This is a genomic window from Mycobacterium bohemicum DSM 44277 (assembly GCF_001053185.1).
In the GTDB taxonomy this organism is placed as follows: Bacteria; Actinomycetota; Actinomycetes; order Mycobacteriales; family Mycobacteriaceae; genus Mycobacterium; species Mycobacterium bohemicum.
Genome location: NZ_CSTD01000004.1, coordinates 68,741 through 126,411 on the forward strand (window position 1 = coordinate 68,741; position 57,671 = coordinate 126,411).

General features: G+C 70.1%; 51 protein-coding genes and 1 pseudogene (1 of these 52 cut by a window edge). 14 read left to right on the forward strand and 38 right to left on the reverse strand.

The genetic code is table 11. From position 1 onward, the window contains the following. From BN971_RS17530 to BN971_RS17545, 4 genes are all read left to right on the forward strand, one after another. Positions 1-442: alpha/beta hydrolase fold domain-containing protein (locus BN971_RS17530; RefSeq protein WP_139027149.1), on the forward strand; the 442-nt coding region annotated here is incomplete at its 5' end. Positions 443-465: 23 nt separating this feature from the next. Next, positions 466-1,437, forward strand: a complete 972-nt coding sequence (locus tag BN971_RS17535; protein ID WP_085179924.1) for an alpha/beta hydrolase — start codon at positions 466-468, stop codon at positions 1,435-1,437. A gap of 6 nt (positions 1,438-1,443) precedes the next feature. Further along, the gene (locus BN971_RS17540; RefSeq protein ID WP_085179923.1) at positions 1,444-2,940 is read left to right on the forward strand and encodes a flavin-containing monooxygenase; all 1,497 of its coding nucleotides are present in this window, start codon (positions 1,444-1,446) and stop codon (positions 2,938-2,940) included. Between the two features lie 3 nt (positions 2,941-2,943). Next, positions 2,944-3,504: a pyridoxamine 5'-phosphate oxidase family protein gene (locus BN971_RS17545; protein ID WP_085179922.1), complete on the forward strand. Its 561-nt coding sequence runs from the start codon at positions 2,944-2,946 to the stop codon at positions 3,502-3,504. Here BN971_RS17545 and metK read toward each other — a convergent pair. From metK to pyrR, 12 genes are all read right to left on the reverse strand, one after another. Next, complete coding sequence (metK, locus tag BN971_RS17550; RefSeq protein WP_085179921.1) at positions 3,501-4,712, reverse strand: methionine adenosyltransferase; 1,212 nt, start codon at positions 4,710-4,712, stop codon at positions 3,501-3,503. The two genes, BN971_RS17545 and metK, sit on opposite strands and share 4 nt — an antisense overlap. Positions 4,713-4,809: 97 nt before the next feature. After that, positions 4,810-6,069 (reverse strand): bifunctional phosphopantothenoylcysteine decarboxylase/phosphopantothenate--cysteine ligase CoaBC, encoded by a 1,260-nt coding sequence (coaBC, locus tag BN971_RS17555; protein ID WP_085179920.1) that lies wholly within the window; start codon positions 6,067-6,069, stop codon positions 4,810-4,812. Positions 6,070-6,088: 19 nt separating this feature from the next. Beyond that, positions 6,089-6,415, reverse strand: coding sequence for a DNA-directed RNA polymerase subunit omega (rpoZ, locus tag BN971_RS17560; RefSeq protein ID WP_085179919.1), 327 nt, complete (start codon positions 6,413-6,415; stop codon positions 6,089-6,091). A gap of 109 nt (positions 6,416-6,524) precedes the next feature. Next, positions 6,525-7,148, reverse strand: coding sequence for a guanylate kinase (gene gmk, locus BN971_RS17565; RefSeq protein ID WP_085179918.1), 624 nt, complete (start codon positions 7,146-7,148; stop codon positions 6,525-6,527). A 164-nt stretch (positions 7,149-7,312) separates the two neighbouring features. Then, positions 7,313-7,627, reverse strand: coding sequence for an integration host factor, actinobacterial type (gene mihF / locus BN971_RS17570; RefSeq protein ID WP_007171927.1), 315 nt, complete (start codon positions 7,625-7,627; stop codon positions 7,313-7,315). Between the two features lie 143 nt (positions 7,628-7,770). After that, positions 7,771-8,565 (reverse strand): orotidine-5'-phosphate decarboxylase, encoded by a 795-nt coding sequence (pyrF, locus tag BN971_RS17575; protein WP_090350398.1) that lies wholly within the window; start codon positions 8,563-8,565, stop codon positions 7,771-7,773. Next, positions 8,562-11,915, reverse strand: a complete 3,354-nt coding sequence (gene carB / locus BN971_RS17580; RefSeq protein ID WP_085179916.1) for a carbamoyl-phosphate synthase large subunit — start codon at positions 11,913-11,915, stop codon at positions 8,562-8,564. The genes pyrF and carB overlap by 4 nt, the downstream gene beginning before the upstream one ends. Then, the gene (gene carA, locus BN971_RS17585; protein ID WP_085179915.1) at positions 11,915-13,048 is read right to left on the reverse strand and encodes a glutamine-hydrolyzing carbamoyl-phosphate synthase small subunit; all 1,134 of its coding nucleotides are present in this window, start codon (positions 13,046-13,048) and stop codon (positions 11,915-11,917) included. The genes carB and carA overlap by 1 nt, the downstream gene beginning before the upstream one ends. A gap of 49 nt (positions 13,049-13,097) precedes the next feature. After that, positions 13,098-13,619 carry a PH-like domain-containing protein gene (locus BN971_RS17590; RefSeq protein ID WP_085179914.1) on the reverse strand — a complete coding sequence of 174 codons (522 nt, stop codon included), beginning with the start codon at positions 13,617-13,619 and terminating at the stop codon, positions 13,098-13,100. Between the two features lie 61 nt (positions 13,620-13,680). Then, complete coding sequence (locus BN971_RS17595; RefSeq protein ID WP_085179913.1) at positions 13,681-14,985, reverse strand: dihydroorotase; 1,305 nt, start codon at positions 14,983-14,985, stop codon at positions 13,681-13,683. After that, positions 14,982-15,926 (reverse strand): aspartate carbamoyltransferase catalytic subunit, encoded by a 945-nt coding sequence (locus BN971_RS17600; protein ID WP_085179912.1) that lies wholly within the window; start codon positions 15,924-15,926, stop codon positions 14,982-14,984. Before BN971_RS17600 ends, BN971_RS17595 begins: the two co-directional genes overlap by 4 nt. Further along, positions 15,923-16,477 carry a bifunctional pyr operon transcriptional regulator/uracil phosphoribosyltransferase PyrR gene (pyrR, locus tag BN971_RS17605; protein WP_085179911.1) on the reverse strand — a complete coding sequence of 185 codons (555 nt, stop codon included), beginning with the start codon at positions 16,475-16,477 and terminating at the stop codon, positions 15,923-15,925. The genes BN971_RS17600 and pyrR overlap by 4 nt, the downstream gene beginning before the upstream one ends. A gap of 307 nt (positions 16,478-16,784) precedes the next feature. Between pyrR and BN971_RS17610 the strand changes: the two genes are divergently transcribed. Continuing rightward, positions 16,785-18,206 carry a PE family protein gene (locus tag BN971_RS17610; RefSeq protein ID WP_169718565.1) on the forward strand — a complete coding sequence of 474 codons (1,422 nt, stop codon included), beginning with the start codon at positions 16,785-16,787 and terminating at the stop codon, positions 18,204-18,206. On the opposite strand, the gene BN971_RS17615 is transcribed toward BN971_RS17610, so the two are convergent. Then, entirely contained in the window at positions 18,164-18,964 is an 801-nt protein-coding gene (locus BN971_RS17615; protein WP_085179909.1) for a hypothetical protein, read from the reverse strand. The two genes, BN971_RS17610 and BN971_RS17615, sit on opposite strands and share 43 nt — an antisense overlap. Positions 18,965-19,212: 248 nt before the next feature. After that, positions 19,213-20,700, reverse strand: coding sequence for a flavin-containing monooxygenase (locus BN971_RS17620; RefSeq protein WP_085179908.1), 1,488 nt, complete (start codon positions 20,698-20,700; stop codon positions 19,213-19,215). 313 nt (positions 20,701-21,013) lie between these two features. On the opposite strand from BN971_RS17620, the gene BN971_RS17625 reads away from it, so the two are divergent. Continuing rightward, positions 21,014-22,219 carry a serine hydrolase domain-containing protein gene (locus BN971_RS17625; RefSeq protein ID WP_169718564.1) on the forward strand — a complete coding sequence of 402 codons (1,206 nt, stop codon included), beginning with the start codon at positions 21,014-21,016 and terminating at the stop codon, positions 22,217-22,219. Between the two features lie 4 nt (positions 22,220-22,223). Further along, positions 22,224-22,766 (forward strand): GNAT family N-acetyltransferase, encoded by a 543-nt coding sequence (locus tag BN971_RS17630; protein WP_085179906.1) that lies wholly within the window; start codon positions 22,224-22,226, stop codon positions 22,764-22,766. On the opposite strand, the gene BN971_RS17635 is transcribed toward BN971_RS17630, so the two are convergent. The 16 genes from BN971_RS17635 to BN971_RS17710 form a co-directional block, all read right to left on the reverse strand. Continuing rightward, positions 22,742-25,414 (reverse strand): fumarate reductase/succinate dehydrogenase flavoprotein subunit, encoded by a 2,673-nt coding sequence (locus BN971_RS17635; RefSeq protein WP_085179905.1) that lies wholly within the window; start codon positions 25,412-25,414, stop codon positions 22,742-22,744. The two genes, BN971_RS17630 and BN971_RS17635, sit on opposite strands and share 25 nt — an antisense overlap. After that, positions 25,414-26,154 carry an ABC transporter ATP-binding protein gene (locus BN971_RS17640; protein ID WP_085179904.1) on the reverse strand — a complete coding sequence of 247 codons (741 nt, stop codon included), beginning with the start codon at positions 26,152-26,154 and terminating at the stop codon, positions 25,414-25,416. Before BN971_RS17640 ends, BN971_RS17635 begins: the two co-directional genes overlap by 1 nt. Beyond that, positions 26,151-26,909 carry an ABC transporter permease gene (locus tag BN971_RS17645; RefSeq protein ID WP_249262752.1) on the reverse strand — a complete coding sequence of 253 codons (759 nt, stop codon included), beginning with the start codon at positions 26,907-26,909 and terminating at the stop codon, positions 26,151-26,153. The genes BN971_RS17640 and BN971_RS17645 overlap by 4 nt, the downstream gene beginning before the upstream one ends. A 46-nt stretch (positions 26,910-26,955) precedes the next feature. After that, the gene (locus tag BN971_RS17650; RefSeq protein ID WP_085179902.1) at positions 26,956-28,353 is read right to left on the reverse strand and encodes an ABC transporter substrate-binding protein; all 1,398 of its coding nucleotides are present in this window, start codon (positions 28,351-28,353) and stop codon (positions 26,956-26,958) included. 10 nt (positions 28,354-28,363) lie between these two features. Beyond that, a complete protein-coding gene (locus BN971_RS17655; protein ID WP_085179901.1) occupies positions 28,364-28,591 on the reverse strand; it encodes a 4Fe-4S dicluster domain-containing protein in 228 nt (75 codons plus the stop codon). Then, the gene (locus BN971_RS17660) at positions 28,588-29,313 is read right to left on the reverse strand and encodes a GntR family transcriptional regulator (RefSeq protein ID WP_085179900.1); all 726 of its coding nucleotides are present in this window, start codon (positions 29,311-29,313) and stop codon (positions 28,588-28,590) included. Before BN971_RS17660 ends, BN971_RS17655 begins: the two co-directional genes overlap by 4 nt. 207 nt (positions 29,314-29,520) lie before the next feature. Then, entirely contained in the window at positions 29,521-29,739 is a 219-nt protein-coding gene (locus BN971_RS17665; protein WP_085179899.1) for a hypothetical protein, read from the reverse strand. Between the two features lie 91 nt (positions 29,740-29,830). Next, positions 29,831-32,683 (reverse strand): aminotransferase class I/II-fold pyridoxal phosphate-dependent enzyme, encoded by a 2,853-nt coding sequence (locus tag BN971_RS17670; protein ID WP_085180007.1) that lies wholly within the window; start codon positions 32,681-32,683, stop codon positions 29,831-29,833. A gap of 92 nt (positions 32,684-32,775) precedes the next feature. After that, positions 32,776-33,165 (reverse strand): antitermination protein NusB, encoded by a 390-nt coding sequence (locus tag BN971_RS17675; RefSeq protein WP_085179898.1) that lies wholly within the window; start codon positions 33,163-33,165, stop codon positions 32,776-32,778. Beyond that, positions 33,162-33,644 (reverse strand): transcription antitermination factor NusB, encoded by a 483-nt coding sequence (nusB, locus tag BN971_RS17680; protein ID WP_085179897.1) that lies wholly within the window; start codon positions 33,642-33,644, stop codon positions 33,162-33,164. Before nusB ends, BN971_RS17675 begins: the two co-directional genes overlap by 4 nt. Before the next feature lie 2 nt (positions 33,645-33,646). Continuing rightward, entirely contained in the window at positions 33,647-34,210 is a 564-nt protein-coding gene (gene efp / locus BN971_RS17685; RefSeq protein WP_085179896.1) for an elongation factor P, read from the reverse strand. Positions 34,211-34,224: 14 nt separating this feature from the next. Beyond that, on the reverse strand, positions 34,225-34,884 hold the full coding sequence (locus tag BN971_RS25930; RefSeq protein WP_090350400.1) for a M24 family metallopeptidase: 660 nt from the start codon (positions 34,882-34,884) through the stop codon (positions 34,225-34,227). Next, positions 34,862-36,106: an endolytic transglycosylase MltG gene (locus tag BN971_RS17695; RefSeq protein ID WP_085179888.1), complete on the reverse strand. Its 1,245-nt coding sequence runs from the start codon at positions 36,104-36,106 to the stop codon at positions 34,862-34,864. The genes BN971_RS25930 and BN971_RS17695 overlap by 23 nt, the downstream gene beginning before the upstream one ends. After that, on the reverse strand, positions 36,099-36,620 hold the full coding sequence (ruvX, locus tag BN971_RS17700) for a Holliday junction resolvase RuvX (protein ID WP_085179887.1): 522 nt from the start codon (positions 36,618-36,620) through the stop codon (positions 36,099-36,101). The genes BN971_RS17695 and ruvX overlap by 8 nt, the downstream gene beginning before the upstream one ends. Next, positions 36,621-39,344 (reverse strand): alanine--tRNA ligase, encoded by a 2,724-nt coding sequence (gene alaS / locus BN971_RS17705; RefSeq protein ID WP_085179886.1) that lies wholly within the window; start codon positions 39,342-39,344, stop codon positions 36,621-36,623. Between the two features lie 77 nt (positions 39,345-39,421). Then, positions 39,422-39,811 (reverse strand): secondary thiamine-phosphate synthase enzyme YjbQ, encoded by a 390-nt coding sequence (locus tag BN971_RS17710; RefSeq protein ID WP_170322202.1) that lies wholly within the window; start codon positions 39,809-39,811, stop codon positions 39,422-39,424. Positions 39,812-39,977: 166 nt separating this feature from the next. Between BN971_RS17710 and BN971_RS17715 the strand changes: the two genes are divergently transcribed. Continuing rightward, complete coding sequence (locus BN971_RS17715; RefSeq protein WP_085179884.1) at positions 39,978-40,601, forward strand: hypothetical protein; 624 nt, start codon at positions 39,978-39,980, stop codon at positions 40,599-40,601. Here BN971_RS17715 and BN971_RS17720 read toward each other — a convergent pair. Next, positions 40,598-41,935: a replication-associated recombination protein A gene (locus tag BN971_RS17720; protein ID WP_085179883.1), complete on the reverse strand. Its 1,338-nt coding sequence runs from the start codon at positions 41,933-41,935 to the stop codon at positions 40,598-40,600. The genes BN971_RS17715 and BN971_RS17720 overlap by 4 nt on opposite strands. Positions 41,936-42,294: 359 nt before the next feature. On the opposite strand from BN971_RS17720, the pseudogene BN971_RS25940 reads away from it, so the two are divergent. Next, positions 42,295-43,814 (forward strand): annotated as a pseudogene (locus BN971_RS25940) (transglutaminase family protein); the annotation flags it as partial. 102 nt (positions 43,815-43,916) lie between these two features. Continuing rightward, positions 43,917-47,372, forward strand: coding sequence for a transglutaminase family protein (locus BN971_RS25370; protein ID WP_249262753.1), 3,456 nt, complete (start codon positions 43,917-43,919; stop codon positions 47,370-47,372). Between the two features lie 187 nt (positions 47,373-47,559). Here the strand turns inward: BN971_RS25370 and BN971_RS17740 are convergent, their stop codons facing one another. Both BN971_RS17740 and BN971_RS17745 read right to left on the reverse strand, forming a co-directional pair. Then, positions 47,560-48,615 (reverse strand): zinc-binding metallopeptidase family protein, encoded by a 1,056-nt coding sequence (locus BN971_RS17740; protein ID WP_085180005.1) that lies wholly within the window; start codon positions 48,613-48,615, stop codon positions 47,560-47,562. Continuing rightward, on the reverse strand, positions 48,608-49,561 hold the full coding sequence (locus tag BN971_RS17745; RefSeq protein WP_085179879.1) for a transglutaminase family protein: 954 nt from the start codon (positions 49,559-49,561) through the stop codon (positions 48,608-48,610). Before BN971_RS17745 ends, BN971_RS17740 begins: the two co-directional genes overlap by 8 nt. A gap of 30 nt (positions 49,562-49,591) precedes the next feature. Here BN971_RS17745 and BN971_RS17750 point away from each other — a divergent pair, with 30 nt between their 5' ends. After that, positions 49,592-49,981 carry an MmcQ/YjbR family DNA-binding protein gene (locus BN971_RS17750; protein ID WP_085179878.1) on the forward strand — a complete coding sequence of 130 codons (390 nt, stop codon included), beginning with the start codon at positions 49,592-49,594 and terminating at the stop codon, positions 49,979-49,981. 4 nt (positions 49,982-49,985) lie between these two features. Here the strand turns inward: BN971_RS17750 and BN971_RS17755 are convergent, their stop codons facing one another. The 3 genes from BN971_RS17755 to aspS are packed head-to-tail and all read right to left on the reverse strand — an operon-like array spanning position 49,986 to position 53,257. Beyond that, complete coding sequence (locus tag BN971_RS17755) at positions 49,986-51,032, reverse strand: FUSC family protein (RefSeq protein ID WP_085179877.1); 1,047 nt, start codon at positions 51,030-51,032, stop codon at positions 49,986-49,988. 3 nt (positions 51,033-51,035) lie between these two features. Further along, positions 51,036-51,479 (reverse strand): nitroreductase family deazaflavin-dependent oxidoreductase, encoded by a 444-nt coding sequence (locus BN971_RS17760; protein ID WP_085179876.1) that lies wholly within the window; start codon positions 51,477-51,479, stop codon positions 51,036-51,038. Then, on the reverse strand, positions 51,476-53,257 hold the full coding sequence (aspS, locus tag BN971_RS17765) for an aspartate--tRNA ligase (RefSeq protein ID WP_090350405.1): 1,782 nt from the start codon (positions 53,255-53,257) through the stop codon (positions 51,476-51,478). Before aspS ends, BN971_RS17760 begins: the two co-directional genes overlap by 4 nt. Before the next feature lie 57 nt (positions 53,258-53,314). Between aspS and BN971_RS17770 the strand changes: the two genes are divergently transcribed. Together BN971_RS17770 and ypfJ are read left to right on the forward strand one after the other, a co-directional pair. After that, positions 53,315-54,214 carry an oxidoreductase gene (locus BN971_RS17770; protein ID WP_085180004.1) on the forward strand — a complete coding sequence of 300 codons (900 nt, stop codon included), beginning with the start codon at positions 53,315-53,317 and terminating at the stop codon, positions 54,212-54,214. Between the two features lie 9 nt (positions 54,215-54,223). Further along, positions 54,224-55,102, forward strand: coding sequence for a KPN_02809 family neutral zinc metallopeptidase (gene ypfJ, locus BN971_RS17775; RefSeq protein WP_085179874.1), 879 nt, complete (start codon positions 54,224-54,226; stop codon positions 55,100-55,102). A 3-nt stretch (positions 55,103-55,105) separates the two neighbouring features. On the opposite strand, the gene BN971_RS17780 is transcribed toward ypfJ, so the two are convergent. Then, positions 55,106-55,549, reverse strand: coding sequence for a hypothetical protein (locus BN971_RS17780; protein WP_085179873.1), 444 nt, complete (start codon positions 55,547-55,549; stop codon positions 55,106-55,108). A gap of 77 nt (positions 55,550-55,626) precedes the next feature. Between BN971_RS17780 and BN971_RS17785 the strand changes: the two genes are divergently transcribed. Continuing rightward, a complete protein-coding gene (locus tag BN971_RS17785; RefSeq protein ID WP_090350407.1) occupies positions 55,627-56,964 on the forward strand; it encodes a metallophosphoesterase in 1,338 nt (445 codons plus the stop codon). A 1-nt stretch (position 56,965) separates the two neighbouring features. Here the strand turns inward: BN971_RS17785 and BN971_RS17790 are convergent, their stop codons facing one another. After that, a protein-coding gene (locus BN971_RS17790; protein WP_085179871.1) for an Rv2578c family radical SAM protein crosses the window boundary here: on the reverse strand, positions 56,966-57,671 show its 3' portion. 326 nt of this gene lie beyond the right edge of the window; only the last 706 of its 1,032 coding nucleotides appear in the window; its start codon lies off the right edge, out of view; it ends in the stop codon at positions 56,966-56,968.

The window sequence follows — 57,671 nt, forward strand, 5'->3', positions numbered from 1 at the left end:
GGCCCAGCGGGCCCGCGACCACGCCGGCCCGCCCGTCGCGTTCCAGCTGTTGTGGTATCCCTCCACGCAGTGGGACCCGACGCTGCCTTCGTTCACCGAGAACGCCACCGCGCCGATCCTGGATGCCAGGGCCGTCGCCGCGTTCTCCCGTTGGTACGCAGGCGAAGTCGACATGTCCAACCCGCCGCCCGGGATGGCGCCCGGCCGGGCGCCGAACCTGGGCGGCCTGCCCCCCGCCTACATCGCCGTCGCCGGCCACGATCCCCTGCGCGACGACGGCATCCGCTATGGCGAACTGCTTGCCGCGGCCGGGGTTCCGGTCGAGGTGCACAATGCCGAGGCGCTGGTCCACGGCTACCTCGGGTACGCCGGCGTGGTGCCCGCGGCCACCGCCGCGGCCGAGCGCGGGCTGGCCGCCCTGCGGGCCGCGCTGCACGGCTGACGCCGGCGCGTACGGTGAGTCCCATGACGGAGCAGTCCCCGCAGACCCCAGCCGGGCCGGGCATCGACCCGGTATTCAAATCGCTCCTCGACGCCTTCCCGATGACCTTCACCGCCGCCGACGGCGTCGAGGTCGCCCGCACGAGGCTGAAACTGCTCAAGGCGCCCGAGGAGATGCTTCCCCCGCTGCGGATCGAGAACCGCACGATCAGCCACGGCGAGCTCACCGACATCCCGGTGCGCATCTACTGGCCACCCGCCGCCGACGAGCCCAGGCCGGTGGTGGTCTTCTACCACGGCGGCGGGTTCGCGCTGGGCGACCTGGATACCCACGACCCCGTCGCCCGCTCGCACGCCGTCGGCGCCGACGCCATCGTGGTGTCCGTCGACTACCGGCTGGCCCCCGAGCACCCGTTCCCGGCCGCGGTCCACGACTGCTGGGCCGCGCTGCAGTGGGTGGCCGCCAACGCTGCCGAACTCGGCGGCGACCCGGCCCGCATCGCCGTCGCGGGCGACTCCGCCGGCGGCAACCTGGCCGCGGTGATGGCGCACCTGGCCCGGGATAACGCCGGACCGGACCTGAGCTTCCAGCTGCTGTGGTACCCGGTCGTCACCGCCGACCTGTCGCTGCCGTCCTTCATCGAGAATGCCAACGCGCCGATCCTGGACCGCGACGTCATCGACGCGTTCCTGGCCTGGTACCTGCCCGACGTCGACATCACCGACCCCGCGGCGTTGCCCGCCACCCTCGCGCCGGCCAATGCCGCCGACCATTCGAACCTGCCGCCGGCCTTCATCGGCACCGCCCAGCACGATCCGCTGCGCGACGACGGGGCCCGCTACGCCGAGTTGCTCGACGCCGCGGGGGTGCCGGTCGAGCTCTGCAACGAGCCCGCGCTGGTGCACGGCTACGTCAGCTTCGCGCTGGTGATCCCCGCCGCCGCCGAGGCCACCGACCGCGGGCTGGCGGCGCTGCGCAAGGCTCTGCACGGGTAGGCCGCCATGAGCACCGCCCCCGACTACCACACGCTGATCGTCGGTGCCGGATTCTCCGGCATCGGGGCCGCGATCAGGCTCGACCGGGCGGGGCTGCCGGACTACCTGGTGGTCGAGGCCGGCGACGGGGTCGGCGGGACGTGGCACTGGAACACCTATCCCGGTATCGCCGTGGACATCCCGTCGTTCTCCTACCAGTTCTCCTTCGAGCAGAGCCCCAACTGGTCGCGGACCTACGCGCCGGGCCGCGAACTGAAGGCCTACGCCGAGCATTGCGTCGACAAGTACGGCCTGCGGTCACGAATCCGGTTCAACACCAAGGTGATCACCGCCGAATTCGACGACGAGCACGCCGTGTGGCGGGTGCGAACCGACCCCGGCGGCGAGGTGACCGCCCGGTTCCTGATCAGCGCGAGCGGTGTGCTCACCGTGCCCAAGCTGCCCGACATCGACGGCGTGGATTCCTTCGCCGGTGTCACCATGCACACCGCGCGGTGGGACCACACCCGGGACCTGACCGGCAAACGCGTCGCCGTCATCGGCACCGGCGCCTCGGCCGTTCAGGTCATCCCCGAGATCGCCCCGATTGTCGAGCGGCTCACCGTCTTTCAGCGCACCCCGATCTGGTGTTTCCCGAAGTTCGACCTCCCCCTGCCGGCGCCGGCGCGCTGGGCGATGCGCATTCCCGGCGGCAAGGCCGTACAGCGGGCGCTCAGCCAGGCGTTCGTCGAGCTGACGTTCCCCATCTCGGCGCACTACTTCACGGTCTTCCCGCTCGCCCGCAGGATGGAGTCGGCCGGCCTGGCGTATCTGCGCAAGCAGGTCCACGACCCGGCGGTGCGCGAAAAGCTCACCCCGCGATACGCCGTCGGGTGCAAGCGGCCCGGCTTCCACAACGACTACCTGGCCACCTTCAACCGCGACAACGTGGCGCTGGTCACCGAGCCGATCGACAAGATCACGCCGGGCGCGGTGGCCACCACCGACGGCGAGACGTACGACGTCGACGTGCTGATCCTGGCGACCGGCTTCAAGGTGATGGACACCGACAACGTGCCCACCTTCGCGGTGACCGGAAGCGGAGGAGTGTCGCTGAGCCGGTTCTGGGACGAGCACCGGCTGCAGGCCTATGAGGGCGTGTCGGTTCCGGGTTTCCCCAATTTCTTCACGGTGTTCGGGCCGTACGGCTACGTCGGCTCGTCGTACTTCGCGCTCATCGAAACCCAGACCCGACACATCGTGCGGTGCCTCGAGCGGGCCCGGCACCGGGGCGCGAGCCGCATCGAGGTGACCCGGGAGGCCAACGACCGCTACTTCGCCGAGATGATGCGCAAGCGGCACCGGCAGATCTTCTGGCAGGACAGCTGCCGGCTGGCCAACAGCTACTACTTCGACAAGAACGGCGACGTGCCGCTGCGGCCCGCGACCACCGTCCAGGCGTACTGGCGCAGTAGGCGATTCGATCTCGACGACTACCGGTTCACCGCGCAGCGCTACGCTTGACGCGTGGCCAAGGTCTTTCCCCGCATCGATGAGACGCTACGCGCCTTCATCGGCGAGCAGGCGGTCTACTTCGTTGCCACCGCCCCGTCGCAGGGAGGCCGAATCAACCTCTCCCCCAAGGGCTATCGCGACACGTTCGCGGTGCTCGACGATCACACCGTGGCCTACCTCGACCTGTTCGGCAGCGGCGTGGAAACCATCGCGCACCTGCGCGACAACGGCCGCATCACCGTCATGTTCTGCTCGTTCACCCGCAACTCGCGGATCCTGCGGCTGTTCGGCACCGGGCGGGTCGTCCGTCCCGACGACGCCGAATTCCGGGAATTGCTAGCGCATTTCGAGGACAAGCACGCCGGGGCCCGCGCCGTCATCGTCATCGACGTCGAACGCATCGCGGACGCCTGCGGGTTCGCGGTTCCCTACTACGAGCTCGTCGACGAACGCCCCGTGCTCGACGCACACCACGCGCAGGCGTCCGACGAGAAGTTCGCCGGCCTCATCGGACGCAACCTTCGCAGCATCGACGGGCTGCCCGGCCTGGAGGCCGATCACCCGCTCCCCTAGACGGCGCGCCTGAGCTCGTCGACCTTGTCGAGGCGCTCCCACGGCAGGTCGACGTCGGTGCGCCCGAAGTGCCCGTAGGCGGCGGTCTGCGCGTAGATCGGGCGCAGCAGGTCCAGGTCCCGGATGATGGCGCCCGGCCGCAGGTCGAACACCTCGGGAACGATCTTCTCGATCTTGACCGGGTCGACGGTCGCGGTGCCGAAGGTCTCCACGAACAGGCCGACGGGCGCGGCCTTGCCGATCGCGTACGCCACCTGGACCTCCACGCGCTCCGCGAGGCCCGCGGCGACGATGTTCTTGGCCACCCAGCGCATCGCGTAGGCCGCCGAACGGTCCACCTTGGACGGGTCCTTTCCGGAGAAGGCGCCGCCGCCGTGGCGGGCCCAGCCGCCGTAGGTGTCGACGATGATCTTGCGGCCGGTCAGGCCCGCGTCGCCCATGGGGCCGCCGAGCACGAACTTGCCGGTCGGGTTGATCAGCAACCGCGTCGACGACGTGTCCAGCGTGTCGTGCGCCAGGTCGTCGAGGACGGTGTTGAGGACCTTCTCCCGCAGGTCGGGGGTCAGGGTGTTCGCCAGGTCGACGTCGGCGGCGTGCTGGGTGGAGATGACCACGGTGTCCAGCGCGACGGGGACGTTGTCCTCGTAGGCGATGGTGACCTGGGTCTTGCCGTCGGGGCGCAGGTAGGGCAGCACGCCGTTCTTGCGGACCTCGGTCAGCCGCCGCGACAGTCGGTGGGCCAGCGCGATGGGCAGGGGCATCAGTTCGGGGGTGTCGTTGATCGCGTAGCCGAACATCAGGCCCTGGTCCCCGGCGCCCTGGGCGTCCAGGGGGTCGCCGGTGCCCTCCACGCGGGCCTCGAAGGCCGTGTCGACGCCCTGGGCGATGTCGGGCGACTGGGCGCCGATGCCGATGTTCACCCCGCACGACGCGCCGTCGAAACCCTTCTCCGAGGAGTCGTAGCCGATGTCGAGGATCCGCGCGCGCACGGTGTTGGTGATGTCGGCGAACGCCGCCTTCGCCGTGGTGGTGACCTCGCCGACGACGTGCACCTGGCCGGTGGTCACCAGCGTCTCGACCGCGACGCGCGAGCGCGGGTCTTCCGCCAGCAGCGAGTCGAGCACCGAGTCGCTGATCGCGTCACAGATCTTGTCGGGATGCCCCTCGGTCACCGACTCACTGGTAAACAGCCGACCGTTTTCGCTCACTGTTTTGATCCTTCCGAATAGTTAGGTAGCCGAATTATATCGGTTGGCGGCAGGCCCATCAGCGCCTGACCGGTCACCACAGGAAAACCGAACCTTCTTAGCCGTCGCCGTGCAGGAACGCGACGATCGCATCAACGATACGACTGGCCATCAGCGTCTTGGAGCCGTGCTGCAGGGCCGACTCCGTGCCGTCGGAGGCCAGCAGCCAGCCGTCGTTGTTGTCCACCTCGAACGCCCGGCCGTCGCCGACCGCGTTGACGACCAGCAGATCGCAGCCCTTTCGCCGCAGCTTCGCGCGGGCGTGAAACAGCACGTCGCCGCTGGCGTCGCCGGTCTCGGCGGCGAAACCCACGATGGCCCGCATGTTCGGGAGTTCGCCGTGGCTGCGCGCCCGCACCACGCCGGCCAGCACGTCGTCGTTGCGCACCAGGTCGATCGACGGCGCCGCGGCCGCGTCGTCGGCGCCCTTTTTGATCTTGGCCGCCGAAACCTGGGCGGGGCGGAAGTCGGCGACCGCGGCCGCCATCACCAGCACGTCGGCCGCGGGAGCGTGCTTGGACACCGCGTCGCCGAGTTGCTCGGCCGAGCTGACCTGAATCACCTCGACGCCGGCGGGGTCGATCAGCCCGGCGGTGTGCCCGGCGATCAGCGTGACCTCGGCGCCGCGCTGGGCGGCGACCCGGGCCACGGCATAGCCCTGCTTGCCCGAGCTGCGGTTGCCGATGAACCGCACCGGGTCGATCGGTTCGCGGGTGCCGCCGGCGGTCACCAGCACCTTGCAGCCGGCCAGGTCGTAGGGCAGCGCGTCGTGCCGCTCCAGCAGCAGGTGGGCCAGCGTGGTGATCTCCTCGGCCTCCGGCAGCCGGCCCGCCCCGCTGTCGGCGCCGGTGAGCCGCCCGGACGCGGGTTCGAGCACCACCGCTCCGCGGCGGCGCAGGGTGGCGACGTTGTCGACCGTGGCCGGATGCAGCCACATCTCGGTGTGCATCGCCGGCGCGAACAGCACCGGGCAGCGGGCCGTGAGCAACGTGGCGGTCAGCAGGTCGTCGGCCCGGCCGGCGACGGCGCGGGCCAGCAAGTCCGCGGTGGCCGGCGCCACCACGACCAGATCGGCCTGCTGGCCGAGCCGGACGTGCGGCACCTCGGGGACGTCGGAGAAGACGCCGGTGTGCACCGGCTGGCCGGAGAGCGCCTCGAAGGTGGCGGCGCCGACGAAGCGCAGCGCGGAGTCGGTGGGGATGACGCGGACCTGGTGGCCGGCCTCGGCGAGCTGACGGACGACGGTGCACGCCTTGTAGGCGGCGATGCCCCCGGAAACGCCGACGATGACCTGTTTGGCGATCGGCTTACGGTCCACAGCGCCCGGCCCTGGCCTGTTACTCGCCCTCGGTGTGCTCGAGCAGGTCGGCGTGGATCTCGCGCAGCGCGATCGACAGCGGCTTCTCCTGCAGCCCGGGCTCGACCAGCGGGCCGACGTACTCGAGGATGCCCTCGCCGAGCTGGTTGTAGTAGTCGTTGATCTGGCGGGCCCGCTTGGCCGCGTAGATCACCAGCGCGTACTTGCTCGAAACGCGGTCCAGCAACTCGTCGATTGGGGGGTTGGTGATGCCCAGCGGGGTGTCGTAGGCGCCCAATCCACCCGCCGCCGGGTCGAATTGGTCGGAAACGGCGGCCAGCGGCGCGTCGGACGGCGAAGTAGTCACGTAGGTCAATCTCCTCAGCGGTGAGAGGCGGTTAGAAGCCCTGAAACGGCCAGGAACCGCTAGACACTCGATGCTCGATGTGATTTTGGCTCCTGGTCTGGCCAGACGGTCATGCCGGGCCCGGCGCAGTTACCAGCAAGGATACCAATTCGGCACACGCAGACTCCAATCGACTGTTGACCACCACCTCGTCGAAGTCGCCCTGGGCCGCCATTTCCACGCGCGCGGTGTCCAGGCGGCGCCGGATCACCTCGGGTGTCTCGGTGCCCCGGCCGACGAGCCTGGCCTCGAGGTCCTCCCAGCTGGGCGGCGCCAGGAACACGGTGATCGCCTCGGGCATCGCCTTCTTGACGGCCCTGGCCCCGGCGAGGTCGACCTCGATGAGCACCGGACGTCCGGCGGCGGTGGCGGCCCGCACCGGCTCGGCCAGGGTCCCCGATCGGTGCAGCCCGCCGTGGATATCGGCCCACTCCAGCAGGGCGCCCTGGTCGATCAGCTCCTGGAAGCGGGCCGGGGTGACGAAGTGGTAGTCGACGCCGTCGACCTCGCCCGGGCGCGGCGCCCGTGTGGTGGCCGAGACGCTGAAGTGCAGGTCGGGGATCCGCTCGCGCAGGCACCGGACCACGGTGGACTTGCCGACGGCCGAGGGACCGGACAGCACGACGACGCGCCCCTTGCCGGTTGGCTCGTGCCGTGTCGCATGCCCGAGGTCCGGTCCCCCGCCGGCGGTCACCGGCGCTCCCTGGTCGGCGCCCCCACAGGCCTTCCGGCCTGCATCGTCGTCGGCGGGTGCCGATTGCCCGACTCCTCCTCAGGCCTGACGGCCTGCATCGTCGTCGGCGAGTGCCGATTGCCCGACTCCTCCTCAGGCCTGACGGCCTGCATCGTCGTCGGGCGTTAGGAGCCGAACTTTTCCAGCAGGGCCTTGCGCTGCCGGTCGCCGAGGCCGCGCAGGCGGCGGGTCGGCGCGATTTCCAGCTCGGTCATGATTTCCTGCGCCTTGACCTTGCCCACCTTGGGCAGGGCCTCCAGCAGGGCAGACACCTTCATCTTGCCCAGGACTTCGTCCGTCTCGGCGTCCTTGAGCACCTGCGTGAGGTTGGTGCCGCCACGCTTCAGCCGGTCCTTGAGCTCTGCTCGTGCACGACGTGCGGCTGCCGCCTTCTCCAAGGCGGCCGCGCGCTGCTCGTCGGTCAACTGGGGAAGGGCCACTATTCCTCCGTCTCTGATCAAACCGAATCGATCGCTGTTGTCTCTGCCTGGTACTTCTGCCAGCGCAGACGACCGTACCCACGCTTCGGAACGAAATCTAACCCGCCCCCCTGGTAAAGGCGAACAAATGCCCAGCGTGGGCCTCACCCGGCGCCCGCGACGGCGGTCACAGCGGGGGTGCACCGGCCCCGTCGTCTCGCCCGAGCCGGGATGCTCACCCGAACGCCGATCTCAGCTCTGACCAGCGCTTTTGCCACCGCGGCCGCACGCACGGCGCCCGGGGCCCGGTCGACAAGGACCGGCCCGCCCAGCGCGCTGACGTCCGGCGGCTCGAAGACCGTCGCCCCGACCACCACACCGACGTAGCCGGCCCCGGCGGGGGTGGCCGACCGGTTCAGCTGGGCCGCCTGGTCGACGACCATCTGGGCCACCGTGCGCCCGTCGAACGCGGCCCGCTGCACGGTCGCGCCCTCGGGGTTGGAGGTGGCCGCCAGGACGAACACCCCGGTGTTGTGCGCCGCCGCGGCCTCGAGCAGCGGCCGCAGCGCGCCGAAGCCCAGGTACGGCGAGGCGGTCACCGCATCGGCGGCCAGGGGCGAGTCGCCGGCCCAGGCCGCGGCGTAGGCGGCCATCGTGGTTCCGATGTCACCGCGCTTGGCGTCGGCCAGCACCAACACCCCCGCGGCGCGCAGCGCGGCGATGGTGCGCTCCAGCACCGCGAACCCGGCGGCGCCGTAGGCCTCGAAGAAGGCCACCTGCGGTTTGACGACCGCGAAGCCCGCGAACGCCTCCACGCAGATGTCACAGAAGGCGGCCAGGCCGTCGGCGGTGGTGGGCAGGCCCCAGGCCTGCAACAGCTGCGGATGCGGGTCGATACCCAGGCACAGCGGCCCGCGGCTGCGCTTGGCGGCGGTCAGCCGGTCGCCGAACCCGGTCACCGGCCCTTGCCATGCTGGCCGATCAGGCTGTGCAGCTCCTGCAGGCTGCGCACCCCGATGTCGCCGCGGATCGCCGCCTCGATGCCCTGAATGGCGGCCGAGGCGCCCTGCACGGTCGTCACGCAGGGGATGTTCGCCGAGACCGCGACCGACCGGATCTCGTAGCCGTCGATGCGCGGCCCGGAGTTGCCGTAGGGCGTGTTGATCACCATGTCCACGTCGCCCGCCCTGATCGCGTCGACGGCGGACACCGCGGGCCGGCCCTGCTGCGGCGGCTCGAAGTGCTTGCGCACCTCGTCACACGGAATCCCGTTGCGCCGCAACATCTCCGCGGTGCCCTCGGTGGCCAGCACCCGGAATCCCAGGTCCGCCAGGCGCTTGACCGGGAACACCAGGGACCGCTTGTCCCGGTTGGCGACCGACACGAAGATGGTGCCCTGCACCGGCAGCGACCCGTAGGCGGCGGTCTGGCTCTTGGCGAACGCGCTGCCGAAGTCGCGGTCGATGCCCATCACCTCGCCGGTGGACTTCATCTCCGGCCCCAGCAGCGAATCGATGGCATCCCCGTCGGCGCCGCGGAAGCGGTGGAAGGGCAACACCGCCTCCTTGACGGCGATCGGGGCCTGCGGCGGCGCGTGCGCGCCGTCGCCGGACGCCGCCAGCATGCCCTCCTCGCGGAGCTGGGCGATGCTGGCGCCCAACATGATTCGGGCGCACGCCTTGGCGAGCGGGACGGCGGTGGCCTTGGATACGAAAGGAACGGTACGGCTCGCTCTCGGGTTCGCCTCCAGGACGTAGAGCACGTCGTCCTTCAGCGCGTACTGCACGTTGAGCAGTCCGACGACGCCGATACCCCGCGCGATGGCCTCCGTGGCGCGGCGCACCTTCTCGATGTCGCTGCGGCCCAGCGTCACCGGCGGCAGCGCGCAGGCCGAGTCGCCGGAGTGGATGCCGGCCTCCTCGATGTGCTCCATCACGCCGCCGATGTAGACCTCCGAGCCGTCGCACAGGGCGTCGACGTCGATCTCCACCGCGTCCTCCAGGAAGCGGTCGACGAGCACCGGGTGCTCCGGGGACAGCTCGGTGGCGCGGGTGATGTAGCCGCGCAGCGTCTCCTCGTCGTAGACGATCTCCATGCCGCGCCCGCCCAGCACGTACGACGGGCGCACCAGCACCGGGTAGCCGATCTCCTCGGCGATCTTTCTGGCCTGGGCGAAGGTGGTTGCCGTGCCGTACTTCGGCGCGGGCAGACCCGCCGCGCCGAGCACGTCGCCGAAGGCGCCGCGGTCCTCGGCCAGGTCGATCGCCTCCGGCGGGGTGCCCACGATCGGGACACCCGCGTCGGCGAGCCGCTGCGCCAGGCCGAGCGGGGTCTGCCCGCCGAGCTGCACGATGACGCCCACCACCCCCGGACCGCCCGCGCCCGACTGCGTCTCGGCGCGGAACACCTCGAGGACATCCTCGAACGTCAGCGGCTCGAAGTACAGCCGGTCGGCGGTGTCGTAGTCGGTGGACACCGTCTCGGGGTTGCAGTTGACCATCACGGTCTCGAAACCCGCCTGGGACAACGTGGTTGCCGCGTGCACGCAGCTGTAGTCGAATTCGATGCCCTGCCCGATCCGGTTGGGTCCGGACCCGAGGATCAGCACCTTGGGCCGCTCGGCCTGCGGGGCGACCTCGGTCTCGGCGGCGGGGTCGAGCTCGTAGCTGCTGTAGTGATACGGCGTCTTGGCCTCGAACTCCGCCGCGCAGGTGTCCACCGTCTTGTACACCGGGTGGATGCCCAGGCGCTCGCGCAGCGAGCGCACGCCGTCCTCGCCGGCCAGTTCCGGCCGCAGCGCGGCGATCTGGCGATCCGACAGCCCGCTGTGCTTGCCGCGCCGCAGCAGCTCCGAGTCGAGCACCGGGGCGGCGACGAGCTCGGCGCGCAGCGCGACCAGCTCGCCGATCTGCGCGACGAACCAGGGATCGACGCCGGAGGCCTCGGCGACCCGCTCCACCGGGGCGCCGAGCCGCAGCGCCAGTTCGATGTCGTAGAGCCGTCCCTCGGTCGGGGTCCGCAGCCGCTCGAGCACCTCGTCGACGCCGCCCGGGGCGTCGGGCTTGGTCCAGAAGCCGGCGCGGGTGGTCTCCAGCGACCGCATCACCTTGCCGAGCGCCTCGATGAAGTTGCGGCCCAGCGACATCGCCTCGCCGACGGACTTCATCGTGGTGGTCAGCGTGGGATCGGCGCCGGGGAATTTCTCGAACGCGAACCGTGGCGCCTTGACCACGACGTAGTCCAGGGTCGGCTCGAAGCAGGCGGGGGTCTCCTTGGTGATGTCGTTGACGATCTCGTCGAGGGTGTACCCGATGGCCAGCTTCGCGGCGATCTTGGCGATCGGGAAGCCGGTGGCCTTGGACGCCAGCGCGCTGGACCGGGATACCCGCGGGTTCATCTCGATGACGATCAGCCGCCCGTCGGTCGGGTTGACCGCGAACTGGATGTTGCAGCCGCCCGTGTCCACGCCCACCTCGCGCAGGATCGCGATGCCCAGGTCGCGCATCCGCTGGTATTCGCGGTCGGTCAGCGTCATGGCGGGCGCGACGGTGACCGAGTCGCCGGTGTGCACGCCCATCGGGTCGACGTTCTCGATCGAGCACACCACCACGACGTTGTCGTGGCCGTCGCGCATGAGCTCGAGCTCGAATTCCTTCCAGCCGTAGATGGATTCCTCGATGAGCACGTTGGCGCTGGGGGAGGCGGCCAGCCCGGCGCCGGCCATCCGGTCGACCTCCTCGAAGCTGCGGGCCATGCCCGAGCCCAGCCCGCCCATCGTGAAGCTGGGCCGCACGACGACCGGCAGGCCGAGGTCGGCGACCGTCTCGCGGACCTCGTCCATGGTGAAACACACTCGGCTGCGGGCGGATTCGCCGCCGACCTTGGCGACTATGTCCTTGAACATCTGCCGATCCTCGCCGCGCTGGATGGCGTCGAAGTCGGCGCCGATGAGCTCGACGCCGTGGCGCTCCAGCGCGCCGTTCTCGTACAGCGCGACCGCGGTGTTCAGCGCGGTCTGTCCGCCCAGGGTGGCCAGCAGCGCGTCGATCCTATTGCCGCGCTCGGCCTGCTGGGCGATCACCTTCTCGACGAACGCGGCGGTGATCGGCTCGACGTAGGTGTGGTCGGCGTACTCCGGGTCGGTCATGATGGTGGCCGGGTTGGAGTTGACCAGGCTGACCTGCAGGCCCTCGGCGCGCAACACCCGGCACGCCTGGGTGCCCGAGTAGTCGAACTCGCAGGCCTGGCCGATCACGATCGGTCCGGACCCGATCACCAGCACGTGGTTGAGGTCACTGCGACGCGGCACTAGCGTTCCCCTTCGCCGTGTTGGGCGGCCATCAGGTCGATGAATTGGTCGAACAGGTACTCCGCGTCGTGCGGGCCCGCGGCGGCCTCGGGGTGGTACTGCACCGAAAACGCCCGGCCGTCGGCCAATTTCACGCCCTCGACGACGCCGTCGTTGGCGCAGGTGTGGCTGACGATCGCCGGTCCGAACGGGGTGTCGAACGACTGGCCCGCCTCGCCCTCCAGGGCGAAGCCGTGGTTCTGCGCGGTCACCGCGACCCGGCCGGTGGCGTGGTCGATCACCGGGATGTTGATGCCGCGGTGCCCGAACACCATCTTGTAGGTGGACAGGCCCAGGGCCCGGCCCAGGATCTGGTTGCCGAAACAGATGCCGAACAACGGGATTCCCGCACCGAGCACCTCGCGGGTGACGGCGACGACGTGGTCGGCGGTGGCCGGGTCGCCCGGGCCGTTGGACAGGAACACTCCGTCCGGCTTGATCTCGCCGATCTGCTCGAAGGTCGCCGACGCCGGCAGGACGTGGGTGCGCACGCCGCGACGGGAGAAATTGCGTGGCGTATTGGTCTTGATCCCCAGGTCCAGCGCGGCGACCGTAAAGCGCTGCGGCGCTTCGGGTTCGACGATGTAAGTGTCAGGGGTGCTGACCTCGCCGGCCAGATCGGCGCCCAGCATGGACTCCTGGCCACGGACCCGCTCCAGCAGTTCGGCGGTGTCGGCCAGCGCCGCACCGGAGAACACGCCGGCCTTCATCGAGCCGCGGCTGCGCAGGTGGCGCACCACCGCGCGGGTGTCGATGCCGGCGATGCCGACCACCTGCTGGCGGACCAACTCGTCCTCCAGGGTGCCGGTCGCGCGCCAGTTGGAGGCGCGCGGCGACGGGTCGCGCACCGCGTAGCCGGCGACCCAGATCTTGTCGCCCCGGCTCTCGGCGTCCTCGTCGTTCCACCCGGTGTTGCCGATCTGCGGCGCGGTGGCCACCACGATCTGCCGGTGGTAGCTGGGGTCGGTCAGCGTCTCCTGGTAGCCGGACATGGCGGTGGAGAACACCGCCTCCCCGAGCGCCTGGCCCACCTTGCCGAACGGCGCCCCGGTGAAGACGCGGCCGTCCTCGAGCACCAGCAACGCTTTACTCATGGGCGCCGCTCCTCCTCATCGCTTCTCTCTGCATCGTCGCCGGCGCGACTCACGCGACACCCTCCTTCCCGCCGGCCGGGCTGCCCTCCAGCCAGGCGGCGTAGTCGTCGCGGTGGCTGGCCCGGAAACCGGTGTCGATCTCGACCCCCGATTTCAGCCGCCACCGAATCGCCAGAATCCCGATCCGGGCCCGCTCCCTGCCTCCCATGCCGCGCTCCATCCGGATATCCGTGATCGCCTCACTGGGAATCCAAATCGGTTGTGCCCGTGCGCGTTCGATCATGATTCCGCCGGCGTAGCGGGTGAGCACCGCCTTGCTGCGGAAACCCAGGTCGCCGGCCGCGATCCGCTCGGTCCAGCCCGGCGCCAACATCGAGCCGCAATAGTGGCCGCGGGTCGTGGTGATCTCCGCGCCCACCTGGTCGGGCACGGCGGGCAGGTCGCCGATCAGCTCCTCCTGCCGCTGCGAGCGGCGCCGCCAGCTGCGCATCATCAGCTGGATGACGACCGCGATCAGCACCACCAGCACGGCCGCGAAGATCAGCGACCCCACCAGCGTGCCCGAGTTCATGGGCGCCGCTCCTTCTCATAGGCACCGCTCATGCGGCGCACGGTCGGGTCGCCGGCGCGGTTCATGCCGGGCACTTCCCGTCCCGGGCGGTGACCTTCCCGCGCAGCAGGGTCGCAGTCACCGTGGCCGGCAGTGTCATCGACTCGTAAGGCGTGTTGGCCGACCGGCTCGCCAGGTCCGGCCCGGCGACCGTCCAGGTGGCGTCCGGATCCACCACCGTCAGGTTCGCGGGCTCCCCCACTTCCAGCGGCCGGCCGTGATCCGGCAGCCCGACGATGCGTGCCGGGTTCTCGCTCATCACCCGCGCCACGTCGCGCCAGGTCAGCTGCCCGGGCAGCACCATCGCCTGCACCACGACCGACAACGCCGTCTGCAACCCGAGCATGCCCGGGCGCGCCGCGGAGAATTCACAGCACTTCTCGTGCTCGGCGTGCGGAGCATGGTCAGTGGCCACACAATCGATGATCCCTTCGGCCAGCGCCTGCCGCAGGGCCGCGGCGTCGGAGGCCTCGCGCAGCGGCGGGTTGACCCGGTTCACCCCGTCATAGCTGGCCAGCCTGCCGTCGTCGAGCGCCAGGTGGTGCGGGGTCACCTCGGCCGTGATCGAGATCCCTTGCGCTTTCGCCCATTTCAGGATCTCGACGGTGCCCGCGGTGGAGGCGTGGCAGATGTGCACGCGGGCTCCGGCGTCGCGGGCCAGCAGCGCGTCGCGGGCGACGATCGACTCCTCGGCGGCGCGAGGCCAGCCGGCCAGGCCGAGCCTGGCGGCGGTGGGCCCCTCGTGGGCGACGGCGCCGGCGGTCAGCCGCGGCTCCTCGGCGTGCTGGGCGATCAGCACGCCCAGCCCGGTCGCGTACTCCAGCGCGCGGCGCATCACCAGCGGGTCGTGGACGCAGACGCCGTCGTCGGAGAACATCCGCACTCCGGCGGCGCCGGCGGCCATCATGCCCATCTCGGTGAGCTCGGCACCGGCCAGTCCCACGGTGACCGCGCCGACGGGATGCACGTCGACGAGGCCAACCTGCTGGCCGCGCTGCCACACGTGGTCGGTCACCACCGGACTGTCGGCGACCGGGTTGGTGTTGGCCATCGCGAACACCGCGGTGTAACCGCCCAGAGCGGCAGCGGCCGAGCCGGTTTCGATGTCCTCGGCGTATTCGCGGCCGGGCTCGCGCAGGTGGGTGTGCAGGTCCACCAGCCCGGGCAGCAGCACCTGGTCGCGCGCGTCGATGACGTCGGCGTCGTCAGGGATGGCGAGCTCCGCGCCGATGTCGGCGATCTGTCCCTCGTAGCCCGGACTGTCGACCAGCACGTCGACGCGATCGCCCTCGCCGTACAACCGCACCCCGCGGATCAATACACTCACGCCGAGATCTCCTCCGCCCCGACCAGCACGTGGAACAGCACGGCCATCCGCACATGCACACCGTTGGAAACCTGTTGCAGCACCGCCGATTGCGACGAATCGGCCACCGACGAGGAGATCTCCATGCCGCGCAGCATCGGGCCGGGGTGCAGCACCACGGCGTGGCCGGGCAGGATCGCCTGACGGCGGCCGGAGAGCCCGTAGAGCGACGAGTATTCGCGCACCGACGGGAAGAAGCCGCCGTTCATCCGCTCGGCCTGCACCCGCAGCATCAGCACCGCGTCGGCCGCGGGCAGCTCCGCGTCGAAGTCGTGCGACATGGTGACCGGCCAGCCTTCGACCCCGACAGGCAGCAGCGTCGGCGGCGCGACCAGCACCACCTCGGCGCCGAGCGTGTCGAGCAGCGTGACGTTGGAGCGGGCGACCCGGCTGTGCAGGATGTCGCCGACGATCACGATGCGGCGCCCCTCGATCCCGCCGAGCCGCTGCCGGATGGTCAGGGCGTCCAGCAGCGCCTGGGTGGGGTGCTCGTGCGTGCCGTCGCCGGCGTTGATCACCGACGGCCCCGAGTCGCCGGTGCAGGTCCACTCGGCGAGCAGTTGCGCGGCGCCGGACGCCGGGTGCCGGACGATCAGCGTGTCGGCCCCGGCGGCCCGCAGCGTCAGCGCCGTGTCACGCAGCGACTCGCCCTTGCCCACCGACGACCCGGCCGCGCTGACGTTGATGACGTCGGCGCTCATCCACTTGCCGGCGACCTCGAACGACACCCGGGTGCGGGTGGAGTTCTCGTAGAACATGGTGATCACCGTGCGGCCGCGCAGCGTGGGCAGCTTCTTGACCTCCCGGCCCACCAGCGCCTCGGCGAACCGGTCGGCGTCGTCGAGGATGGCGGTGGCCTCGTCGCGGCTCAGGTCGCCGGCGGCCAGCAGGTGGCGCGTCATCGGGAGATCACCACGCCGTCGCGGCCGTCGTGCTCGCTGAGCAGCACGTGCACGCTTTCGCTGCGCGAGGTCGGCACGTTCTTGCCCACATAGTCCGCGCGCAGCGGGAGTTCGCGGTGGCCGCGGTCGACCAACACCGCCAGCTGCACCACGCGCGGACGGCCCACGTCGCGCAGCGCGTCCAGGGCCGAGCGCACCGAGCGCCCGGAATACAGCACGTCGTCGACCAGGATCACCAGTGCGTCGTCGATGCCGCCGGCCGGGATCGCGGTGACCTCCAGCGGCCGCGGTGGCTTCTGCATGAGATCGTCGCGATACAGGGTGATGTCGAGCGCCCCGTGGGCCACCTCCACGCCGCTGTACTCCGCGATGTTGGTGGCCAGCCGGTCGGCCAGGATCACCCCGCGCGTCGGGATTCCGAGCAGTACCACCCGCGGCGCGTCGGGCCCGTCCAGGGCGGTCTTCTCGATGATCTGATGCGCGATGCGCGAAACGGTGCGGCCCACGTCGGCCGCCGACATCAGCTCCCGGGATTCACCCGCGGCACCCATACGAAACTTGACCTCCTTCTCCGCCTCACGGGACGGATCGTTAAAGGGGGTTTGTAGAACACGTTCGTGTCCTACCCGCTAGGAGGGTATCAGTCGCTCAGGCCGTTCGTTCGGACCGCATTAACGCGCCCGGCATCGACCTCGAAACAATCAGCGACGGATAGCCCCGCTGCGTTCATCACCGGGGTAAGTGTGCCGAGCGAATATTTGAAAACGCGGTGTTCCACGTAGGGCAATCCACTGTTACGATTCGATTTCGCCGATGCTCCGCCTTCGGGCCGGGGCGTCGGCCAAGGAGGCTGCTGCTATGCCATTGCTGAGCGTGACGCCGGAGGTTGTGTCGGCGGCGAGCGAAAACTTGCAGGAAATCGGCTCTTCGGTGCGTAGCGCGACCGCGGCGGCAGAGGCCCAAACCGCCGTGATCGCAGCCCCAGCCGCCGACGAGGTCTCAGCAGCGATCACGGCCTTGTTTGGTACGCACGCGCAGGAATTCCAAGCCGCCAGCTCGCGGGCCGCAGCTTTCGGCGAAAACTTCGCAGCGACGTTGCGCTCGAGCTTGCATGAGTACCTCAGTGCCGAGGCAGCTAACGTCGGGCAAATATTGTCGAACGATGCGCGTCAGTTCCTCAGTACTGAGGCAACCGTCCTCCCGCAAAATCTGCTGAAAGGCATCGGCACAGGTCAAGCGACTGTGGGCGGTGCCGCCGCGAAACCACCAGCCGAGTATTATTACCCTTGGGGCAATAAAGGCCTACAGACATCCTTTTTTGGTACTATAAGCCTCCCAATTACTTCGTTGGGTAATAACGTCGCGGCCCTTCTTTTAACTCCCGGACAACCGTATGCATTGGGCAATCAGATTGCACCCTATCTTAACGGAAAACCGATTATTACTTACAGCTTCACCTCGGGTGCGGATGATTCCGGAAATATCCTTTTCTCCGGAAGTGTGACCACCCCCGGCGGCTACGGAATAGGGCTGGTTGCCGACACTTTAACTAGTAATTACGGCGAGAATCTATCCCTTCCCGTGGTCGGCAAGGAATCGGTGACCGCGAACGTTGGGGCCGGTATTTACGGCGCGACTGGATACGTATTCGGCGCAGGGGGCGGGGTGGTGGCGAACACGCAACAGGGCATTTATGCCGCAAGTGTTGGCGGGGAGCTGCCTGTTGTCGGTGGCGGTGGCCAGGCATTGGTGCAGTACAACAGCGGAACCGGCGTGTCCTTCGCCGGTTCTGTATCCGCTCCGCTTGACTTGGCAGGGGTGTCGGTACAGGCGAACCCCGGCGTCGGATTTTACAACGCCACCGCAAACATTGGGGGCGTCTTCGGTAGTGGGGATTCGGTGACTTGGCAACCGAACGTTGGCTTCACGACCACCGGCGTCATGTCAGGTTTAACTATTTCCGATCCCTCCGAAGATATAAATGATTTACTTGGTGGAAATGGCCTCCTATCAGGGGGCGTTCCCAACACCGGCAATCTGACTCCCAATGAACAGTTGTGGCAAAATTACGATAATCAACTAAACCAATGGGACCAGGCGGTAAATACTTGGGACGACAAGTATGAAGCTAATCTTACGTGGTTGGAAAAAAATGACGACAACTTGGAGTATCAGGAATACGGCCTCGGACCTGAGCCGTACCCGAATCTCGGTCCTGAACCTCCCGCTCCCGGTCCCTATCCCGTTGAACCTACCCCCCCTGATGTCCCGGACGATTGAGTCAAGTCAATAGGCCGACCGGGTCCCGCGCTGTCGGGTGACCACCTCGAACGCTTCGCGGGTGCGGGCCTCGGCGAGCGGCCCGTGAGCCCCTGCCGGCGATACTGCTTCAAGGCCTGTTTCTCGGGGTAGGCCGCGGGTGCCGCGGCGAAGATCTCGGCGGCCAGTTCGGGGCCGAACCGCTTCTCGATGCGGCGACGTTCCGCGTGGCGCACCCGCAGCAGCGCCCGGGTGTAGAGACAGCCGATCTGATCGGCCAGTGCCGTGGCCCCCCAACCCAGTGCCTGGGGCCTCAGGCGGCACCACTGCGCAGCGCCGGAGCCGTCGAGCGCGAGCGCCAGCGCCCCGTCCCGCGAGGATTCGGCGTAGATCCGGGCCTGCCCGTCGCTGCCGGTGGCGGCCAGCCAGGCGAAGACGTGGTTCGCCGACGCTTCGAGCCGCTCCCACGGGGCCGAAGCGTCGGCGACGGGGCCGCCACCCTCAGCACAGCGCGTAAACAGTTCTATCGCCTGCGCCTGCACCAGGCGGTGCACCCGCGTCCGGGCGGTGCGCAGGGCCTCGACGATGAGGCGCTCCAACGCGCGGCTGGTGTACCGCTCGAGCGCGCCGTCTTCGATGCTCAGGCGCCCCAGCGTCCCGTCGGCGCGAAAACGCGCCGCCACGGGCCCGCCCGCCTGCACCATGTCGCAGGCGTCGATCAGTGCCGCCAGCCGCGCGCGCAAGTCGGCGACTTCGCCCGCGCCGTCGAGCCGGCTCACGATGCGACACCGGCCGGCGGGCGCCGACGCGTTGCCGCGCCGTCCAAACCCGTTCCAGCCGTGGCCATGTCGCCTCCTAATTCTCCGGCTGTCTGAGGTTGGACGGCAGCTTACCTCGGGTTGACGGGCGTCAAACGTCGCCGGGGAAGCCGTTTCGCTTCCAGGCTCGTTAGGGCTGGTCGCCATGTCATCGGACGGAGTGGTGATCCGAAAAGCGAAGCGCGCCAGGAAGTGCGCACAGGGCCGGGTCAGGTGATCGTGTAGTCGCTGAGCGGGAAAGTGGAGGATTCCCGCAAGGCGTTGAGCGTGCTGGTCGGCCGCAGCAGCGATGCCTCACCGGTGGGGCTGAAATAGTACGACCGCGACGAGGCGCAGTCACCGTTGTAGAACACCGAGTTGCCCAGCGACCGGGTCATGCGGTCGAGGAAACGGGCGTTGGCCTCTTCGGTCACCTCGAAAGTGGTCGCACCGCGGCGCTTCACCTCACCGAGAAGCCGGTCCATGTGCCGCATCTGGGCCTCGATGGTGTGAAAGAAGGACAGGCCGGAGAAGGCGAACGGGCTGGCCAGGCCGAGGTAGTTGGGAAAGTAGGGCACCGACATCCCTTGGTAGGCCTGAAATCCGCTCTCGCGCCACCACTTTCCGAGGTTCCGGCCTTCGCGGCCAACCACCTCGACGGCCGGGAAGTTGGCCTCCCAGATGTCGAATCCCGTCGCCAGGACGAGGGTGTCGACGACGATTTTGCGGCCGTCCGCGGTAACGACGCCGTCGGCCTCGACCCGCTCGATGGGGTTGGTCTCCAGGTGCACGTGCGGCTTGGTGAACGCCCGGTAGTAGGAGTTGGAGAAGGTGGGCCGCTTGCAACCGCAGTCATAGTCCGGTGTCAACTTGGCGCGCAGTTCCTTGTCGCGGATCGACGCGAAGCGGTTGATCTTGGCCATGTCGGAGGCGGTGATGTTGCCCCGGCCACGGGTTTCCTTGAAGTGCAACACCCCGATCACCAGGATCATCTCGATCACGATGTCGCTGATCCAGCGGAGGATCCGCTGCGCCCACGGCAGCCGCGCGAACAGGCGTTGCGCCGCCGGGGGAAATTCGAAGTCGGGCTTGGGCAGCACGTGGGTGGCGGTGCGCTGGTACACGATCAGTTCCCCGGCCTGCTCGGCCAACTTCGGGATGACCTGCACCGCGGACGCCCCGGTCCCGATGACCGCGATGCGGCGCCCCTCATAGCGGTAGTCGTGATCCCAGGCCGTGGTATGGACGATCTTGCCCCGGAACCCGCTGATGCCCGCGATATCGGGGGTGCGGGGCTGAGACAGGAAGCCGGTCGCGGTGATCAAGAGCCGGGTCGTCAATGTTTCGCCGCCCATCAGGGCCACCCGCCAGACTCCGGCGTCCTCGTCCCACTGGGCACCTTCCACCGTCGCGTTGAACCGCATGTGGCGGCGCACGTCATACTTCTCGGCGACGTCGGCGGCGTACTGCTTGACCTCGGAGCCCGGCGCGAACAACCGCGACCACTTCGGGTTGGGTTCGAACCAGTACGAGTACGTGGTGGACGGGATGTCGACGGCGACACCTGGGTAGTGGTTGACGTGCCAGGTGCCGCCCAGGTCGTCTTCGCGGTCAAGGATGACGAAATTCTCGTATCCCAGACGCTTGAGCTGGACGGCCGCTCCGATGCCGCCGAATCCCGCGCCGACAATGACGGCGTCGAAACGGTTCGAGTTCACACCATGCTCCGTGCTTACAGTCTCCGTACTTGCAGGGAAAATTTTACCCAGGCGTAGACGTACCCACTACCGAAGGCTTAACCCGCCTGCACCGAACGAAATCAATCCGTCGTCGAACCGATATCGTCGTGCCAAATGCCACCGAAATCACACCACGGGCGCCGAGCGGACGCTGCGCGACGTGCTGTGCGCGGGCTGGGACATCGCGTCGAGCCCGTCACCGTGCGCCGCGAGGTCGACCGCAAGACCGCCGAAATGGCGTTTGGAACATCCGGGCACAGCGGCGCTGACCGGCGCGGCTAACGTGAACCGGGTGAATCTGGACGTCAATCGGGCCTCGATCCAAGAGGCGTGTGACGCCGGCCTGCTCGCCGGTGCGCTGACGCTGGTTTGGCAGCGCGGAGAGGTGGTGCAGGTCAACGAGATCGGCTATCGCGACGTGGACGCCGGGCTGCCGATGGGACGCGACACGCTGTTCCGGATCGCCTCGATGACCAAACCGGTCACGGTGGCGGCGGTGATGAGCCTGGTCGACGAGGGCAAATTGACGCTGAAAGACCCCGTCACGCGCTGGGCGCCGGAGCTGGCCGACCTGCGGGTGCTCGACGACCCGCGCGGTCCCCTGGACCGCACGCATCCGCTCGAGCGCACGATCCTGATCGAGGACCTGCTCACCCACACCAGCGGCCTGGCCTACGCGTTCTCGGTGTCCGGGCCCATCGCCAAGGCGTACATGCGGCTGCCGTTCCACCAGGGCCCCGACACCTGGCTGGCCGCCCTGGCCGAGCTGCCCCTGGTGCATCAGCCGGGCGACCGCCTCACCTATAGCCATTCCATCGACCTGCTGGGCGTCATCGCGTCCCGCATCGACGGCAAGCCGTTCCAGGAGGTGCTCGACGAACGGGTGCTGGGCCCGGTGGGGATGACCGACACCGGTTTCTTCGTCACCGAGGAAGCGCGGCGCCGGGCCGCGACCATGTATCGCCTCGACGAGCACGGTCAACTGCATCACGACGTGATGGGTCCCCCGCACATCAAGCCGCCCTCGTTCCCCAACGCCGGCGGCGGCCTGTGGTCGACCGCCGACGACTACCTGCGGTTTGTGCGAATGCTGTTGGGGGACGGGACGATCGACGGGGTTCGGGTGCTGTCGGCCGAGTCGGCCCGCCTGATGCGCACCGACCGGCTGACCGACGAACAGAAACGCCACAACTTTTTGGGCGCCCCGTACTGGGTCGGGCGCGGCTTCGGGCTGAACCTGTCGGTGGTGACCGATCCGGCGAGGAGCGCGCCGCTGTTCGGGCCGGGCGGGCTCGGCACCTTCAGCTGGCCCGGCGCCTACGGAACCTGGTGGCAGGCGGACCCGTCCGCCGACCTGATCCTGCTGTATCTGGTGCAGAACATGCCCGACATGTCCGCGGACGTCGCCGCGGCCGTCGCCGGCAACACCACGCTCGCGAAACTTCAATCGGTGCAACCGAAGTTCGTCCGCCGCACCTATCAGGCCCTCGGCCGCTAGCGCCGTGGTCGACTATCCACCCGACCGGATCACGGGGCCGCGGCTGGTGCTGCGCCGACCCGTGGTCGACGACGCCGGCGCGCTCTACCAGAGGGTGGCCCGCGATCCCGAGGTCACCAAGTACCTGATGTGGGCGCCGCATCCAGACGTGGCGACGACGCGGCGGGTGATCACCGAGAAACTCAACGTCAGCGACGACGAGCGGACGTGGGTGATCGAGCTGAGGCACAGCGGCGAGGTCGTCGGCCTGGCCAGCTGCCGGCGCCCGGTGCCCCACTCGGTCGAGGTCGGCTACTGCCTCGGCCGGCGGTGGTGGGGCAAGGGAATCATGTCCGAGACGCTCGAGATGCTGCTGGCCGCGCTCGACGCCGACCGGCGGGTGTACCGCGTCTGGGCGACGTGCAGCGTCGACAACGAACGCTCGGCGCGGCTGCTCGAGCGCGCCGGCTTCGTCCTCGAGGGCCGCCTGAGCCGGCACGCCGTGTACCCGACCATGGGGCCCGAGCCGCAGGACAGCCTGCTTTACGCGAGGGCGCGGCGCGCGTAGGCCCGCACGTCTGCGTCGCCGTCCTTCAAGGCGATGCCCAGCGCATCGCGGGCGTCGGGATCGGCCGTCCACCGGGCCAGGCTCAGCACGGCCGCCTTGCGCACGTCGAGATGCTCGTCGACGAGCGCCTCGACCAGCCGCGAAACCGCGAATTCCGGGGGTGCACCGGACAGCGCGCGCGCCGCACCCTCGCGCACCTGCCATGCGGGCACCCGCAACGCGTGGTCGACAGCATCCAAATCGCTTTCCACGCAGCCCAATTGGCCCAGCGCGGCGAGCGCCGCCGCGCGCACCAGCGGGTCGGCATCGTTGAGCAGCGCGCGCACCGCGCCGGCACCCCCACCCAGCGTGGCCAGGCCGCCGGCCGCGGCGATCCGCACCTCCCGGTTCTCGTCCCGCGTCGCGGTGACCACGCCGTCGACGTCGTCGACCGACACCAGCGCCCGCACCGCCTCGATCCGGACGCGGTGGTCGGAATCGTCCAGCGCGCGGCGGTATTCGCGCGCGTCACCGACCCGCCGCGCGGCGAGCAGGTGGACCGCGGCCGCACGCACCACCGTGTCCCTCGAGCCCAGATGCGCGCCCGCTCCGGCCGGGTCGGGCAGCACCTCCGCCAGCTCGCGAACCCCCTCGGCGGCGGCGCGCCGCACCCCGGCGTCGCGGTCATCCAGTGCCGCGAACAGCGCCGGCGCGTACCCGTCGGGAATGTGCTCGGTCAGCGTCGCCACCGCCGTGCGGCGCACCCCCGGATCCGCGTCGGCCAGGTACGGCCCGAGATCGGTGATGGTCGGCTCCTCGAGCGCCAGCACCTCGGCGATGCGCGGGGATGGCGGTTCGAACGGGGTTGCAGCAGGGCGGATCCCGGGACCCGCGGCCGCCGGAGCCTGACCGCCGACCAGCGCCGGCTGCTGCACCTCGTACACGGTCCGGTCGGCCGGCGGCAGGCCGTCGAACTCGGGCACGGGCACCAGGTAGGGGGCCACCGGCCGCTTGAGGAACACCATCGCGCCATCGGGCCCCTTGCGCAGATTCAGGTGGTAGCCCCACTGGGCGTCGTCGCGCCCGGGGAGGTCCGCGCGGTCGTGGTAAAGGCCCCAGCGCGATTCGGTGCGGGTGAGCGAGGACCGGGCGGCCATCTCGGCGCAGTCCCGGATGAACGACACCTCGACGGCGCGCATCAGTTCGTGGGGGTTGCGGGCGCCCATCTCGGCGATCTCGTCGCGCATCCGCTCGAAGGTGCGTACCGCGATCGACAGCTTGGCGGCCGTCTTGGGCGGCGCCACATAGTCGTTGACGAAGCGGCGCAGCTTGTATTCCACCTGCGGCTGCGGCGGCCCGTCGGGATGCCGTAGCGGCCGATAGACCAGTTCGTGGGCGGCGCGCAGCTGGTCCTCCGGGAGTTCCTGGGGCGCAGCGACTTCCCCACAGGCCGAGGCCGCGTCGGTGCCGGCGAGGTCGCCGAACACGAACGCGCCGATCATGTAGTTGTGCGGGACGCAGGCCAGGTCCCCGGCAGCGTACAGCCCGGGCACCGTGGTGCGGGCATGCTCGTCGACCCAGACCCCCGAGGCGGAATGGCCTCCGCACAAACCGATTTCGGAGATGTGCATCTCGATGTCGTGGGTGCGGTAGTCATGCCCCCGGTTGGCGTGGAACGTTCCCCGGGTCGGCCGCTCGGTGGTGTGCAGAATGTTCTCCAGCGCGGACAGTGTCTCGTCGGGCAGGTGCGATACCTTGAGGTAGATCGGCCCGCGGGCGGAGTCGATCTCGCTTTTCACCTCGGCCATCATCTGCCCAGACCAGTAGTCCGAGTCGACGAACCGCTCCCCCTGCGCGTTGACCTGATACCCGCCGAACGGATTCGCCACATACGCGCAGGCCGGCCCGTTGTAGTCCTTGATCAGCGGGTTGACCTGGAAGCACTCGATGCCGGACAGCTCCGCGCCGGCGTGATAGGCCATCGCGTACCCGTCGCCGGCGTTCGTCGGATTCTCGTAGGTGCCGTACAGGTAGCCCGACGCCGGCAGGCCCAACCGCCCGCACGCCCCGGTCGCCAGGATCACCCCCTTGGCGCCTATGGCGTAGAACTCCCCGGTGCGCGTGTGCAGGGCGGCGGCGCCCACCGCACGGCCGTCGCGCACGAGAACCCGCACCGGCATCAGCCGGTTTTCAATGCGGATCTTCTCCCGCATGGTCTTCTGCCGCAGCACCCGGTACAGCGCCTTCTTGACGTCCTTGCCCTCCGGCATGGGCAGCACGTACGAGCCCGAGCGGTGCACGCGGCGCACCGCGTACTCGCCGTGCTCGTCCTTCTCGAACTTCACCCCGTAGCGCTCCAGCCGCTGCACCATCGCGAATCCGCGGGTGGCGGTCTGATACACCGTGCGCTGGTTGACGATTCCGTCGTTGGCCCGGGTGATCTCGGCGACGTAGTCCTCGGGTTCGGCCTTACCGGGAATGACGGCGTTGTTCACGCCGTCCATGCCCATCGCCAGCGCGCCGGAGTGGCGCACGTGGGCCTTCTCCAGCAACAGCACTCGTGCGCCGTGCTCGGCGGCCGAGAGCGCCGTCATGGTGCCCGCGGTGCCGCCACCGATGACTAGCACGTCGCAGTCGAGGCGGACTGGCGCGAGGTCGGGTATCCGCATCACGCCGCCACCGGATGGTCCAGTGCGGCAATGATCTCCGCACGGATCTCGGCCCGCGGGCGGCTGTCCGTGCGCGGCTCAGGCACGTCAATGACGGCGCGCAGCGGCCGGCCCGCCCGGCCCAGCACGACGATCCGGTCCCCCAACGCCAGCGCCTCGTCGACGTCGTGGGTGACGAAGACGATGGTGGTGGGGTGGGCGCGCCAGGCGTCGATGAGCAGCCGCTGCATGGCCGCGCGGGTCTGGGTGTCGAGGGCACCGAACGGCTCGTCCATCATCACCGCCCTCGGGGCGCCGGCCAGGCCGCGGGCCAGCTGTACGCGTTGGCGCATGCCGCCCGACAGGCTCTTGGGCAGGTAGTGGCCGAAACCCGTCAGTCCCAGCTCGTCGATCCAGCGCTCTGCCGCCGCGCGCCGGGTGGCGCGCGGCACCCCGCGCAGCCGCAGCGCGAGTTCGATGTTGGACCGCACGGTGCGCCAGGGCAGTAAAGCGTTGTCCTGGAACACCATTGCGCGATCGCCCGAGGTGCCGGTGACCACGGCGCCATCGGCCAGCAGCCGTCCGGCGTCGGGCGGCAGCAGACCGGCCAGCGCACGCAGCACGGTCGACTTGCCGCAGCCCGACGGCCCGGTGAGCACCAGGATCTCCCCGGGCCGAACGGCCAGGGAGAGTCCGTCAATCACCGGGATTGCCGTGTAGGACAACGAAACCCGGTCCAGTTCGAGGCTCATTCCCTTCATCGCTGCCCCTCCTGTGCCCGCGGCAGCCAGCGGGTGACGCGGCGGCCCACCAGTTCGACGCCGGCAGAAGTCGCGAATCCGAGCACACCGATGGTGATGATCCCGACGAACACCTGCGGGTAGGCCAGCACGGTGTAGTCCTGCCAGGTGCGATAGCCGATGCCGAGCCGCCCGGAGATCATCTCGGCCGAGATCACGCAGATCCAGGCCACGCCCATGCCGACCGAGAGGCCGCCGAACACACCCGGCAGGATGCCCGGCAGCACCACCTGGCTCAGCACGTCCCACCGGCCGCCGCCCAGGGTGCGCACCGAGTCCTCCCACAACGTGGGTAGCGCGCGCACCGCGTGCCGGGTGCTGACCATGATCGGGAAGTAGGCCGCCAGGAAGGTGATGAAGACGATGCCCGCCTCGTCGGTCGGGAACAGCAGAATCGCGACCGGCACGATCGCGATCGCGGGGACTGGCCTGGCCAGCTCTGCCAGCGGGCCGAGGACGTCGGCGAACAACCGGGAACGGCCGAGTAGCACACCGGTGGCGACGCCGATCGCCGCCGCCAGCCCGAAGCCGGTGAGGATGCGGATCACCGACTGCGCCACGTCAAGCCAGAACTGGGGGGCGCCGACGCGGCGGTGCAGCGCCGCCACGATTTCGGTGACGGTGGGCAACGTGTCGAAGCGCAGCAACAGCCGCACCTTGCCGGCTGTGAGCGCCTGCCAGAGTCCCACGGCGGCCGCCACCGACGCCAACCTCAGCGCGCGGGACCGCCATGGCGCGCCTGTTCGACCACTACATGCGCGGTCATAACGAACCTCCCAGTGCCTGTTGGTAATTCACGGCGGCGCTGCCGGGGTGTGCGGAGAGATAGCGACGCGCCCCTGCCTCGGTGTCGAACGGCTGATAGGTCTGGGACCCTGCTGTTTGCGAGCGCACCCAGTTCGCCTTGTCGGCGAACCAGCGGGTGCCGAGTTCGGCGTCGGGCACGTAGGCCGCGCGAACCCTGGCGCCGCGCAAGGTCGCGTCCCTGACCGCGCCCAGCAGTTGGGTCGGGGTGGCGAAGGTTTGGGTCGCGTCGGCGCCGTCCAGCCAGAGTTCGCTGGCCCGGGCGGGGTCGCCGGGCAGCGGTGAGGGGTTGCCCGTGGCCGCCCGGGCCTGGTCGTAGTTGAGCCCGCGGGCGGCGAACACCGCGCGCAGTGGCTCGTCGACGACGAAGTTCGATAGGTCGAGGTCGGCGAAGTCGCCGATCGACTTCAGGTACGGCACATCGCCTTTCAGCGCGTCGGTCAGCGACGGCTTCAGCGTCGGGTCGAAGGAGGTGCCGCCGGGCCCGTTGTAGAGGTAGACCACCTCCTGGGGCAGGCCGCTCGCCTCGGCGACGATGCGGGCCGCCTCCAGGGGCTTGTCGTGAAGGAAGTCGGTGGCATCCAATTGCGCCTGCAGGAACGCCGCGAGCACCTCGGGGTGGCTCTTGGCGTACGACCGCCGCACGACCACGCCGTGCAGGGTCGGCACGTTCAGCTCCGCGCCGTCGTAGAGGAGTCTGGCCTTGCCCTCATACACCAGCAGCCCGGGCCACGCGACGAACTGGGAAAGCGCCTGGGCCTGGCCGGATTCCAGCGCGGAGGCGCCGACCTGCGGTTGCTGGTTGAGCACGTCGACGCCGGTGACGCCCTCCTTCGCCAGGGCGCGCACCAGCGTGCCGTGGCCGGCCGAGCCCACGCTCGCCGAGACCTTGGACCCGGCCAGGTCGCCCAGCGTCGTCGCGGACGAATCCGGTTTGACCACAACCATGTTCAGCGCGCCCCTGGGGTTGTAGCCGGTGACCGAAACCATTTCGGTGCGCGCCAGCGGATTGGCCTGCGTCTTCGAGCCGTTGATCAGCAGCGGGTAGTCACCCATCGACCCGATGTCGATCTTCTCCGCGAGCATCTGCGCGGTGATCGGGGCCCCGGTGTCGTAGTCCTGCCAGCGCACGGCGTATTTCGTCCCGGTGCGCTTCGTAATGTCGGCCAGGCGGCGCTCCAGGTAGCCCTGCGCGCGCAGCAGCGTGCCGGCGGTGACGGTGTTGATGGTCTTGGACTGGTATCCGACCACCACGTTGACCACGCCCGCGGACTGGGACAGCGATTCCAGCGAGCAGCCGGAGGTGACGGCCAGGGCGGTCATCAGCGACAGCAGTCGCAGGGCGGACTTCTTCATCGCGGGGCCTTCAGCGTAGGAGGTAGGGCATGTTGACCGTGACCGCGCCGGTGGGGCAGCGCGCCGCGCAGGGGCCGCAGTACCAGCATTCGTCGACGTGCATGTACGCCTTGCCGGTGTCGGGGTCGATGGCCAGCGCGTCCAACGGGCAGACCTCGACGCACAGCGTGCAGCCGTCGATGCACAGCGACTCGTCGATCGTGACCGGCACGTCGGCGCGTTGGGAGATCAGCGTCACGTCTTGCTCCTCATCATGTTGCCGCGCATGGTGATTCGATCGCCGCGCATCCGGATGTACTCCAGGTCGACCGGGCGACCGTCGTCGAGACTGGTGAGCCGTTCCAGCATCAGCAGCGGCGCGCCGTCCGGCACCTGCAGGGCGGCGGCCGAGTGCGCGTCGGCCGGGATGGCCTCCAGCGCCAAAGCCGCTGTGCCCAGACGCTGTTCGGTAACCCGCTCGATGAGCGCGAACAGGTCGTTGGTCTCCAGCGCGAACTCGAGGACCGGGATGCCGACGTCGGGCGAAAGGTAGGTCAGGTCGAGGCTGAGCGGGAGCTCGCCCAGGTAGCGCAACCGCTCGATGAAAACGGCCTGCTCGCCCGGTTGGAGCCGCAGCCGCCGCGCGACCGCCGGCGGCGCGCTCACCGCCACGGCGGCGCGGACCTCGTTGCGGACCTCGCCGAAGTCCCTGAACGTCTCCTTAAGGCCCAGCAGCGCGTCGAGCCCGTGGTCGTACTTGCGCTGGGCGACGTGGGTGCCGACTCTGGGTCCGCGGTCGATCAGCCCCTCGCGTTTCAGGACGGCGAGGGCCTCGCGAATGGTGTTGCGCGACACCGAGAATTCGGCCGCCAGCTCGTGTTCGGCGGGCAGCCCGGCGGCGTAGGCGCCGGCGTGGACCTGTTGGCGCAGGACGTCGGCCACGCGACGCGCGCGGTCGGCCCGGGGACCCCCGGCGGGCATCGGTACTGGTTGCGCCACGCCGCCACGCTAACCCGGCGCGCGCGGGCATCGCGGACACGCGGCGCCCGGCGGCGCAGGGGCGACTCGGCATTGCGCCGGGCCGGATTCAGCTGCGACCAGCCCAAATCCGGGCCCGTTTCGCTATTGCGCCACCTGGCGTTCGGCGGCGACGTTCCGATCGCGCTGAGCGCAACCTGCGACCCAAACTCAGAAGGCGCTGGCGTACCGGCTGATGAAGTCGCCCTCGCCGACGGTGTCCGTGTGCTGCAGGCCCGCGTCGTCGCGTCCGAAGAAGGTCCACTGCTTCGGGGTGGTCTGCGGGCCGCCGATCAGTTTGACCGTGTAGCGCAGCCCGGTGGTGCCGATGACGTCACCGACCCGGACCTCCCACGGACGGACCTGAGGTGCATCGTGCCCAGTACCCATAGCTTTGCCGCCATCCTTAGCGCTCGTCGACGGCGCAGTGGTTGGCGCGGTCAATTGCCCCTCACCCTACCTGCATTTGCCGCCGGCCACATCACAGTTGCTCGGAGACGGCCGCCACAGCCGCGTCGCCGTTGACCCCACCGTTCAAACCCGCGGCGTCCGAAGGCAGATCGAAGGGCGGGTACGCGGAGCCCACGGCGGCCGTCGCCGCGTTGCGCTGGGCCTCCATCCGCGCCAGCGCTTGCTCGGTGAAGACCGACAACCCGAGGTCGGGGTTGTACCCGTGGATCTCCTTGACGTCGAGCTGGGCGAGGAAGTAGATGATCTCCTTCGAGACCACCTGGCCGGGAACCAGGACCGGGAAGCCCGGCGGGTAGGGCACCACGAACGTGGTGGAGACCAGCGTCTTGCCCTCGGCCAGCCGGCGGCCGGCCATGCCGATCAGCACGTGCTCGCGGTCGGATTCCTCATACCCGGCGTAGAACGCCGCCCGCATGTCGCCGAACGTGCACGCATCGACGGGACGGAACGCGACGTCGAACTCGCTGAAGTCGGGCAGGTGGGGCAGGTCCTGGGTGAGCTCCTCGACGTGGCGCCGCTGCAGCGCGCGGTCGGCAACGCTCGCCGCGGCCTGCCGGCGGTCGAAATCCGTTGCGATGCGGCGCAACACGTCGAGCAGGTAATGCACGCTGGACCAGGTGACGCCGATGGTGAAGATCAGCAGCACGCTGTTGATGGACGTCTTGTTGATCTGGATACCGAACCGCTCCATCAGGATCTTCTCGCGGAAGTCGTATCCGTTCATCCCGGTCTGGCCGATGAACAGCGTCACCCGCGTCGCGTCGAGCACGAACTGATCGGACCGCCACGCCTCGTTCCACTCGGCCAGCGCGCCCTGGCGGACCTGGCGGTACGAGCTGACCGAGGAGGCCCGGAACTCCTCGGGCACCAGGTCCGACTCGTCGAGGATGCGGAACCACTTGCTGATCAACCGGTCCTTGCGGACCCGGTGCCGGAAGACCAGCGCCATGTCGTAGGTCTGCCGCACCAACTGAAAACCCTCGATGTCGACCTGCCGGCGCGCGAGGTCAAGCGACGCGAGCAGCTGCTGGTTCGGCGACGTCGAGGTGTGGGTGAGGAACGCCTCGCCGAACTCGTCGCGGGCCAGGGCGTTGAAATCCTGGTCGCGGATGTGGATCATCGACGCCTGCCGGAACGCCGAGAGCGACTTGTGGGTGGAATGCGTGGCGTAGACGCGTACCCGAGCCCGCGCCGGGTCGGGCAGCAGGCGGCGATCGACCCACTCCGAGCGCTCCACCCCCTCCATGGACGCGGCCCAATCCCGATATTCGGCAGCGTATTGCGGCGCCGCGAGCATCTGTTCGAGGCGCTCGGCGGACACCATCGCGGTCCGCTGCCGGGCCCAGGGCACGGCGGTGGCGAACGCGTACCACGCCTCGTCCCACAGGAAGCAGATGTCGGGCTTGATGGCCAGCACCTCCTGCATGACCTGCAGCGGGTTGTACACCACGCCGTCGAAGGTGCAGTTGGTCAGCAGCAGCATCCGCACGCGGTGCAGCTGTCCGGCCGCCTCCAGGTCCAGCAGGGTCTTCTTGATCGTGCGCAGCGACACCGCGCCGTAGATCGCGAACTGCGGCAACGGGTATGCGTCCAGGTACAGCGGGTAGGCGCCGGCCAGCACCAGCCCGTAGTGGTGCGACTTGTGGCAGTTGCGGTCGATCAGCACGATGTCGCCCGGCCGGGTCAGCGACTGCACCACGATCTTGTTGGCGGTCGACGTCCCGTTGGTGACGAAGTAGGTGTGGTCGGAGTTCCAGGTGCGCGCGGCCTTGTCCATCGCCTTCTTGATGTTGCCGTGCGGGTCCAGCAGCGAGTCCAAACCGCCTGAGGTGCTTGAGGTTTCGGCCATGAAGATGTTGCGGCCGTAGAACTCGCCCATGTCCTGCAGGGACTTGGAGTTGAAGATGCTGGCGCCGCGCGCGACGGGCAGCGCGTGAAACTGGCCGACGGGGGCCGCGGCGTAGGCGCGCAGGGCGTCGAAAAACGGCGTGGCGAAACGGTTTCGCAGGCCCGCGAGCACGGTGCTGTACAGGTCGGTGACGTCGTTGAGCCGGTAGAACGTCCGGTCGTAGGCGTCGGGTTCGGTGTCGTCGCCGGCCGCGATCGACTCGTCGGTGAGCAGGTAGAGGTCGATGTGGTGCCGCAGTTCCCGGATCCACTCGCCGCATTCGACGCAGTCGTTGGCGCGGTCGGGGATGACGTCCTTGGCGTCCTCGTTGGGCCCGAGCAGCCTGTTCATCAGCGGCAGCCGGTCCTTGGACCGCAGCGGCAGGTCGTCGCGGATGATGGCGGCCTGGATCTCGCCGTTGAGCGCGACCGCGGTGACCGCGTCCTCGACGCTGGAGACGACGAGGATCTCGAACTGCACGTCGTCGGACGGGTCGCGCAGCGCCCGCAGGCACTCGGCCAGGCAGTCCGGGGCCGTGGCGGGGGCGTCGTCGGCGAGCAGCACGGTGTAGAACTGCTGCTGTCTGGCCCTGGCCACCAGCTCCTGGTCCGCCAGCGGCGCGGAAGTGTCGAAAAGGCCGGCGCGGTCGCCGTATTCGGAGAGCAGCCGCACGGCCAGCGAAACCTCCTCGGCGAGCCGCACGGTGGACAGCGCCTCCAGGTGCGTCCGGAACGTGGCGAGGTTCTCGGCGCCGGGATACAGCCAGTACCGCTCGTAGGCGCCGATGCGGTCCATCAGGCGCTTCACCCGGGCGACCTCGTGGGTCTTGTCGAGTCCGGCGAGGTCGACCTCGGCGAGATGGCGGCAGGCGTCGTCGAGCATGTTCCAGGTGTCGATGCGCGCGTACGACGGGTTGGCCACCGCCGCCAGCGCCGACACCCGCAGCCGGCGCGGCTGGGCACTGTATGGGTTCATCATGGTCACCTGTCTATCGGCAGAACTGCCTTTCGGCTGACTGCATTGTGACGCCATCGGCCCGGCGCGGGTGAATATTTGCGCGACGACGCTCAGCGATCCGGATCGTCGTCGGCGTCCACGACGCGCCGGTTCCCCCGACCGCCGTCCACCCATCGCAGGACCGGGAGGTACCGGCTGCGCGCCGGCAGCTCGGTGACGTCGGACAGCGACCGCACCACCGCCTGCGTCAGCGCCATGAGGGCGGCCATCACCGGCAGCAGCGGCTGCAGCGGTTTGGCCGCCTGCCGGACCGTGCTGATGCGGTTGGCCAGGATGAGGCGCTCGACGCAGTGATACAGCCAGGCGCCGACGCCCAGCGCGTAGATCGCCAGCGCGGACGCGACGATGGTCAGGCGAAAGGCCGCGCACACGACGGCGCCCAGTACGACCGTCGCGGCGAGGAACCCCGCCACGACGACCCGCAGTTCCAGGCGGCTCACGGCTCCTGGCCCCTCACCGCCCGCGCGGCCGCCCGGATCTGCGGCGTCACCAGCATGACCTGTCCCAGCACCCCGTTGATGAAGGCCGGCGACTCGTCGGTGGACAGCTCCTTGGCCAGCTGCACGGCCTCGTCCACGGCCACCGGCTCCGGCACGTCGTCGGCGTAGAGCAGCTCCCACACCGCGACCCGCAGGATCGCGCGGTCGACGGCGGGCAGGCGGTCCAGCGTCCAGCCCTGCAGATGCGAGCTGATCAGGTCGTCGATGTGCGCGGCGTGCTGCCCCACCCCGCGCGCCACCGCGGCCGTGTACGGCTGCAGGGCCGCGACGTCGGCCTTCGCGTCGGCCAGCTTTGCGCGCAGGTCGACGATCTCGGCCGGGCTGAGCCCGCGGGCCTCGGCCTCGAAGAGCAGGTCGACGGCGCGCTTGCGGGCGTGATGGCGTCCTTTGGTCGGTCTGCCCTGCTTACCGTCGGGCATGGTCAGGCGTTGACCCGCCCCAGGTAGCTGCCGTCCCGCGAATCCACCTTCAGCTTGTCGCCGGTGTTGATGAACAGCGGCACCTGGATCTCGGCCCCGGTCTCCAGGGTGGCCGGCTTGGTGCCTGCGCTGGAGCGGTCGCCCTGCAGGCCGGGCTCGGTGTGGCTGACCTCCAGTTCGATGGAGACCGGTAGCTCGATGTAGAGCGGGGCGCCGTTGTGGAAGGCAATCTGCACCGGCAGCCCCTCCAGCAGGAACCGGGAGGCGTCGCCGACCAGCGACTCCGGCAGCGGGTGCTGCTCGTAGTCCTCGCTGTCCATGAACACGAAGTCCGAGCCGTCGCGGTAGAGGTAGGTGGCGTCGCGCCGGTCCACGGTGGCGGTCTCGACCTTCACCCCGGCGTTGTAGGTCTTGTCGACCACCTTGCCCGACAGCACGTTCTTGAGCTTGGTGCGGACGAACGCCGGGCCCTTGCCCGGCTTGACGTGCTGGAATTCGACGATCTGCCAGAGCTGGCCGTCGATGTTGAGCACCAGTCCGTTCTTGAAGTCGGCGGTGGATGCCACGGTCGGTGTGTCTCCTAAAGGGTGGTCAGTTCCTTGGGGAACCGGGTCAGCAATTCGGGGGTCTTCCCGGCGGTTGTCGAGGTGTTACCGGGCACGACCAGGGTGTCCTCGATGCGGACGCCGCCGCGGCCGGGGAGATAGACGCCGGGCTCCACGGTGACCACGGAGCCCGCAAGCAGTGTACCGACGGACGTCGCGCCGATTCCCGGCGCTTCGTGGATCTGCAGGCCCACGCCGTGCCCCAGGCCGTGGCCGAAGTTCTCCCCGTAGCCGGCGTCGGCGATGATCTGCCGCGCCGCCCCGTCGACCTCGCGCAGCGACGCGCCGACCACGCCGTCGATGTCGGTGTTGTCGGCCCGCCAGCCCGCCGGGGTGCGGACCAGGGTGTTGGCCGAGCCGACCAGCTCGGCGCGGTCGGTGCGCTCGTCGGCGAACCGCAGGGCGGCGAGCTTGCCGGGCATCGTCACCGACACGCCCACCCACTCCGGGCCGAAGCTGCCGACCACCCGCGGCAGGTCCTCGGCGCCGCACTCGATGCGCTCGTAGGTCCAGTCGGTCAGACCCAGCGCGCGGTAGGCGGCCAGGTGCAGTTGGGGGGAGCGCGAGTGGGCGATCGGCCTGCCGAGCACGCCCGCCCGTCTGGCCGGGCCCCTAACGAGCCGAGTCGAGGACACCGTTGCGCTTAGCCAGCTCGATGTTGGCCAGGTGCTGCTGATAATCCTTGGTGAACAGCGTCGTGCCCTGGGCGTCGATGGTGACGAAGTACAGCCAGTCCCCGGGTTCGGGATGCTCGGCGGCGTGCAGCGCGTCGGCGCCGGGCGAGCAGATCGCCGTGGCGGGCAGCCCGGGCGAGACGTAGGTGTTCCACGGCGTTCGCTGGCCCCGGTCGGCGTCGCTGGTGGCCACCTCGCGGCGGTCCAGCGGGTAGTTGACGGTCGAGTCGAATTCCAGCGTGTGGTGGGCGTGCAGGCGGTTGTAGATGACCTGCGCCACCTTGGGGAAGTCCTGCGAGTTGGATTCCTGCTGCACCAGCGACGCGACCACCAGGATGTCGTAGGGCGACAGGTTCATCGTCTTGGCCGTGTCCACGAGCCCGGACTTCATGTACTCCACGGCCCCGGCGCCGATCAGGCCCGCCAGGATGCTCTCCCCCGACGCCGAGGGGTCGACGTTGAACGTGCCCGGCGCGATGAGGCCCTCGATCCGTCGGTGGTCCTTGCCGAGCTCGGTGACCGGCTCGAGCGCCCAGGGCGGCACCGACAGCGCCGCGGGCACGCTGTTGGTGGCGGCGGCCCGCAGGTCGTCCACCGGGACGCAGTGCCGGTTGCCGTCGAGGTCCACGCAGGTGGCGCGCGAGATCAGGGTCAGGATGCCGGGGTTGACCTTGTTGGTCTTCATGTCGGTGGTGTCGTCGAGCTGACGGCCCTCCGGGATGACGAGCCGCCCCACCCGGCTGTCCGGGTCGGCCAGGCGCGCGACGGCGTCGGACGCCGGGATCTCGGTGCGCATCCGGTAGAAGCCGGGCTGAATCGAGTCGATCTTGCTGTTGCCGTGCGCGGCGTTGACGAAGGCCCGCACCGTGCGCACGACACCCTGCTCCTGCAGCGTCTGCCCGACCATCGTGGTCGAGTCGCCGGCCTGAATCTGGATCACCAGGTCACGCTTGCCGCTGCCGGTGTAGTCGTCACCCGATCCGAACACCGTGTGCCAGAACTTGGTGCCGACGAACACGCCGGCCACCACGATCACCGCCAGCACCGCCACGGTGATCCGGCCCGCGAAGCGCCGGCGGCGCCGCCCGCGCTCGGCCTTGTTGCGGGCCACCCGGCTCATCCGGTGCCGCGGCGGACCGACGGCTTCGGGCTCGGACCGTTCCCGGCGCGCGCTGTCAACCATCGGCGGGGCCTCCCGCGGGCGAGGCGCGGCGCTGATCGAGCCAGCTCTGCAGGATCGCGACCGCGGCGGCCTGGTCGATCACCGCCCGCTGCTGTCTGGACCGCACGCCGGCGGCGCGCAGCGATCGCTGCGCGCTGACCGTGGTGAACCGCTCGTCGGCCAGCCGCACCGGAATGGGGGCGATCAGCTGCCCCAGGGCCTCGGCCAGCTCGATCGCCTGTATCGCGGCGGGGCCGGTGCGGTCGGCCAGCGTGCGCGGCAACCCGACGATCACCTCCACCACGTCCAGTTCGGCGGCCAGGGCGGCGAGCCGGCGCAGGTGCCGGCCGGAACGTTCGCGGCGCACGGTTTCCACCGGGGTCGCCAGGATGCCGTCGGGGTCGCTGCAGGCCACGCCGATGCGCACGCTGCCCACGTCGATGCCCAAGCTTCTCCCGCGTCGGGGCCCCCGCCCCGACCGATCCTGGTCAGGATCGCCGGGCCGGTCGGGCAGGCGGTGCTGTGCAGAGGCCACTCAACTGGCCCGCGCTATCACGGCGATCTCGGCGCGCACCGCGTCGAGCGCCGCGTCGATGCCGGCCGCGTCCTTGCCGGAGCCCTGCGCCAAGTCGGCCTTGCCGCCGCCGCGGCCGTCGACCGCCGCGGCGAGCCGTTTGACCAGGTCGTCGGCCCGGATGCCCAGGTCCTGGGCCTCGGCGTTGGCGGCGACCACGTACGGCACGGTCCCGCCCTCACCCTCGGCGATCAGCGCGACCACCCCGGGCCCGGCGCCCAGCTTGCCGCGGACGTCGCCGACCAGGGAACGCAGGTCGGCCGCCGTCATTCCGCTCGCCATCCGCTGCGCCACCAGGTGGACGTTACCGATGCGCTCGGCGCCGGCCGCGGCGTTGGTGGCCGCCGCCCGCGCGCTCGCCAGCCGGGAGCGTTCGAGTTCCTTCTCGGCGGCCTTGAGCCGCTCCACCAGGCCGGCCACCCGGGCGGGCACCTCCTCGGACGGCACCTTCAGCGACGACGCCAGCGCCGCCATCAGCGCGCGCTCCTTGGCCAGGTGGCGGAACGAGTCGAGCCCGACGTATGCCTCGACGCGGCGGACGCCGGAGCCGATCGAGGATTCGCCCAGGATCGTCACCGGCCCGATCTGCGCCGAGTTGTGCACGTGCGTCCCCCCGCACAGCTCCAGCGAGAACGGCCCGCCGATCTCCACGACGCGCACCTCGTCGGGGTAGGCCTCGCCGAACAGCGCCATCGCGCCCATCGCCTTGGCCTTCTCCAGCTTCTCGGTGAAGGTGTGCACCTCGAAATCGGCCTGCACCGCCTCGTTGGTCACCTCTTCGATCCGGGTGCGCTGGTCCTCGGTCAGCGGGCCCTGCCAGTTGAAGTCGAAGCGCAGGTATCCCGGCCGGTTCAGCGACCCGGCCTGAACGGCGTTGGGGCCCAGCACCTCTCGCAGCGCGGCGTGCACCATGTGGGTGCCCGAGTGGCCCTGGGTGGCGCCGCGGCGCCACTCGGGGTCCACCGCCGCGACGACCGTGTCGCCCTCGACGAACTCCCCCGATTCGACGTTGACCCGATGCACCCAGAGGGTTTTGGCGATCTTCTGCACGTCGGTGACGGCGGCTTTGGCGCTGGCCCCCGACCCCACTCCGGTGATGCTGCCGACATCGGCGATCTGCCCGCCCGACTCGGCGTAGAGCGGGGTGCGGTCCAGCACCAGCTCGACCCGGTCGCCCACTCCGCCCATGGCGGCCTCGCCGTGCGCGGCATGCGCGACCACCGGCACCCGCCTGCCGTCCACAAAGATGCCGAGAATCTTTGCCTCGGAAGATAATTCGTCGAAGCCGGTGAACTCGGTGGGCCCGGCGTCGACCAGCTCGCGGTAGGCGGTCAGGTCGGCGTGGGCGTGTTTGCGCGCGGCCGCGTCGGCCTTGGCCCGCTGCCGCTGTTGCAGCATCAGCTCGTGGAAGCCGCCCTCGTCGACGGCCAGGCCGGCCTCGGACGCCATCTCCAGCGTGAGGTCGATCGGGAAGCCGTAGGTGTCGTGCAGCGTGAAGGCGTCGGAGCCCGAAACCACGCTCGCCCCAGCACTTTTCGTGGCCGCGGCCACCTCGTCGAAAAGCCGCGAGCCGGACGCGAGCGTGCGGTTGAAGGCCGTCTCCTCGGCCACGGCGATGCGGTTGATCCGGTCGAAGTCGTCGATCAGTTCCGGGTAGGACGGGCCCATCGAATCGCGCACGGTGGCCATCAGGTCCCCGACGATCGGGGTGTCGATCCCCAGCAGCTTGGCCGAGCGGATGACCCGGCGCAGCAGCCGGCGCAGCACGTAGCCCCGGCCGTCGTTGCCCGGGCTCACCCCGTCGCCGATCAGGATCGCCGCGGTGCGGCTGTGGTCGGCGATGATGCGGTAGCGCACGTCGTCGGCGTGGTTCCCGGCGTCGTAGCGGCGCGGGGCCCGCGCCTGCACCAGGTCGATGACCGGTCGCAGCAGGTCGGTCTCGTAGACGTTGTGCACGTCCTGCAGCACCAGGGCCACCCGCTCCACGCCCATGCCGGTGTCGATGTTCTTGCGCGGCAGGGGCCCGAGGATCTCGTAGTCCTCCTTGGAAGTCCCCTCGCCGCGTTCGTTCTGCATGAACACCAGGTTCCAGATCTCGAGGTAGCGGTCCTCGTTGGCGACCGGACCGCCGTCGACCCCGAACCCCGGCCCGCGGTCGTAGTAGATCTCCGACGACGGGCCGCACGGGCCGGGGATGCCCATCGACCAGTAGTTGTCGGCCATGCCGCGCCGCTGGATGCGCTCCGGCGGCAGGCCGGCGATCTCACGCCACAGCCCGGCGGCCTCGTCGTCGTCGAGATAGACCGTGGCCCAGAGCCGTTCGGGGTCCAGGCCGTAGCCGCCGTCGTCCAGGCCGCTGGTAAGCAGCGACCAGGCCAGCTCGATCGCCTCGCGCTTGAAGTAGTCGCCGAACGAGAAGTTGCCGGCCATCTGGAAGAAGGTGTTGTGCCGGGTGGTGATGCCGACCTCGTCGATGTCGGGTGTGCGGATGCATTTCTGGATGCTGGTCGCCCGCGAGTACGGCGGCGTGCGCGCCCCCAGGAAGTACGGCACGAACTGGACCATGCCGGCGTTGACGAACAGCAGGTTGGGGTCATCGAGGATCACCGACGCGCTCGGCACCTCGGTGTGTCCCGCCTTCACGAAATGATCGAGGAACCTCTTCCTGATCTCGTGTGTCTGCACTCTTTCCGCTTCTTCCCTTAAGCCCGCTGCCAATCCGGAGTACGTTCCAGCCTATTCGGCGGCCGCGTGCGCGCCCGCTAACCCTCCAGAAAGCTCAGCCGAACCGAGCGCCGAGGGTTGTCCCGGTTGAGGTCGACCAGCACGACGCTCTGCCAGGTGCCCAGCTGCGGTTCGCCTCCGGTGACCGGCACCGTCACCGAGGGCGCGACGATCGCCGGCATCACATGGTCGGCGCCGTGCCCCTCCGAACCGTGGGCGTGCCGGTAGCGGTCGTCCCGCGGCAACAGCCGCTCCAGCGCGTCCACCAGGTCGTCGTCGGAGCCGGCGCCCGTCTCGATGATCGCCACCCCGGCCGTCGCGTGCGGAACGAACACGTTGAGCAAGCCGTCGCCCCGGGACCAGCAAAATCCCCGCACCGCCTGGGTGAGATCGACGATGCGGCGACGGGAGGTGTCCACCTCAAGCACATCGGTATGCATCGCCGACCAGCCTACGGGGCGCCCGCGGGGGCCAGCCAATCGAGACGGGGGGCGGTCGGGCATTGCGGCCGGTCACGGGCAGGAGGAAGGTTGTCGATGGGACCTGGTGCCCGCCGGGGACCGTTCACTACCGCCGCGACCCGGGAGGCCCACCGTGTACGCACGCTCCACCACCATTTCCGCCCAGCCCCTCTCGATCGACATCGGGATCGCGCATGTTCGCGACGTCGTCACGCCCGCGCTGCAGGAGATCGACGGGTTCGTCGGGGTTTCGCTCCTTGTCGACCGGCAGTCCGGCAAATGCATCGCCACCAGCGCCTGGGAGAGCGTGCAGGCGATGCGCGCCGGCGCCGAGCGGGTGGCGCCCATCCGAGACCGTGCGGCGCTGGTGTTCGACGGCAGCGCGCGCGTCGAGGAATGGGAGATCGCGCTGCTGCACCGCGACCACCGCGCCGGCGAGGGGGCCTGCGTCCGGGCCACCTGGCTCAAGGTGGTGCCCGACCAGCTCAGCGGCTCGCTGGACTTCTACCGCACGTCGGTGCTCCCGGAGATGGAGGGCCTGGACGGGTTCTGCAGCGCCAGCCTGCTGGTGGACCATCCCGCGAGCCGGCGGGCGGTGTCGTGCTCGACGTTCGACAGCGTGGACGCGATGGCCCGCAACCGCGACGAGGCCTCCGAGTTACGCAGCCGTCGGGTGCGCGACCTGGGCGCCGAGGTGATCGACGTCGCCGAGTTCGAGCTGGCGATCGCCGGGCTCCGGGTACCCGAGCTGGTCTAGCGGCTCCGGATGATTGCGCGCAGCCGGTCGAGCCGGCCCGACACCTCTCGTTCGTAGCCTCGCCCGGTGGGGTGATAGTAGTCCACGCCCACCAACTCGTCCGGCGGATATTGTTGCCCCACAACGCCATCCGGGTCGTCGTGGGAGTACTTGTAGCCCTGGGCGTTCCCCAGCCCGGCCGCGCCGGAGTAGTGGCCGTCACGCAGGTGTGGCGGCACCAGTCCGGCCTTGCCCGCCTTGATGTCGCCCATCGCCGCCGCCAGCGCGGTGGTGACGGCGTTCGACTTCGGGGCGGTGGCCAGGTGGATGGTGGCGTGCGCCAGCGTCAACTGAGCCTCGGGCATGCCGATCAGCGCCACCGTCTGGGCGGCGGCGACCGCAGTCTGCAGGGCCGTCGGGTCGGCCATGCCGATGTCCTCGCTGGCCAGGATCATCAGCCGGCGCGCGACGAACCGTGGGTCCTCCCCGGCGACGAGCATGCGGGCCAGGTAGTGCAGCGCGGCGTCGACGTCGGAGCCGCGCACCGACTTGATGAAGGCGCTGATGACGTCGTAGTGCTGGTCGCCGTCGCGGTCGTAGCGCACGGCGGCCCGGTCCAGGGACTGCTCGACGGTCTCGACGGCGACGGCCTCGTTGCCTTCGGCGGCGACCTCCAGCGCCGTGAGGGCGCGGCGGGCATCGCCGGCGGCCAACTGCACCAGCAGTTCGACGGCCTCGGGCGCGACGGCGACCTTGCCGCCGAGGCCGCGGGGATCGTCGATCGCGCGCTGCACGACGGTGCGGACGTCGTCGGGCGTCAGGGGCCGCAACTGCAGGATCAGCGACCGGGACAGCAGCGGGGCCACCACGGAGAACGACGGGTTCTCGGTGGTGGCCGCCACCAGCAGCACCACCCGGTTCTCCACGGCCGACAGCAGGGCGTCCTGCTGGGTCTTGGAGAACCTGTGCACCTCGTCGATGAAGAGCACCGTCTGCTCGCCGCGGAGGAGGGCGGTGCGCGCCTTTTCTATGACGGCGCGAACCTCTTTCACGCCCGCCGACAGCGCCGACAGGGCCTCGAAGCGCCGGCCGGTGGCGTGCGAGATCAGGGCGGCCAGCGTCGTCTTGCCGCTGCCCGGCGGACCGTACAGGATGACCGAGGCCACGCCCGACCCCTCCACCAGGCGGCGCAGCGGCGACCCGGGCGCCAGCAGGTGGCCCTGCCCGACGACCTCGTCCAGCGACGCCGGGCGCATCCGGACCGCCAGCGGCGCACCGGCCGGCACGCCGGGATCGTGACTCGCCCGCACGGTGCCGGGCACGTCGAAGAGTCCGTCGGACACGGCTTCAGGCATACCACGCGGCGCCAATCCCGACGCCTCGGCCACACATTTGTTAAGTTCCGTGTGCGCCGTGCCCACGGAAGTTGATTCAACAGCTAGGACGGACATGAGCCAGCCCCCCGAATACCCCGGCACCCCGGCTGATCCCTCCGGCGGCGGTCAGAACCCGCCCGGCTATCCGCCCCCGGCGCCCGGCTACGGCCTGTCTCTTCTACACCTACCGCAAGCTGTCCGGCGGCCAGGTCGTCGCACTGGAACAGCCGGGTTACCCGCAGGGGCCGCCGCCCGGCCCGCCGCCAGGGTCCTACCCCGCCTGATCCCCGTCCGCGCCGCGCTGCGGCGGCCTCGTCCGTGTGATTCGATCAGCGGTTATGAGCATCAAAGTGGCGCTGGAGCACCGCACCAGCTACACCTTTGACCGGCTGGTCGCGGTGTATCCGCACGTGGTGCGACTGCGCCCGGCGCCCCACTGCCGCACTCCCATCGAGGCCTATTCGCTGCGCGTCGAGCCGGCCGAGCACTTCATCAACTGGCAGCAGGACGCCGTGGGGAATTTCCTTGCCCGCCTGGTGTTTCCGAATCCCACGCGGCAGCTGACCATCACCGTCGGGCTCATCGCCGACCTCAAGGTGATCAACCCGTTCGACTTCTTCATCGAGGACTGGGCCGAGGTCTGGCCCGCCGACGGGATGACCTACCCCCGCGCGCTGGCCGACGACCTCGAGCCCTACCTGCGGCCCGTGGATGAGGACGGCGAGGGTTCGGGCCCCGGCGAGCTGACCAGGGCGTGGGTGGACAACTTCTCGGTGCCCGAGGGCACCCGCACCATCGACATGCTCGTCGGGCTCAACCGCGCGATCAACGCCGACGTCGCGTACAGCGTGCGCATGGAACCCGGTGTGCAGACCCCGGATTACACGCTGCGCACCGGCGTCGGCTCGTGCCGGGATTCCGCATGGCTGCTGGTGTCGGTCCTGCGCCGGATGGGACTGGCGGCCCGCTTCGTCTCCGGCTACCTGGTGCAGCTGGCGTCCGACATCGAGGCGCTCGACGGGCCGTCGGGACCCGCCGCCGACTTCACCGACCTGCACGCGTGGGCCGAGGTGTACATCCCCGGCGCCGGCTGGATCGGCCTGGACCCGACGTCCGGGCTGTTCGCCGGCGAGGGGCACATCCCGCTGGCGGCCACCCCGCACCCGGCCGGCGCCGCACCGATCACCGGCGGCACCGAGCCGTGCGAATCGGTGCTGGAGTTCTCCAACACCGTCACCCGCGTGCACGAGGACCCGCGGGTCACCCTGCCCTACGGCGACGAGGCGTGGCGGGCGATCTGCGAGGTCGGCCGCCGCGTCGACGAGCGGCTGTCCGCGGCAGACGTCCGGCTGACCGTGGGCGGTGAGCCGACGTTCGTGTCGGTGGATGACCAGGTCTCGCCGGAGTGGACGACGGCCGCCGACGGTCCGCACAAGCGACAGCGCGCCTCCGACCTGGCCAACCGCCTCAAGGCGGCGTGGGCCCCCCACGGGCTGATCCAGCGCGGGCAGGGCAAGTGGTATCCGGGAGAACCGTTGCCGCGCTGGCAGATTGCGCTCTACTGGCGAGCCGACGGGCACCCGGTGTGGCACGACGAGGCGCTGCTCGCCGACCCCTGGGGCGCCCGGCCCGCCCCGCTGGACGTTGACTCGGCGTACGAGGTGCTGGTCGGCGTCGCCGAGGGTTTGGGGCTGCCGCTCTCGCAGCTGCGGCCCGCCTACGAGGACCCGCTGCACCGGCTGGCCGAGAGCGTGCGGATGCCCGACGGCGACCCGGTGGACCCCGACGACGACCTGGGCCCCGACTCCCCGGCCGCCCGCGCCGCGCTGCTGGCGCGCCTCGACGAATCCACCCACGCGCCAGCGGCTTTCGTGTTGCCCCTGCACCGCCGGGATGACGGCGCCGGCTGGGCCAGCGGCAGTTGCTGGAGACCCTGTACCAGCAGGCCCGGCTGGCGCGCTTGTCGACGGAGTCGTTCGACGTCGACGGCACGCACGGCGGCACGGGCGGCGGCAACCACATCACGCTCGGCGGCCCGTCGCCCGCGGACTCGCCGCTGCTGCGCCGCCCGGACCTGCTGGTCTCGCTGCTGACGTACTGGCAGCGGCACCCGTCGCTGTCCTACCTGTTCGCCGGGCGGTTCGTCGGCACCACCTCGCAGGCGCCCCGGGTGGACGAGGGCCGTTCCGAGGCCCTCTACGAGCTCGAGATCGCGTTCGCCGAGATCGCCCGGCTGTGCGCGAGCGGCTCGCCCAAGCCCTGGGTCACCGACCGCGCCCTGCGGCATCTGCTGACCGACATCACCGGCAACACCCATCGCGCCGAGTTCTGCATCGACAAGCTCTACAGCCCCGACGGCCCCCGCGGCCGGCTCGGCCTGCTGGAGCTGCGCGGCTTCGAGATGCCGCCGCATCTGCACATGGCGATGGTGCAGTCGCTGCTGGTGCGCGCGCTGGTCGCGTGGTTCTGGGAGGAGCCGCTGCGCGCCCCGCTGATCCGCCACGGCGCAAACCTGCATGGGCGATACCTGTTGCCGCACTTCCTGATTCACGACATCGCCGACGTGGCCGCCGACCTGCGCGCCCAGGGCATCGCCTTCGAGACCAGCTGGCTGGACCCGTTCACCGAGTTCCGCTTCCCCCGCATCGGCACCGCGGTGTTCGACGGCGTGGAGATCGAGCTGCGCGGCGCGATCGAGCCCTGGAACACCCTCGGGGAGGAGGCCACCGCCACCGGCACCGCCCGCTACGTCGATTCGTCGGTCGAGCGCATCCAGGTCCGCATCATCGGCGCCGACCGCCAGCGCTACGTGGTCACCTGCAACGACTACCCGGTGCCGCTGCTGGCCACCGACAACCCCGACATCCACGTGGGTGGCGTGCGGTTCAAGGCCTGGCAGCCGCCCAGCGCGCTGCACCCGACGATCTCCACCGACGTCCCGCTGCAGTTCGAGCTGATCGACCTGACCAGCGCGACGTCGCGCGGCGGCTGCACCTACCACGTCGCCCATCCCGGCGGCCGCGCGTACGACGGCATCACCTACACCGAGGTCGACCCGAGCAAGGACGGGACGCACGGCCTCGAGCCCAGGCCGTGGCTCCTGGACACGCTGCCGCTCGTCGTGTCCGCGGCGGACTGGGAGCTGTTGGAGGCCGGGCTGATTCAACGGTCCCGGCTGCTGGACGCCGTGCTCGCCGACCTCTACGGTCCGCGCAGGATGCTGACCGAGGGCGTGCTCCCGCCGGAGCTGCTGTTCGCCCACCCGGGCTACGTGCGCGCCGCCAACGGCGTCGAGGTGCCCGGGCACCACCAGCTCTTCATGCACGCCTGCGACCTCGGCCGGCTGCCCGGCGGCGGGTTCCAGGTCAACGCCGACTGGGCCCAGGCCCCGTCGGGGGCGGGCTACGCGCTGGCCGACCGCCGGGTTGTCGCCCACGCGATCCCCGACCTCTACGAGCGGGTCGCACCGCGCCCGACGACCCCGTTCGCGCAGGCGCTGCGGCTGGCGCTGATCGACGCGGCGCCCGACGTCGCCCAGGACCCGGTGGTGGTCGTGCTCACGCCCGGCATCTACTCCGAGACCGCGTTCGACCAGGCCTATCTCGCGACCCAGCTGGGTTTCCCGCTGGTGGAAAGCGCGGACCTGGTGGTGCGCGACGGCAAGCTGTGGATGCGTTCGCTGGGCACGTTGAAGCGGGTCGACGTGGTGCTGCGCCGCGTCGACGCCGAGTACGTCGACCCGCTCGACCTGCGCGCCGACTCGCGGCTCGGGGTGGCCGGCCTGGTGGAGGCCCAGCACCGCGGGACGGTGACCGTGGTCAATACGCTGGGCAGCGGCATCCTGGAAAGCCCTGGGCTGCTTCGCTTCCTGCCGGAGCTGGCCAAGCGGCTGCTCGGGGAGGCCCCGCTGCTGCAGAGCGCGCCGGTGTACTGGGGCGGTGTCGCCGGCGAGCGCTCGCACCTGCTGGCCAACCTGGCGTCGCTGCTGGTCAAGTCCACCGTCGGCAGGGAAACCATTGTGGGGCCGATGCTTTCGTCGCAGCGGCTGATCGAGCTGGCCGCGCGCATCGATGACGCGCCGTGGCAGTGGGTGGGCCAGGAGCTGCCCCAGTTCTCGTCGGCCCCGACCGACCACGCCGGCGCGCTGTCCTCGGCCGGCGTGGGCATCCGGCTGTTCACCGTCGCCCAGCGCAGCGGCTACGCGCCGATGATCGGCGGCCTGGGCTACGTGCTGGCGCCCGGCCCCGACGCGTATTCACTGAAAACCGTTGCCGCCAAGGATGTCTGGGTGCGGCCGACCGAGCGCGCCCGCACCGAGGCGGTGACCCTGACGCAGCCGCCGCTGTCGGCTCCGGCGAAGACCGCCGCGGGCACCTGGGGCGTCAGCTCGCCGCGCGTGCTGTCCGACCTGTTCTGGATCGGCCGTTACGGCGAGCGGGCGGAGAACATGGCCCGGTTGCTGATCGTCGCCCGCGACCGCTTCCACGTCTACCGGCACCACCAGGACTCCGAGGAGAGCGAGTGCGTGCCGGCGCTGATGGCCGCGCTGGGACGGGTCACCGGGACCGACACGGGCGCCGACGGCGACCACGCCGAGATGATCGCGGTGGCGCCGTCGACGCTGTGGTCGCTGACCGTGGACGCCGCCCGTCCGGGGTCCCTGGTGCAGTCGGTGGAGGGGCTGGCGCTGGCCGCCCGCTCGGTGCGCGACCAGCTGTCCAACGACACCTGGATGGTGCTGGCCGGGGTGGAGCGCGCCGTGGGGCTGCCGGCCGAACCGCCGGACTCGCTCACCGAGGCCGACGCGTTGCTGGCATCGGCGCAGACCCAGGCGCTGGCCGGGATGCTGACGCTGGCGGGCGTGGCCGGCGAGTCGATGGTGCGCGACGCGGGCTGGACGATGATGGACATCGGCAAGCGGATCGAACGCGGCCTGTGGCTCACCGCGTTGCTGCGGGCCACACTGAGCCCCGTGCGCGGCGCCGCGGCCGAGCAGACGATCATCGAGTCGACGCTGGTGGCGTGCGAATCGTCGGTCATCTACCGTCGCCGCACCGTGGGCAACGTCACCGTCGCCGCCGTGGCCGAGCTGATGCTTTTCGACGCCCAGAACCCGCGCTCGCTGCTGTACCAGGTGGAACGGCTGCGGGCCAACCTCAAGGGCCTGCCGGGCTCGTCGGGGGCGTCGCGCCCGGAGCGACTGGTGGACGAGATCGGCTTCCAGCTGCGCCGGTCGCACCCCGAAGAGCTGGAGGAGGTCACCGACGGCCGGCGCGCGGAGCTGGCGGACCTGCTCGACGGCGTTCACGCGCAGCTGCGCGAGTTGGCCGACGCCCTCACCAGCACGCAGCTGGCCCTGCCCGGCGGAATGCAGCCGCTGTGGGGCCCCGCCGAGCGTCGGGTGATGCCGGCCTAGAAGTTCCCTGGCGTCACATCTGCCACAGCAGTCCCTGGCGGAGGTGACACCCGATGTGCCCGCCTTCGAGCGACAACGGGCCCGGGCGCCGTGTCAGCACGGGCAATTGTCGCGCTGAGGCGGGCACAAAGAGTGGTCGGTCCGGCGGCGAGGCGCAAGGGGCGGATGTGACTCGCCGGTCCCGGCCCTAACCCGCGACGGCGGCCGGCCCCCGCGCCTGCGAGGTCACCTCGTCGATCACGGTGTGGATGAACTGCATCTTCTCCAGCACCGCGGTCGGCAGCACGAACGGGTACAGGTCGTCGTGGCCCATCGACCGGTTGACCATGTTCAGCGACCACGACAACGGCAGCCAGGTGTCGATGATCGTCTGAAAGGCGCTGGGCCCCAACAGCGGCCGGTCGAAGGTCGCCGTCGCCGGCGCGAGCCCGCACCAGGCGCAGGTGTCCAGGGTGTCACGGATGTGCAGGTAATGCGCAAACGTCTCGGCCCAATCCTCCGCGGCGTGCATGGTGGCGTAGGAGGACACGTAGTTCTCCTGCCAGCCCTCGGGCGCGCCCTCGTTGTAGTGCCGGTCCAGCGCCTCCTGGTAGTCGGCGTCGGGATCGCCGAACAGCTCGTTGAACCGGGCCAGGTACTCACTCGACGGCGCGACGAGCCGGTAGAAGTAGTAGTGCCCGACCTCGTGCCGGAAGTGCCCGAGCAGCGTCCGGTACGGCTCCTCCATCTCCACCCGCAGCTGTTCGCGGTGGACGTCGTCGCCCTCCGCCAAATCCAGTGTGATGACCCCGTTTTCGTGCCCGGTGAACACCTTCTCGTGCGCACTGGAGAGCAGCCGGAAGCCCAGCCCGTACTCCGGGTCCTCGTCGCGCCCGACGATCGGCAGCCTCAGGTCGTGCAGCTCGGCGATCAGCCGCCGCTTGGCGGCCTCGGCCCGGGCGAATGCTGCCAGTCCCTCGGTGTCGGTGTCGTTGGGCCGTTCCAGCGTCAGGGCGCACGACACGCACAGCGCCCCGCGATCGTTCTTGGGCACCAGCCAATTACATTCGGCCACATAGAGATTCGCGCACAATTGGTACTCGTCGGCGTCGACGGCGCCGGCGTGCTCGCCCTGCTCGCCCCGGGCGATCACCAGCAGGGCGCTCTGTTCCGGGGAGAACCCGAGCGCGCTTCCGCACGACAGGCACGCCGAGTTCTCGAACGTCAGTCGCTGGCCACAGTTGGGGCAGTGGAAGTCACGCATGGAGCTCATCGCCCTCGAAGGGCACGACGTCCACCGCGACGTCGATCACGCTGTCCTTCGAATTGGTGTAGATGATGCCGCGCAGCGGCGGGACGTCGGCATAGTCCCGCCCGCGCCCGACGATGATGTAGCGCTGGTCCACCAGCTGGTCGTTGGTGGGGTCCAGGCCCAGCCACTCGAACTGGCCGGGCTCCTGCGGTGTCCACACCGCCGCCCAGGCGTGGGTGGCGTCGATTCCGATCATGCGATCCTTTCCCGGGGGCGGGTCGGTGGCCAGGTAGCCGGACACGTAGCTGGCCGCCAACCCGTTGGCGCGCAGGCAGGCGATCGCCAGCCTGGCAAAGTCTTGACATACCCCCTCGCGGGCCGCCAGAACCTCGCTGACCCCGGTGGAAATCGTCGTGGACCCGGATCGGTAGGTGAAGTCGCGGAAAATCCGGGAGGCGAGGTCACGCATCACGTCAACGAGCGGGCGTTCCGGCGCGAAGCTGGGCGCGGCGTAGTCGCGCACCTCGTCGGTGATCTCCGGCGGATCGAGGTCCAGGGTGAACTCGGTGGCCAGCGCGCCCCGGCGGCCGGCCGGGCGGGACGCCTCCCACGGCTGCACCGCCGGCCCGCTGCTGTACCGCTCGGGGGGCGGCGGATACACGTCGACGATCGAGTCGCTGGTGACGGTCAGCGCGCGGTGCGGCTCGGTGACGTGGAAGTAGGAGCTGATGTTGCCGTAGACGTCCTGACTGGTGGAGCTGTCGGCGGGGGCCGGGTCGATGGTCAGCCGGTGCGCGATGCAGCGCTGGCGCAGGGAGTCGCGCGGGGTGAGGAAGCCGCGGCCGTAGGAACTGGTGACCACGTCGGAGTAGCGGTACTCGGTGCGGTGGGTCACTCGATGGCGACGGGGCGGCGCATCTGAGGGCACGCGACCTATTTCTACTACTACCGGCCTCATTCGGCACTGTTGCGGCGCACAATTCAGAACGTGGCCACGTGGGGCGACGTCGCCCGCATCGTGGGTGAGCTGGCGCTCACCTCGGAGCCGTCACCGCATGACTGGCGGGTCGGCAAGAAGCTGCTGGCCTGGGAACGGCCCCTGCGCCCGTCGGACCGGGAGGCGCTGCGGCGCGCCGGCTTCGAACCGCCCGGGGGCGACATCCTGGGGGTCCGGGTGTCCGACGAGGGCGTGAAGTTCGCGCTGATCGCCGACGAGCCCTCGATCTTCTTCACCACGCCACACTTCGACGGCTACCCGGCGGTGCTGGTCCGGCTGGCCGAGGTGTCGGTCCCCGCGCTCGAGGAGCTCATCACCGAGGCGTGGCTGACGCAGGCGCCCAAGAAGCTGGTCCAGGAGTTCCTGGGCGACTCGATGTGACCGGTCAAACCTGACGCAGGTCGATCACCCGCTGCACGTCGTCGACGCAGGCAGAGACGACGTCGGCCAGCACCACCTCGGCCTTCTCGCTGGCCTTCGCCTGCAATTCGGAAGCGCAGTGGCGCGCCGCGGCGGTGTATGCCGACGCCCCGGCGGGGTCCGTTTCGGCCAGGGCGGCGGCCGCCGCCAGCTCGACCAGCACGGTGTGCACGGGTGGCGGCGCGGGACCCGCGACGGCGCGGGCCAGCTGCACCACCGAGCCGGCCAGCAGCGCCACGTACACCGCCTGGCGATCCGCGGCCTGAACGACGTCGCGCAGACCCCACCGCCGCGGCGAGATCCGCACCACCTGGCGGGCCGTGGTGCGGGCCTCGATCAGCCCGCCGAGCTGTGCGTGGACCCGGTCCACGACCGACAGCGGCCAGTCGGGCGCGACCGCGCTGCGGCCGGCGGCGACATCGGCGGTGCGCGACAGGACGTCGTACAGGACCCCGAGCACCCCGACGCGCGCCCTGCGCAGCACCTTCAGCGGGTCGGCCGGGAACAGCAGCACGGCGAATACGATCGCCAGCAGGCCGCCGATCAGGGCGTCGACGACGCGTTCGAGGCCTACGCCGCTGCGGTAGAGCGCGATCACCAGGATCGACGACACGACCGTCTGGTTGGCGAACATCATGCCCTGGCCGATGAAGCCCGTCCCGATGACCACCGCGACGCACAGCGCTAACAGCGCGGCCACGGCGATGGAGACCGCTCCCGGGCCGAGCACCCGCTCGACCAGCGTGCCCAGCCCGATGCCCAGGGTCACCCCGATCATCATCTGGACGGCGCGTTGCGCGCGTAGGACGTTGGTGATCGACAGGCACACCGCCGCAGCGATCGGCGCGAAGAACGGCTGTGGGTGCCCGAGCAGGTCGTGGGTGAGGTACCACGCCAGGCCCGCCGCGGTCGCGGTCTGCAGCAGGTTGAACGAGCGGCCGCGAAGTCGCTTGTAGCCCGCGCGTGCGGCGGCGGACACCGAAGACGGCACCGCCGGCCGCGCCGCGCTCATGCGTTAGGCCGGCCGCAGCTCGAAGAGCGGGATCACCCGGCTCGTCTTCGACTGGTACTCCGCGAAGCCGGGTGCGGCGGCCGCGACCTTGGCGAACAGCTCGTCCCGTTCGGCGCGCGGCAGCTCGTGGGCGGTCACGTCGAACTCCTGCACGCCCGATCCGGCGCCGATCTCCACGTGCGCGCCGGGGTGGGCCCGCAGGTTGTGCACCCAGGCCGGGCTGACCGGGGCGCCGGCGAAGGAGCCGATGATGATCAGCCTGCCGTCGATGCGGAAGTAGGCCAGCGGCGATACCCGCGGCCGGCCGGACTTCGCGCCGGTCGTGTGCAGCAGCAACAGGTTGGCGCCCGCGAACTGGCCGCCGACCTTGCCGCCGTTGGCCCGGAACTCGTCGATGATGCTGGTGTTGAAGGCGTTGATGGTCTGGGCGTCCGGGGTTTCGGTCATGCCCCGTCAACCGCCTTGGGCCTGGCGTCTATTCCGGACTCCTTGCGCTGCTGGGCGGTGATCGGCGCGGGCGCGTTGGTCAGCGGGTCGACGCCGCCGCCGGTCTTGGGGAACGCGATCACCTCGCGGATGGAGTCGACGCCGGACAGCAGCGCGTTGATGCGGTCCCAGCCGAACGCGATCCCGCCGTGCGGCGGCGCACCAAAGGTGAACGCCTCCAACAGAAATCCGAACTTCTCCTCGGCCTCGGCCTTGTCCAGGCCCATCACCGCGAACACCCGTTCCTGGATGTCACGGCGGTGGATGCGGATCGAGCCGCCGCCGATCTCGTTGCCGTTGCAGACGATGTCGTAGGCGTCGGCCAGCACGGCGCCGGGGTCGGTGCCGACCACGTCCGCATACTGCGGCTTGGGCGCGGTGAAGGCGTGGTGCACCGCGGTCCAGGCGCCCGCGCCGACGGCCACGTCGCCGGCGGCCGTGGCCTCCTCCGCGGGTTCGAACAGCGGCGGGTCCACCACCCAGACGAACGCCCAGGCTTCCGCGTCGATCAGGCCCAGCCGGTGGGCGATCTCGCCGCGAGCCGCCCCCAGCAGCGCCCGCGACGACTTCGGCGGGCCCGCCGAGAAGAAGATGCAGTCACCGGGGTCGGCGCCGACGTGCGCTGCCAGGCCGTCGCGTTCGGCGTCGGAGAGGTTCTTGGCCACCGGGCCGCCCAGCGTGCCGTCCTCGGCGACCAGCACGTAGGCCAGGCCGCGGTGCCCGCGCTGCTTGGCCCATTCCTGCCAGCCGTCCAGCGTGCGCCGCGGCTGCGACGCCCCGCCGGGCATGACCACCGCGCCGACATAGGGCGCCTGGAAGACGCGGAAGGTGGTGTCTTTGAAGAACTCCGTGCACTCGACCAGCTCCAGGCCGAACCGCATGTCGGGTTTGTCGGAGCCGAACCGGCGCATCGCGTCGGCGTAGCTGATCCGCGGGATCGGCGTCGGCAGCTCATAGCCGATCAGCGCCCACAGCGCGGTGAGGATCTCCTCCGAGATCGCGATGATGTCCTCGGCGTCGACGAAGCTCATCTCCATGTCGAGCTGGGTGAACTCGGGTTGCCGGTCGGCGCGGAAATCCTCGTCGCGGTAGCAGCGGGCGATCTGGTAGTAGCGCTCCATCCCGCCGACCATCAGCAGCTGCTTGAACAGTTGCGGGCTCTGCGGCAGGGCGTAGAAACACCCGGGGTGCAGCCGGGCCGGCACCAGGAAGTCGCGCGCGCCCTCCGGGGTGGAGCGGGTGATCGTCGGCGTCTCGACCTCGACGAAGTCGTGCCGGGCCAGCACGTCGCGCGCCGCGGCGTTCACCTTGGAGCGCAAGCGCATTGCGGCGGCCGGGACGTCGCGGCGCAGGTCCAGGTAGCGGTATTTCAGGCGAAGCTCCTCGCCGGCGGGCTCGTCCAGCTGGAACGGCAGGGGCGCGCTCTCGCCGAGCACGGTCAGCGACGTCGCGTTGACCTCGATGTCGCCGGTGGCGATCTCCGGGTTGGCGTTGCCCTCCGGGCGGATCTCCACCATTCCGGTGACCGCGACGCAGAACTCGGCGCGCAACCGGTGCGCCTGGGCCAGCACGTCCGCCGCGCGGAACACGACCTGGGCGATCCCCGAGGCGTCGCGCAGGTCGATGAAGATGACGCCGCCGTGGTCGCGGCGGCGGGCCACCCAACCGGCCAAGGTCACCTGCTGGCCGGCGTCGCTGTCCCGCAGCGAACCAGCGCCGTGGCTGCGCAGCACAAACACTCCCCTTACGGCCGGTTGGAACGAGAGCCCAGTTTAGAGGCAGGTAGTTTCGGTCCTATCGCCACCAACCCCCCACCCAGGTTTGCGCTCGTCGGGCCCGGCGCCGTCGGCGCCACGATCGCCGGCCTGCTGCACCGGGCCGGGCATCCGGTGCTGGTGTGCGGCCGCACCCCCCGACAGAGCATCGAATTGCGGCCCGACGGCGGTCACCCGATCGTGGTGCCCGGCCCGGTGCTCACCGATCCCGGTGCCGTGACCGGCCCGGTCGACGTCGTGGTGCTGGCGGTCAAGGCCACCCAGAACGACGACGCCGCCCGCTGGCTGGCCCGCCTGTGCGACGCGAACACCATCGTCGCGGTGCTGCAGAACGGGGTCGAGCAGGTCGAGCAGGTGCAGCCGCACTGCCCCTCGTCGGCCGTGATCCCCGGCATCGTGTGGTACTCGGCCGAGACCCAGCCCGAGGGATGGGTGCGGCTGCGCACCGAGCCGGCGCTGGTGCTCCCGACCGGTCCCGCGGCCGAGGCGGTGGCCGAGCTGCTGCGCGGCGCCGGCTGCCGGGTCGACTGCGACCCCGACATGCTCACCGCCGCCTGGCGCAAGCTGCTCACCAACGCGCTGGCGGGCTTCATGGCGCTGTCCGGCCGGCGCTCGGGGATGTTCCGCCGCGACGACGTGGCCGCGCTGTCCCGCCGCTACGTCGCCGAGTGCCTGGCCGTCGCGCGGGCCGAGGGCGCCCGGCTGGGCGACGACGTGGTCGACGAGTTGGTCGGCCTGTTTCGCGCCGCCCCGGAAGACATGGGGACGTCGATCCTGGCCGACCGCGAACAGCACCGACCGATGGAGTGGGACATCCGCAACGGGGTGATCGCCCGCAAGGCCCGCGCCCACGGGCTGGCGACACCGATCAGCGACGTCGTGGTCCCGCTATTGGCGGCGGCCAGCGATGGTCCCGGATAGATTAGTCCGATGTTCAACGACGGCATGCAGATCGACACGAGCGCGGTGTCGTCGTCCGGCGGCCGCGGAATGCGGATGGCCCTCGGCGGCGGCATCGGCGGTCTGCTGATCCTCTTCCTGGCGCTGTTCCTCGGTGTCGACCCCGGCGGGGTCATCAGCCAGCAGCCGATGGACACCAGCGGCGACGTGGCCCCGGGCTTCGACCTGAGCCAGTGCAAGACCGGCGCCGACGCCAACAGGTTCGTCCAATGCCGGGTGGTGGCCACCGGCAACTCGGTGGACGCGGTGTGGCATCAGCTGATGCCCCGGACCTACACCCGCCCGCACATGCGGCTGTTCACCGGCTCGGTGGACACCGGCTGCGGACCCGCCACGACCGCGGTCGGGCCGTTCTACTGCCCGGTGGACCAGACCGCGTACTTCGACACCGACTTCTTCCAGGAACTGGTCGACAAATTCGGTTCCAGCGGCGGGCCGTTCGCCCAGGAGTACGTGGTCGCCCACGAATACGGCCATCACGTGCAGCAGCTGCAGGGCTTGTTGGGCCGTTCCCAGCAGGGCGCGCAGGGCGCCGGCGGCAACGGGGTGCGCACCGAGCTGCAGGCCGATTGCTACGCCGGCATCTGGGCGCACTACGCGTCGACCGTCAAGCAGGAGAGCACCGGCGTGCCCTACCTGGAACCGTTGAGCGACAAGGACATTGCCGACGCGCTGTCGGCGGCGGCGTCGGTGGGCGACGATCGCATCCAGAAGGCCTCGACCGGGCGGGTCAATCCCGAGTCGTGGACGCACGGTTCGTCCGAGCAACGGCAGCACTGGTTCACCGTCGGGTACCAGACCGGCGACCCGAACAAGTGCAATACCTTCGCCGCCACCAACCTGGACTAGCGCTTACCAGCGCCGCGTCGAACAGGTCACCCCGGTCGTGGCGCTCTGGGTCACCACCACCTGGCCGTCGACGGCGATCTGGCACTGGATCTGCGGCACGTTCGACGAGTCGCAGTCCGGCCAATGGCAGCCGCCGCTGGCGGTGACGATGGCCCACTGGTTGGGGTCCGCGAGCGTGGTGGTGTACACCAGCGGCTGCCCGGCGGCGAACGTCGCCGGCACGCTGCTCATGAACTGCGACGAGTTCGCATCGTAGGCCGCCTGGCTGGGCGGATCGGTGTTCATGTACCGGACGTTTCCGGTCAGATTGCCGGTGGCGGTGACGGTGTAGGTCACCTGGTGGCCGGCCGGGTCGGCGAACGCGGTCGCGGGTGTCGCGGCCATCCCCAGGGCTGCTGCAAACGTCACTGACGCGACGGCGCTGATCACTTTTCGCACGTTCGTCATATCGCAAACGCTACCGGATTCGTTATCGACGGTTGGCCGTTCACCGGCCGGTCGACCGTGTCCGGTAAGAAGCAGGCATGAGCGACGATCCCGGTGCGGGCATCAGCCGCCGCAGGTTGCTGACGACGGGCGCAGCCTCGGCCGCTCTCGGGTCGGGCATCGGCGGCGGGGCCGCGGTGCTGTGGTCGCACGGCGCGCACGCCCGGCTCACGGGTCTGATGCCGGACACCGACTACGTCTACGCCGCCATGCACGACGGCGCCGAACCGGAGACGGGAACCGTGCGTACGGCGCCGTCGGGACGAAAGCCGTTGCGATTCACCAGCTTCGGGGACCAGTCCACACCCACACTGGAGCCGCTGCCCGGCGGCGGGTACGGCACCGACAACATCGGCTCGCCCGCGGCCGCGGACACCACGACGGCGATCGAACGCCTCGCGCCGCTGTTCAACCTGGTCAACGGGGACCTGTGCTACGCCAACCTCGCCCAGGACCGGGTGCGCACCTGGTCGGACTGGTTCGCCAACAACACGCGTTCGGCGCGGCACCGCCCGTGGATGCCGGCGGCGGGCAATCACGAGAACGAACTGGGCAACGGCCCGGTCGGCTACGGCGCGTATCAGACGTATTTCGCGGTGCCGGATTCGGGCGCCGGTGCGCAATTGCGCGGTCTGTGGTACTCGTTCACCGCCGGGTCGGTGCGGGTGATCAGCCTCAACAACGACGACGTCGCCTTCCAGGACGGCGGCAACTTCTACGTGCACGGCTACTCCGGTGGTGAGCAGAAGCGTTGGCTGGCGCGCGAATTGGATGCCGCCCGGCGTGATCCCGGGATCGACTGGGTGGTCGTCTGCATGCACCAGACCGCGATCTCCACCGCGGACCGGGCCAACGGCGCCGACCTCGGGATCCGCGAGGAGTGGCTGCCGCTGTTCGACCGGTACGAGGTGGACCTGGTGGTGTGCGGCCACGAGCACCACTACGAACGCTCGCATCCGCTGCGCGGGACGCTGGGCACCGACACGCGGACGCCGATCCCGGTGGACACCCGCGGGGATCTGATCGACGCCACCCGGGGAACGGTGCACCTCGTGATCGGCGGCGGGGGAACGTCGGCGCCCAGCAACGGGTTCTTCTTCCCCGAGCCCCGCTGCCGGGTGCTGACCGGCGTCGGCGCCTTCGACCCCTCGATCGGGCGCAAGGCGCCCATCTATGTGATGGAGGACGCGCCCTGGTCGGCCTTTCGCGACCGGGAAAACCCTTACGGCTTCGCGGCTTTCGACGTCGACCCCGGGCCGCCGGGAGGCAACACCTCGATCAGGGCGACGCACTACGCGCTGCGCGGGCCGTCGGGCGCCGTGGCGGTGATCGACGAGTTCACGCTCACCAAGCCGCGCGGCGACAACCCGCGGTGACTCAAAACAGCGTCGGCGCAACGGGTTCCGCTGTGGCGGCCGGCTGGCGAAACGGCTGCGGAAACCGGCGGTGATCACCGGTCAGCCCGTGTTTGGCGATCAGCGGCGCGGCGCGTTCGCGCAACATGTCACGGTAGCCGGGCGGCAGGTACGCGCCGCGGCGGTAGAGCTCGCGGTAGCGGCCGACCACCTCGGGATGGGCGCCGGCCAGCCAGGACATGAACCAGCCGCGGGTCGGGCCGCGCAGGTGCAGGCCGAAGACCGTGACTCCGGTTGCGCCGGCGGCCTTTATCTGCCCCAGCAGCCGGTCGAGCTGTTCGGCGGAGTCGGTGAGGTGCGGCAGCACCGGCGCCACCATCACGTGGCAGTCCAGCCCGGCGTCGCGGATCGCGGTGACCAGCGCCAGCCGCGCCTGCGGGGTGGGCGTGCCGGGTTCGACGTCCCTATGCAGTTCGGGGTCGCCGATCGCGAGCGACACCGCGACCGAGAGCGGAACCTGTTGCGCCGCATCGGCGATCAGCGGCAGGTCGCGCCGCAGCAGGGTGCCTTTGGTCAGGATCGACAGCGGCGAACCGGACTCGGCGAGCGCCCTGATGATGCCCGGCATCAGCGCGTAGCGGCCCTCGGCCCGCTGGTAGGGATCGGTATTGGTACCCAGCGCGACGGTTTCGCGCCGCCACGACGGCCGCCGCAACTCGCGGCGCAGC

Excerpts from the sequence above, each read along its gene's own strand:
- ypfJ (WP_085179874.1), top strand. The coding sequence starts at position 54,224 with ATGTTCAACGACGGCATGCAGATCGACACGAGCGCGGTGTCGTCGTCC.
- BN971_RS17760 (WP_085179876.1), bottom strand. The coding sequence starts at position 51,479 with ATGACCGAAACCCCGGACGCCCAGACCATCAACGCCTTCAACACCAGC.
- BN971_RS17695 (WP_085179888.1), bottom strand. The coding sequence starts at position 36,106 with ATGGTTGACAGCGCGCGCCGGGAACGGTCCGAGCCCGAAGCCGTCGGT.
- carA (WP_085179915.1), bottom strand. The coding sequence starts at position 13,048 with ATGAGTAAAGCGTTGCTGGTGCTCGAGGACGGCCGCGTCTTCACCGGG.
- BN971_RS17755 (WP_085179877.1), bottom strand. The coding sequence starts at position 51,032 with ATGAGCGCGGCGCGGCCGGCGGTGCCGTCTTCGGTGTCCGCCGCCGCA.
- BN971_RS17670 (WP_085180007.1), bottom strand. The coding sequence starts at position 32,683 with ATGAACCCATACAGTGCCCAGCCGCGCCGGCTGCGGGTGTCGGCGCTG.
- BN971_RS17635 (WP_085179905.1), bottom strand. The coding sequence starts at position 25,414 with ATGCGGATACCCGACCTCGCGCCAGTCCGCCTCGACTGCGACGTGCTA.
- BN971_RS17650 (WP_085179902.1), bottom strand. The coding sequence starts at position 28,353 with ATGAAGAAGTCCGCCCTGCGACTGCTGTCGCTGATGACCGCCCTGGCC.
- BN971_RS17665 (WP_085179899.1), bottom strand. The coding sequence starts at position 29,739 with ATGGGTACTGGGCACGATGCACCTCAGGTCCGTCCGTGGGAGGTCCGG.
- BN971_RS17780 (WP_085179873.1), bottom strand. The coding sequence starts at position 55,549 with ATGACGAACGTGCGAAAAGTGATCAGCGCCGTCGCGTCAGTGACGTTT.
- nusB (WP_085179897.1), bottom strand. The coding sequence starts at position 33,644 with ATGCCCGACGGTAAGCAGGGCAGACCGACCAAAGGACGCCATCACGCC.
- BN971_RS17590 (WP_085179914.1), bottom strand. The coding sequence starts at position 13,619 with ATGAACTCGGGCACGCTGGTGGGGTCGCTGATCTTCGCGGCCGTGCTG.
- BN971_RS17660 (WP_085179900.1), bottom strand. The coding sequence starts at position 29,313 with ATGCCCGCCGGGGGTCCCCGGGCCGACCGCGCGCGTCGCGTGGCCGAC.
- BN971_RS17535 (WP_085179924.1), top strand. The coding sequence starts at position 466 with ATGACGGAGCAGTCCCCGCAGACCCCAGCCGGGCCGGGCATCGACCCG.
- BN971_RS17600 (WP_085179912.1), bottom strand. The coding sequence starts at position 15,926 with ATGACGCGCCACCTGCTGGCCGCCGGCGACCTGAGCCGCGACGAGGCC.
- BN971_RS17740 (WP_085180005.1), bottom strand. The coding sequence starts at position 48,615 with ATGCGTGACTTCCACTGCCCCAACTGTGGCCAGCGACTGACGTTCGAG.
- BN971_RS17610 (WP_169718565.1), top strand. The coding sequence starts at position 16,785 with ATGCCATTGCTGAGCGTGACGCCGGAGGTTGTGTCGGCGGCGAGCGAA.
- BN971_RS17785 (WP_090350407.1), top strand. The coding sequence starts at position 55,627 with ATGAGCGACGATCCCGGTGCGGGCATCAGCCGCCGCAGGTTGCTGACG.
- BN971_RS17745 (WP_085179879.1), bottom strand. The coding sequence starts at position 49,561 with ATGAGGCCGGTAGTAGTAGAAATAGGTCGCGTGCCCTCAGATGCGCCG.
- BN971_RS17720 (WP_085179883.1), bottom strand. The coding sequence starts at position 41,935 with ATGCCTGAAGCCGTGTCCGACGGACTCTTCGACGTGCCCGGCACCGTG.
- BN971_RS17540 (WP_085179923.1), top strand. The coding sequence starts at position 1,444 with ATGAGCACCGCCCCCGACTACCACACGCTGATCGTCGGTGCCGGATTC.
- pyrR (WP_085179911.1), bottom strand. The coding sequence starts at position 16,477 with ATGGGTGCCGCGGGTGAATCCCGGGAGCTGATGTCGGCGGCCGACGTG.
- BN971_RS17640 (WP_085179904.1), bottom strand. The coding sequence starts at position 26,154 with ATGAAGGGAATGAGCCTCGAACTGGACCGGGTTTCGTTGTCCTACACG.